32 protein-coding genes, 1 tRNA gene and 1 pseudogene are annotated in these 42,004 nt (G+C 41.1%); 22 read left to right on the top strand and 12 right to left on the bottom strand.

Translation table 11 applies throughout. From position 1 onward, the window contains the following. On the top strand, positions 1 to 553 hold a 553-nt coding region (locus tag GNF10_RS11965), incomplete at its 5' end, for an ACT domain-containing protein (RefSeq protein WP_185607157.1). Positions 554 to 581: 28 nt separating this feature from the next. Here the strand turns inward: GNF10_RS11965 and GNF10_RS11970 are convergent. Continuing rightward, on the bottom strand, positions 582 to 1,454 hold the full coding sequence (locus tag GNF10_RS11970) for a hypothetical protein (RefSeq protein WP_185587937.1): 873 nt from the start codon (positions 1,452 to 1,454) through the stop codon (positions 582 to 584). A gap of 384 nt (positions 1,455 to 1,838) precedes the next feature. Between GNF10_RS11970 and GNF10_RS11975 the strand changes: the two genes are divergently transcribed. The 5 genes from GNF10_RS11975 (at position 1,839) to GNF10_RS11995 (ending at position 7,982) form a co-directional block, all read left to right on the top strand. Beyond that, positions 1,839 to 3,896, top strand: coding sequence for a serine/threonine-protein kinase (locus GNF10_RS11975; protein ID WP_185607158.1), 2,058 nt, complete (start codon positions 1,839 to 1,841; stop codon positions 3,894 to 3,896). Positions 3,897 to 4,182: 286 nt separating this feature from the next. Continuing rightward, positions 4,183 to 5,163 (top strand): magnesium transporter CorA family protein, encoded by a 981-nt coding sequence (locus tag GNF10_RS11980; protein ID WP_185607159.1) that lies wholly within the window; start codon positions 4,183 to 4,185, stop codon positions 5,161 to 5,163. A gap of 135 nt (positions 5,164 to 5,298) precedes the next feature. After that, entirely contained in the window at positions 5,299 to 6,798 is a 1,500-nt protein-coding gene (locus tag GNF10_RS11985) for an acyl-CoA synthetase (RefSeq protein ID WP_185583709.1), read from the top strand. A gap of 30 nt (positions 6,799 to 6,828) precedes the next feature. Continuing rightward, positions 6,829 to 7,641, top strand: coding sequence for an alpha/beta hydrolase (locus GNF10_RS11990; protein ID WP_311774151.1), 813 nt, complete (start codon positions 6,829 to 6,831; stop codon positions 7,639 to 7,641). 128 nt (positions 7,642 to 7,769) lie between these two features. After that, positions 7,770 to 7,982, top strand: coding sequence for a hypothetical protein (locus tag GNF10_RS11995; protein ID WP_185583711.1), 213 nt, complete (start codon positions 7,770 to 7,772; stop codon positions 7,980 to 7,982). 9 nt (positions 7,983 to 7,991) lie between these two features. Here GNF10_RS11995 and GNF10_RS12000 read toward each other — a convergent pair whose 3' ends face one another. Next, positions 7,992 to 10,265 (bottom strand): DUF1796 family putative cysteine peptidase, encoded by a 2,274-nt coding sequence (locus GNF10_RS12000; RefSeq protein ID WP_185583713.1) that lies wholly within the window; start codon positions 10,263 to 10,265, stop codon positions 7,992 to 7,994. Positions 10,266 to 10,596: 331 nt separating this feature from the next. Continuing rightward, positions 10,597 to 12,096 (bottom strand): AAA-like domain-containing protein, encoded by a 1,500-nt coding sequence (locus GNF10_RS12005; RefSeq protein ID WP_185583714.1) that lies wholly within the window; start codon positions 12,094 to 12,096, stop codon positions 10,597 to 10,599. Positions 12,097 to 12,630: 534 nt separating this feature from the next. Here GNF10_RS12005 and GNF10_RS12010 point away from each other — a divergent pair. The 3 genes from GNF10_RS12010 (at position 12,631) to GNF10_RS12020 (ending at position 14,612) form a co-directional block, all read left to right on the top strand. After that, positions 12,631 to 12,873: a hypothetical protein gene (locus GNF10_RS12010; RefSeq protein WP_069072515.1), complete on the top strand. Its 243-nt coding sequence runs from the start codon at positions 12,631 to 12,633 to the stop codon at positions 12,871 to 12,873. Positions 12,874 to 13,160: 287 nt separating this feature from the next. Beyond that, positions 13,161 to 14,192: a hypothetical protein gene (locus GNF10_RS12015; protein WP_185592360.1), complete on the top strand. Its 1,032-nt coding sequence runs from the start codon at positions 13,161 to 13,163 to the stop codon at positions 14,190 to 14,192. 39 nt (positions 14,193 to 14,231) lie between these two features. Beyond that, the gene (locus GNF10_RS12020; protein WP_185592362.1) at positions 14,232 to 14,612 is read left to right on the top strand and encodes a hypothetical protein; all 381 of its coding nucleotides are present in this window, start codon (positions 14,232 to 14,234) and stop codon (positions 14,610 to 14,612) included. Positions 14,613 to 14,694: 82 nt separating this feature from the next. On the opposite strand, the pseudogene GNF10_RS12025 reads toward GNF10_RS12020, so the two are convergent. Continuing rightward, positions 14,695 to 14,978: pseudogene (locus GNF10_RS12025) on the bottom strand (ferritin family protein); the annotation flags it as partial. 421 nt (positions 14,979 to 15,399) lie between these two features. Here GNF10_RS12025 and GNF10_RS12030 point away from each other — a divergent pair. From GNF10_RS12030 to GNF10_RS12050, 5 genes are all read left to right on the top strand, one after another. Beyond that, entirely contained in the window at positions 15,400 to 16,116 is a 717-nt protein-coding gene (locus GNF10_RS12030; protein ID WP_185581789.1) for a heme oxygenase (biliverdin-producing), read from the top strand. A 99-nt stretch (positions 16,117 to 16,215) separates the two neighbouring features. Continuing rightward, entirely contained in the window at positions 16,216 to 17,598 is a 1,383-nt protein-coding gene (gene hemN, locus GNF10_RS12035) for an oxygen-independent coproporphyrinogen III oxidase (RefSeq protein ID WP_185581788.1), read from the top strand. 508 nt (positions 17,599 to 18,106) lie between these two features. Next, complete coding sequence (locus GNF10_RS12040; RefSeq protein ID WP_185584948.1) at positions 18,107 to 18,385, top strand: GlsB/YeaQ/YmgE family stress response membrane protein; 279 nt, start codon at positions 18,107 to 18,109, stop codon at positions 18,383 to 18,385. 147 nt (positions 18,386 to 18,532) lie between these two features. Next, positions 18,533 to 19,225, top strand: coding sequence for a manganese catalase family protein (locus tag GNF10_RS12045; protein ID WP_185584949.1), 693 nt, complete (start codon positions 18,533 to 18,535; stop codon positions 19,223 to 19,225). Between the two features lie 443 nt (positions 19,226 to 19,668). Next, complete coding sequence (locus GNF10_RS12050) at positions 19,669 to 20,409, top strand: DUF3891 family protein (RefSeq protein WP_185584950.1); 741 nt, start codon at positions 19,669 to 19,671, stop codon at positions 20,407 to 20,409. Positions 20,410 to 20,731: 322 nt separating this feature from the next. On the opposite strand, the gene psaK is transcribed toward GNF10_RS12050, so the two are convergent. Continuing rightward, the gene (gene psaK, locus GNF10_RS12055; protein WP_185584951.1) at positions 20,732 to 20,992 is read right to left on the bottom strand and encodes a photosystem I reaction center subunit PsaK; all 261 of its coding nucleotides are present in this window, start codon (positions 20,990 to 20,992) and stop codon (positions 20,732 to 20,734) included. A gap of 810 nt (positions 20,993 to 21,802) precedes the next feature. Here psaK and GNF10_RS12060 point away from each other — a divergent pair. Next, on the top strand, positions 21,803 to 23,071 hold the full coding sequence (locus tag GNF10_RS12060; RefSeq protein ID WP_185583320.1) for a glycosyltransferase family 1 protein: 1,269 nt from the start codon (positions 21,803 to 21,805) through the stop codon (positions 23,069 to 23,071). A 178-nt stretch (positions 23,072 to 23,249) separates the two neighbouring features. Continuing rightward, positions 23,250 to 24,977 carry an NFACT family protein gene (locus GNF10_RS12065; protein WP_185583322.1) on the top strand — a complete coding sequence of 576 codons (1,728 nt, stop codon included), beginning with the start codon at positions 23,250 to 23,252 and terminating at the stop codon, positions 24,975 to 24,977. 446 nt (positions 24,978 to 25,423) lie between these two features. Here GNF10_RS12065 and GNF10_RS12070 read toward each other — a convergent pair whose 3' ends face one another. From GNF10_RS12070 to GNF10_RS12090, 5 genes are all read right to left on the bottom strand, one after another. Continuing rightward, positions 25,424 to 26,578, bottom strand: a complete 1,155-nt coding sequence (locus GNF10_RS12070; protein ID WP_185583324.1) for a site-specific integrase — start codon at positions 26,576 to 26,578, stop codon at positions 25,424 to 25,426. A 192-nt stretch (positions 26,579 to 26,770) separates the two neighbouring features. Then, positions 26,771 to 26,843 (bottom strand) — tRNA-Phe (locus tag GNF10_RS12075). A gap of 75 nt (positions 26,844 to 26,918) precedes the next feature. Further along, entirely contained in the window at positions 26,919 to 27,788 is an 870-nt protein-coding gene (locus tag GNF10_RS12080) for a metal ABC transporter permease (RefSeq protein WP_185583326.1), read from the bottom strand. A gap of 10 nt (positions 27,789 to 27,798) precedes the next feature. Beyond that, entirely contained in the window at positions 27,799 to 28,575 is a 777-nt protein-coding gene (locus GNF10_RS12085) for a metal ABC transporter ATP-binding protein (protein ID WP_185583328.1), read from the bottom strand. Between the two features lie 212 nt (positions 28,576 to 28,787). Then, the gene (locus GNF10_RS12090; protein WP_185583329.1) at positions 28,788 to 29,795 is read right to left on the bottom strand and encodes a metal ABC transporter substrate-binding protein; all 1,008 of its coding nucleotides are present in this window, start codon (positions 29,793 to 29,795) and stop codon (positions 28,788 to 28,790) included. Positions 29,796 to 30,283: 488 nt separating this feature from the next. On the opposite strand from GNF10_RS12090, the gene GNF10_RS12095 reads away from it, so the two are divergent. Continuing rightward, positions 30,284 to 31,885 carry an iron uptake porin gene (locus GNF10_RS12095; RefSeq protein ID WP_185581663.1) on the top strand — a complete coding sequence of 534 codons (1,602 nt, stop codon included), beginning with the start codon at positions 30,284 to 30,286 and terminating at the stop codon, positions 31,883 to 31,885. A gap of 89 nt (positions 31,886 to 31,974) precedes the next feature. On the opposite strand, the gene GNF10_RS12100 is transcribed toward GNF10_RS12095, so the two are convergent. Both GNF10_RS12100 and GNF10_RS12105 read right to left on the bottom strand, forming a co-directional pair. Beyond that, positions 31,975 to 33,057, bottom strand: a complete 1,083-nt coding sequence (locus GNF10_RS12100) for a DUF6745 domain-containing protein (RefSeq protein ID WP_185581664.1) — start codon at positions 33,055 to 33,057, stop codon at positions 31,975 to 31,977. Beyond that, positions 33,044 to 33,337 (bottom strand): hypothetical protein, encoded by a 294-nt coding sequence (locus tag GNF10_RS12105; protein ID WP_260446032.1) that lies wholly within the window; start codon positions 33,335 to 33,337, stop codon positions 33,044 to 33,046. Before GNF10_RS12105 ends, GNF10_RS12100 begins: the two co-directional genes overlap by 14 nt. Before the next feature lie 433 nt (positions 33,338 to 33,770). Between GNF10_RS12105 and topA the strand changes: the two genes are divergently transcribed. The 5 genes from topA (at position 33,771) to GNF10_RS12130 (ending at position 41,616) form a co-directional block, all read left to right on the top strand. Further along, positions 33,771 to 36,431 carry a type I DNA topoisomerase gene (topA, locus tag GNF10_RS12110; protein ID WP_185581665.1) on the top strand — a complete coding sequence of 887 codons (2,661 nt, stop codon included), beginning with the start codon at positions 33,771 to 33,773 and terminating at the stop codon, positions 36,429 to 36,431. A 503-nt stretch (positions 36,432 to 36,934) separates the two neighbouring features. Next, the gene (locus GNF10_RS12115; RefSeq protein WP_012410890.1) at positions 36,935 to 37,075 is read left to right on the top strand and encodes a hypothetical protein; all 141 of its coding nucleotides are present in this window, start codon (positions 36,935 to 36,937) and stop codon (positions 37,073 to 37,075) included. Between the two features lie 7 nt (positions 37,076 to 37,082). After that, the gene (gene aroQ / locus GNF10_RS12120; RefSeq protein ID WP_185581666.1) at positions 37,083 to 37,550 is read left to right on the top strand and encodes a type II 3-dehydroquinate dehydratase; all 468 of its coding nucleotides are present in this window, start codon (positions 37,083 to 37,085) and stop codon (positions 37,548 to 37,550) included. 113 nt (positions 37,551 to 37,663) lie between these two features. Next, positions 37,664 to 38,605 (top strand): ADP-ribosylglycohydrolase family protein, encoded by a 942-nt coding sequence (locus tag GNF10_RS12125; protein ID WP_185581910.1) that lies wholly within the window; start codon positions 37,664 to 37,666, stop codon positions 38,603 to 38,605. 311 nt (positions 38,606 to 38,916) lie between these two features. Then, a complete protein-coding gene (locus tag GNF10_RS12130) occupies positions 38,917 to 41,616 on the top strand; it encodes an HD family phosphohydrolase (RefSeq protein ID WP_185581909.1) in 2,700 nt (899 codons plus the stop codon). Positions 41,617 to 42,004 lie beyond the last annotated feature (388 nt).

The following is a 42,004-nucleotide window of genomic DNA, read 5'->3' on the forward strand; positions in this document are numbered from 1 at the left end:
AGATTCCCCTCTGCCCCTCCGCCCCTCCACCCTCCTGCCCAATTGTCCTCCCGTTCGTGGTGTTGCTTTAGATTTGAATCAAGCGCGTCTTGCTATTCGCCAATTGCCAGATCGTCCAGGGATGGCGGCGAAGTTGTTTGGATTATTAGCGCAACATAATATCAGCGTTGACATGATTATTCAATCTCAGCGCTGTCGGGTGATTGATGGTGTTCCTAGGCGAGATATTGCCTTTACAGTCTCGCGGATAGATGGGGAAAATGCGAAAAAAATGCTTACCCAAGTAGCGGCAGAGTTGGGGTGGGGCGAAGTTGTGTTAGATAGTGCGATCGCTAAAGTGAGTATTGTTGGTGCAGGTATGGTAGGACAACCAGGTATTGCTGCCAAAATGTTTGAAGCACTAGCCCAACACCAAATTAATATTCAAATGATTGCTACCTCAGAAATCAAAATTAGTTGTGTCGTAGCACAAGAGCAAGGTGTTAAAGCTTTGCAGGCCATTCATGCCGCTTTTGGACTAGCTGGTAGTGAGAAAGTTGTCGTGCCAGTGTAGAACTAAAGTTTGAATTTTAAATTGCTGATTATCTATCTTTGAAATGCCATTTTTCCATCATAGCTACTATTTCTGAAAGCCGACGTTCACCACACCAAACTAAATCAAGTTTTTTGAGTTGTTCAAGACTCATACCACCCTCTTCTTCAGCAATGCGGTGATATTCTTTATCTCCCATTGCTGCTAATAAATGCCCAAAAATAATCATTTCATCGAACTGGGGATTTGTCTCTGGATCGTTCAAAATTGCCATTGCTCGTTCTTGCGACAGTCCTTGGAGAGCATTGACAATAAATCGTGTGGGAAAGTCCGCATCCTGAAGTTGAGGATGACGCGATACTAATCCAGCCATCAGCACTCCTAGATAAGCAGCCGCTTGAGAATTACTCAGTAACTCCATTTGTTGAATGGCAATCTCAGTCAAATTGGTAAAAAATGCACACCCTAACTGCTGTTCGATGGTGGTAACTGGATCTAAAACTAGCGAAGATTCTAACTGTGCCTCAAATGCTGCCTGATGCTCCTCGTGCAATTCGCTGAGTAAGACTTGCTTGGCGCGATCGCCTATAATAATACTGCGATCGGGCCCAGAGCTAAAGTCTTTGCCCGGTTCCAAACCTTTACTCACTAGAATTTTAAAGACGTTACTTTGAGCTTTTCCCTGCATCTGTTCATATTGGGCTTGTCCAAGAAAAATTTGACAAAACCAACTGTGGCTGTCAGCATCGCATTCAACCATTACCTCATTAACAATCAAATCAGTTAACTTTTCCGCTCTCAAAATGCTTTGTAACTCTACAACTAAGCTATTAATTGCAGCGATGTCGCGGTCAGTGAGCGCCTTGAGAAATTGACGCTTCGCAGTAGCTACCAAGGCTTTTTTTCGCCCAAATACGTTCATTTTCGATTTTTTATATGTTATGTGGGGTTATACATAATTAAAACTGCTATTTTTTTACCTTATTTGAGCATTATCTGTCATGAGTGGCATTGCTGAATAGTCCCAATCAAAATATCCCTCCCCAATGGATTAACTTTTTTTTCCAAGCCTCGTTGAACTCACAAATTTTACTTAAATCTGGTAATATATAACCGTACTAAATCAATAAGATTCTTTTAATAAAAAAAAATATTACTAGCAATATGCAGCATTAGCTAGTAATCAATACTTTTACCTGCCACAATGGCATTGATTTGTTTTGATTAAATATTTTTTAAAAAAAATAGTTACCAGTAATAACACGTAAGCTATAATCAAACAATTTATAAGATTATATTTATATTGATGCCTATTCATTTACTAGATGGACGTTACCGAATACTGAAAGTTCTAAATGATGGGGAAAAGGCAAAAACCTATCTAGTTGAAGATGCGAGCCTTCCTGAGAGCCAATTTGTAGTCAAGCAGTTACGTAGTTCTAGCGGCAATTCTCAAGCTTTAACTATCCTGCCTCGCTTGTTTGCCAGTAAAGCAGAAACTTTAGAAAAACTAGGGCAGGAACACGACCAAATTCAGAAGCTAATTGCTTACTTTGAAGAAAACGAAGAATTTTATATAGTCCAAGAATTCATCCCTGGTAATCCTTTTACTGAGGAAATTATTCAGGGACAAACTCTGAGGGAAGACCAAATAATTTATCTTTTATCAGAGATATTAGAAATTTTGGTGATTGTACATAGCTTAGGCGTTATTCACCGCAATATTAAACCAGCAAATATTATTCGCCGAGAGTTAGATAAAAAATTAGTGTTAGTTGATTTTAGTAATTTTAATGAAGCCATCACTAATAATCCTGAAAATCTCGAATATATGCCTATAGAACAAGTTAACGGCAATGTTAAATATAATAGTGATATATATGCTTTAGGTATGGTTGCGATCGCAGCACTTTTAGGTTTGTCTGCAAACGAAATATCTAATTTGCAAACTCAAAAAAATCGACTGACTGGTGAAATACTTTGGTATAACAAAAATATAAAAATTAGTAAAAAGCTAGTAAAAATTATTAATAAAATGGTGCGTTTGGATTATCGTAAGCGCTACCAGTATGCAACCGAAGTTTTAGATGACCTGAAAAAGTTAACAGATGTTGAAGTTCCGCAAAAACAGCCGGATAAAAAATTATTAATAGTTTTGACTGGGATAGCTGGCTTAATCGTACTTGGTGTAGGAGTGTGGTTTTTAAATTCACCAAAACCTATAAATAATGCTCAAAAAGAATTATATCAAGAAGGGCTAGATAAATATGATGCAGGAAATTATGAAGGAGCAGTTAAAGATTTCAATCACGTGATTGAATTAGATCCGAAAAATGCTTTAGCTTATAATAAGCGAGGCGATGCTTATTATCGATTAGGAGACTATGAGCAAGCAAAAGCAGATTCTAGTCAGGCCATTTTACTCAATCCTCAAGATGGTAATGCCTATTTTGACCGAGGATTTGCTTTTTCGGAATTAGGCAAATACAAAGAAGCGATCGCAGACTATACCCAAGCAATTAAATTAAACTCTGATGATGCATACCCTTACTATGGGCGAGGGTTAGCTCGTGTTCAATTAAAAGATAATAAAGGGGCAATTGGAGATTTTAGTAAAGCGATCGCCCTCAAGCCTCAATATACCGAAGCCTATTTACAGCGTGGGATTATCCGCCGCCGCCTCAGACTTAAGCAAGCAGCAATCGAAGATTTCGATACAGTAATTAAAATTAATCCTAGTGATGCTAAAGCTTATTATCAAAGGGCTTTAACTCAATCTATTAATAAGCAAAAATATGCAGCCCTTAAAGATTACACAGATGCAATCAACATTAATCCAAAATATATAGAAGCATATCTCAATCGAGGTGATATTTTCAGCGATCTGGGAAATAAAGTCGAAGCTACTGAAGATTACAATACTATTTTACAGATTGACCCTAAATTTATTGCCGCTTATATTCACCGAGGTATTCACCGTTTCTCTTTCGGAGATTATAAAGGTGCTATTGAAGATTACAGCGAAGCTCTGAAACTAGATCCTAATAATATAGCAGCTTACAACAATCGTGGTAACGCCTATCTTGAACTGGGAAATAAAAAAGCTGCCAATCAAGATTATTCACAAGCGATCGCAATTAATGCTAACAGCGCCTTAGCCTACTATAACCGGGGTGTGATTCGCACCAAGCAGAAAAATAAACAGGGAGCGATCGCAGATTTTAAAAAAGCTGCAAAACTATTCCAACAGCAAGGCGAAAAAGAGAGTTATCAAGATGCACAGAAAGAAATTGCAATTCTGCAAAATAATTCAGCACCAGCGAAAACTTCTCGTCCTAAATCTGGGAAAACGGAAAAAAACTAAGCTATGACTCAATACCGTCATCCCATGTTATGACGATCCATTTTATACTATTAGCCCAATATGCCCCAATCCGCTTGAGTTTCCTTTACTCTCCATAAAAAAGAGGGAATTAGAGCAAGCCTTTTAAGGTGAGTTGGGGGGAACTTCCGAGGTAAAATATCACTGTAATATGTCTATTTAACATCAGAAATCGCAGACTTTGACCTTTTATCTGTCGTTGTAGTCAACTAAATTATCGCTCAAGATGAGTCACCGTATTTTCTTACGACTCAATTAGGATGGCTATATGCTAATTCTCCTGACTTTTTATCCAGATAACCTGGAAATATTCACTCATAGGGATGTCGATACGGTACTGAAAAGAATTGATGCTTCTCAGAATATTTGGTTGCGCTGTGTTCAGTTCCGCGATCGCACTGGAACAGCTAAAATTATCAAACATTTTGAACTCAATCCATCTCGTGTTAACATGATTTTCAACCATTCTCCTTTAGGAATTGATGAAGATGTAGAAGATTGTTTATTTGACAGCTATGAAATTCTAACTGCTCAAATAAAAAATCATGAATTTGAAGTTGCACGTGGCAATATTGTAGTTGGAAATAATTTTATAATTACGTTTGAAATTACTGAATTAAAAGTTTTAAGTATTTTAGCTAACAATTTACAAAAGCGCCCTCTAGATATTAAAAAATGGGGGATTGACTATGTTTTTTATCTCATTTTTAAAGAAATTTTAAATAATTATCATATTGTCTTTGACTATATTTCTAGAAAGCTTGATGATTTAGAAGATGAAGTCTTAGATGATTCTGGTGATGAATCAACGTACCAAAGAATTGCCACCATGAGGCAATCTACTCGTTCAGGACGGCGTAATTTTCAAAGTATTAAGTCACTTATGGCTATTATGGATTACGATGATTTTCAATGGATCACCCAGCCAGTGAAAGAACTATTCAAAGAAGAATTGGTTCATCAAGTTGATAAATTATGGCAAGAATATCAAGCTTTGAGAGCCTGGATGTCAGAATTAATGGAAATCCAACGCGATAATATTGCTAGCAAAACAGGTGAACGAATTAATCGCCTGACTATCCTCTCGACCGTATTTTTACCAATTACGTTCATGTCTGGTTTCTATGGTATGAACTTCAAATATATGCCAGAATTAGAGCAACCTTGGGCTTATCCTGCTGTAATCGGCGTAATGATCTTAATTGTGATTAGTAGTATTGCTTATGCTAAAAAACAACGTTGGTTGTAGCATCAAGTTACGAATAAAAAGATCCCCAACTTCTTCAAGAAGTCGGGGATCTGAGGCTGTCGGTGGAAAGCAAATAGGATTACTATATATATTTTCAGTAAGTAGACTGCATTAACCCTAAATCGGTAAATAAACGTGAATCTCCCATTGATTATTCGTGCTGAAGAACACAGCGAGAAAATAGCTATCGCTACAACGGATGGATCATTTACCTATCGGGATTTGCTCCACACTTCCAGTCAAATAGCAACGAATCTTCTTCAGAATACAGAAGATTTACAAGAGAAGCGAGTTGCCTTCCTCATCCCACCTGGATTTGAGTATGTAGCTACTCAATGGGGAATTTGGCGTGCTGGTGGCATAGCTGTACCTCTGTGTGTTTCCCATCCGCGCCCAGAATTGGAGTATGTAATTACTAATTCTGGAGCATCGATTATTGTTGCTCATCCTGATTTTGAGGGTATACTGCGTAGTTTACCGCCGCAGGCATCGCTCGCCGAAGAACACAATTTGCGATTTATCCTCACCTCAGAAACGCTTCCATCTAATATTGCTCGTCTCCCAGAAGTAGATATAACTAGACGCGCCTTAATTCTCTACACTAGCGGTACAACAGGTAAACCCAAGGGTGTGGTTACAACTCATCAAAATATTCAAGCGCAAGTGACTAGCTTAAATACCGCTTGGGAATGGACATCTAATGATCGCATTTTACATATACTGCCACTACATCATATTCATGGAATTATTAACGTACTGACTTGTGCTTTATGGGCTGGCGCGGAGTGTCATCTGTTGAGCAAGTTTGATGCCGAAACTGTTTGGAGACGACTTGGTGACGGTAACTTAACCCTATTTATGGCAGTACCAACAATTTATGTAAAGCTCATTACCGCTTGGGAAAATGCCTCTAAAGAACGTCAAAAAATTATGTCAGAAGGCTGTGCTAAAATGCGCCTGATGGTTTCCGGTTCGGCAGCATTACCAGTTCAAGTTTTAGAAAAGTGGCAAACCATCAGCGGCCATTTTCTGCTTGAGCGATATGGGATGACGGAAATTGGTATGGCGCTATCCAACCCTTTACACGGTGAACGGTTGGCTGGATATGTAGGAAAGCCTCTGCCTGAAGTTGAAGTGAGATTAGTAGATGAGAACGGATTAGTCTCAGCTGGAACACCGGGAGAGATCCAAGTTAAAGGGCCTGGAGTGTTTCTCGAATATTGGCAAAACCCCGAAGCAACTGCCAAAGCCTTCCAGGATGGCTGGTTTTGTACTGGAGATACCGCCGTCATTGAGAACGGTAGCTACCGCATTCTGGGACGGATGAGTGTGGATATCATCAAAACCGGAGGCTATAAAGTTTCAGCTTTGGAAATTGAAGAAGTATTGCGATCGCATCCAGATATTCAAGAATGTGCAGTGGTGGGGGTTGCAGATATAGAGTGGGGCGAACGGGTTTGTGCTGCATTAGTATTGCAAGGATCACAACCTTTAACATTAGAATCTTTTAGAAGTTGGGCAAAAGAGCGATTGGCTGTTTATAAAGTGCCAACCCAAATTTTGATAGTTGAAGAATTACCGCGCAACGCAATGGGCAAAGTTATTAAGCCGACAGTCGTTGAGCTATTTAAATAATAGCAATGCCCCTGTTTTTCAAAGCTAGCCGTGAAGCTTATTGACAATACTGTAATACATAAGGTAGAAGATAAGCACAATTTAAAAAACTTAAATATAGCTATGAGTCTTTTTTGCCTAGTTCATGGCGCTTTTCAAGGCGCTTGGTGTTGGGATTTGTTAATTCCTTATTTAGAAGCGCAAGGTCACAAAACAGTAGCAATGGATTTACCAATTGAAGATGCGTCTGCAAGTTTATCGCAATTTGCAGATGTAGTATTGCAAGCGCTTCCAAAAACTGATGATGATATTGTCCTGGTTGGCCACTCAATGGCTGGTACTGTTATTCCTCTTGTTGCAGAAGTGCGTCAAGTACGTCAATTGGTATTCCTTACCGCGCTTATTCCATACCCAGGAACTAGTACACTTGAGCAATTTTCTCATCATCTTGATTCTGATAGCCTCAAATCATTAAATTACGAACCAAAAGAGTCACATCAACTCGAACAATTTGATAATGAACCTTATATGTTTAATCCTGTTTCTGCTGGGAAAAACTTTTCAGATGAAGCAGTATTGATGGAATTTTTTTATCAAGATTGTCAGCCGGATGTAATGCGCTGGGCACTCTCAAAAGGACGTTCGCAGCAATCAATGGCATATATTTTTGAGGTTAATCCTTTGAATGCTCTACCAAATGTAGAGTATAAATATATTTTTTGTACTGATGACCTGATAATCTCTCCTGCATGGTCACACTACTCTGCACGTAAGCGCTTGGGAGTTGATGCCATAGAACTGCCTGGAGGACATTGCCCACACTTGTCTCGTCCTGCTCATCTTGCATCAGTATTAACTAAATGATCGCAAAGCTTATTGTAGATAATCGTAGGTTGGGTGGAACGTAGTGAAACCCAACAAATCCTCGAAAATGTTGGGTTTCGTTCCTCCACCCAACCTACGCAGTTTATGGTTTTTGACTGAAATAGCAAATGCGAACGCCGAATCAACAAATGCGAACGCCAAATCAACAAATGCGATCGCCGAATCAACAAATGCGAACTCCAAATCAACAAATGCGAACACCGAATCAACAAATGCGAACACCGAATCAACAAATGCGATCGCCGAATCAACAAATGCGAACACCGAATCAACAAATGCGAACTTCAAATCAACAAATGCGTAGGCGTAGCCAGCCGTAGGCATCGCCCCTACTTAATTTCCCACCCCTTCGGTATTTTAGGCGGACACCAAAAGAGGTTTTTACTAGACACCCCAAGGGATTCCAGAATTCCTCGCATTATCTCTGTGCAATACATCCAGTGTCCCAAATCGTCATACATGCGATCAGGATTAAACTCGACATTGTAGTGCAGCACATTGGGAAGGTCTAAAAACTCATCATCGCTTTGGGGAGAAAGAAGCAAGAGATGAAATGGCTTCCCCTGGCATTGTTTTTCTAGCTTGTTGACTAAATCTATCACACCATCGCGTAGCTTGCCGCCGTAGGCATCGCTAATTCCTGTACGAACGAAAAGCACTTTGTCGCAATGCTGCAATGCGTACCAAAATCTTTCAGAACGTGCTGTGTATCGAACCCGCATCCGTTCATAGATGGGAGACATATCACTCGTTGGGTCATCTGTTTCCTCAACTTCATGGGCAAAGGATAGACCCGACCACTTACTATGATAGATTCTACCTGCATCCTGGCTGTAGTGCAGGAAGGCAGGGTTCCACATATCATAAAAACCGTTTTCGATCGCATCCGCAACATCTGCAATATTAGTTGTGCGCGTTAAATCAAACGGAAAAGCGGGGCCATCGTACTCCATTTTATATAGCATCATGCGAACGGCACAGCGATCGCCAAGGGGAAGAATTGCCACACGGCTGATATCCGATAACTGACATTTGTATTGGAAAAACACCGCAGACTTAGGTGGTGCTTTCACCCGGCTTTCTAGCCCATCTTTGCCAATCATCATGGTACGAAAGGGAATGTCGGGATGAAGCGGATCTTCATAAACACCCGATGGCATGGCTTTAAGTGCGTTGCAAACCTCTGTCCACATCGGCTGGATGTTGTATTCGCTATCTGATTCGTTGATTATCCACAGGTGGCGTTCGTCCGCTTGCAAAATCCCCAGATGCCCGTCATAAAATAAAACTTGTGAGTTGTTTGGCGAAAAAAGATTGAAGGCGGCGCTATATTCTAAGTCTGCGCCAGGGGGGATATTTATTGTAGTTGCGATCGCACCATCTTCTTGCACAGCCAAGAAGGGGAGCGTCCCTGGCTTGACAGACTTTGCAATGTAAATACCTGGTATTAATCCTGCCCTACTTTGTAATGCAGTTTGCAATTCTTGCCAATAGGGAGCGATCGTATAGCTGTATTGTGATGGATTAACAATCCGTAAACGCTTCTCTTCGATACAGACAGAGATATGAAAGCCCGCATTGTCAAAGTAGATGGGAAATTCATTCGGTTGCTGGAAACGTTGTTTTTCTTTTACCAATTCGTCTTTGTCGATGTCAAATAGGTGCTGATCGATCTGCTCATACATGAGGGTATGACCGATCGTGTTCGGGTGAGCCGGATCGAAAGATATTCCCCCTTTCCATCGTCCTTGTCCATCATCCAAGGCTGCCAACCAATCTAGTACAGTTACATCCCAACTTAGCATTCGGTTGTGTGTGTCTCGGAGCAGCCAGTAATGCTCCTGAGAATAGTCGCCATTAGGATAGACTCCTCCCAGAATCGGAATTGCTCCAATGTCCCGCGTCATTTTCACCAACTGCTGCAAGCCACTTTCAAACCGCCGTTGTACCGCCCGCCGTTCGTGAGGGGAACAGTAAGCTAACCCTTCGTTGCCCAGAGAAAGAGCAATAATCACGATATCTGGTTTTTCTGGGGTGACAAACCAGGGGAATCGAGCGATCGTTCTGCTAACATTCGCCCCCACCTCCGATACATTCACCAGTTGATGCCCATATTTTTGCTCTAAAGCCTGTGCTAACAACCAGACCCAACCTTTCAAAAACCAGGCTTTATGACCTAATGCGACGGAACTGCCAATGACCACAATTTTGAGTCTCTCAGCCCTTTCTTCCACGGGCATCTTGACAGTTGATTTCTCAAGGTATCCAAAGGGGTAAGGCTGTAAATAGCCGAATGCACCATCATCCACAATAATCGTGTCGGAATGATCCTCAGAATCAATTGGTATCCATCGGTTTGTATCTAGTAAGCTCTCCCATCGAGCATTACCGTTGGCATCAAGGCGGACGTACTTATATTCAACTCTCTGTTGACCGCCTGAGTTTTGAATTTCAATATCTGTCCACCATAGAGGATAGCGATCGCCACTTGTACGCAGTTGGATACATTTTTTTATGTCCCACAGTCCCAACTCTGGAGTAGAACCGACCAGACCAACGGATTCACCTGTTTGCGTGTATGCACTGATCTGGAATCGATACATAGAGTTTATCCTGTTTTCGTGAGTACGATACCAAACAGTCAGGCTGAAATATTTAAATCTACTTTGACAATATCACATAGAATTCTTAAGAATCTGGTATGGATCTTGTTAAGTATACTGAATCCATGATTAAAATTAACCAAAGCTATGAGCAGCAAAGGTTTTTTACGATGAAATGGAATTTTTATAGAAGATTTTATACTTAGTCAAATAGACTATATTGTATTAAAAGTCTTTATACAACTAAGAACAAATCAACGAAAGGATAAGATTAAGTTAAATTTTTCCTTCAACGTCCCACTTAAAATTTGTGTGCCTGTTCTTAGCACGTCTAACTGTTGATTTGCAGCAGGCGATCGCAGAAAAAGGGACGAAATAACTCACAGGCGAGACTTGCCTTCATGTCATGCAGATGCACTAACCCCATTTTTTGCAACTGGGAACCTTGCACAGCCTCACAATCTACAGGACTTGACTGTCTAACGATTTCTATAAACGATGGCAATAAATCGGGATAGCGTTGCAAGTTCCACCATTGCTGTTCTAGGTGGTCTCCATAGATAACGGCAGCGATCGCAGAATTTTCTAAGAGTTCTTCTAGGGTTATTATCTGCTGCTGTAGGTAATAAAATGCTAACTGCAACCGATAGGGATGTCCCCCCAACAGAGCGATCAGGCGCTGGGTTTGTGATGAGGTTATATCCTGTTCGCACCTATGTGCTAGATCCTGCACCTGAGCAAAGGTAAACTCAGGTAACTCAATAACCAACCCAGTATTCAAGAGAGAGGGATCGATAGAAGGAGGCATCAGAATTTCAGTCGAATGAACCGTCACCAATCGCAGCTTGTGCCAAGGATTAATGTCTGCATCGGCTTCTTTACCTTGCTCAGACCATGTTCTTAAAAGTAGAAGAAATTCACGAGCAACGTCGGGGTAGGCAAAAAGCTGGTTGAGTTCATTGATCGCAATGACTAGGGGGCGATTCTCCCTTGAAGAGACTCCGCGATCAAGATTGGGTAAGATTACATCCTGGAAATAATCAGTGGTATTTGATTTGCTGCCCAAGGAGTTATTCCAAAAACTAGCACTCTCATTTGGCAAGTCTAACTGCTTACTGACTCTGGCACAGAACCATTTTAGGAAGCGTTCTAGGTTCTGTAAAATCTCGTCGTTAGCAAGTTGCAAGTTCACGGAAACGGCGCGATGACCCTGGGAGTTAGCGTAAGCCAGGATGCGGGTCATTAGGGAGGTTTTGCCCATTTGCTTCGGGGCGCGGATGTTGATCAACACACCGGGTTGCTGGATGGCTTCATAACAAAGAGATTCGAGAATAGGACGGTCAATGTAGAAGACTGAATTCAGGGGCATCTGCCCTCCTGGCGTGGTTAGGAGACGAGGGTAAAGATTGTCTGACATTCGGCTCTCCCGTCCCTTCGGGAATCGTTCCATTTTGTGGGTTTGCCCTACACTACTACGAGAATCGCATCGAAGCAGTATGCGATCGCATACTTCAGCCGACGACATTAAGCCAATCTCGGCAAAATTGTCTTGATGAGGCTCCAGATAGAAATAATCATCCTTTAACAAAGTCATATTAAAGGCATTGAAGCAGCACTCCAAGGTTCGCTTATCAACTCCTACTGAGCCAGTAAAAACCTTACTGAGGGTATTGGGGGTTAAACCTGTTTTCTCACTTAGGTCTTCGAGAGTGTATCGCTTAAAGTTTTGCTCAATTTCTAACTGAGCTTTTGCCTGATTGAGTTTCCTTGAGCCTTGAGCCGTCAGAGTCGCACCCCGCTTTCGTAGATGATTTTTCGATTGTAATTGCATTTTTACTTGGAAATAAAGTATAAAAATGTGCTTAGTAATTTGCTTACTAAATATAGATAACTGATGCACTTTACAAATTTATGCAGTATGGTTACAAATCTTAAGTGATTAGGCTATTGAGTAAAATTGGCACGTTGAGCCTATTGCCATTGGGTTTCTAAATTGGCAAATACAGTATCAGAATTACATTTTGCTTACAGTGACATCAATAATTTTGCACAACTACTTATGGATGCAATTCAAAAAAGTCTATTCTCAAAGCGCCTGGGAGTCGGAGTTTGCTCTGGGAAAGTAAACAGAAGCAAGCAAGTTATTAACTTGGGGATTTTTCCAAAGTTAACAACGCCGTTAAATGAATGGTTGCGAGGCACTTAAATTTTCGGTAGCTGAAACCAATATGGGGAATGGCTTTGGGGATTTGCTGGTGCTAAATATTTAACTTTTTTCTTAAAGTTGTAAACCTTGGTAGTGTTAGGAATCGGGAATCTGTAGTGTTGATTCATATCAAGCTAATATTAGCCTTCTGGAGGTTGTATGACTTTTCTAATTCCTAATGAAAATAGCCAACCCAATCCTAGTCCTCACGATACTAACCCAATTGAAAGCCAAATTATGGCAATGACTACCAAAGAAGATTTGCAGCAAGAATTAGACTCAGTTCGCGCTAATTACCAAAAATGGCAAGCCAAAGACGATCAGACTGCAATAACAACACAAACTAGACTGGCGCAAATTATTCATCTCCGTGCTAATCAGATAGGAATTCAACTAACGTAACAGTAGCAAGGCTATAGCAATCCTAAATCATTCGTGAATAACAAGCTCTGCAACCTCTCAAAGAAATCACAGAACTGAACAAGGGCGGTTTTAACAACTCATTTAGGATTACTATATACCACTAAATACTATTAATATCTCTTAACCTTGTAATCGATTGAAAATATACATAGGGTTAGAATTACTTGAAGGAAGTTCTCATTTGACAATACTTCGCCAATTTACGAGGGTGAGTTGATGTATTAAAGTCATAATTCATTTTAATAAAAGTATCTAATTAACAATTTATGAGACCTAAAGTTAAAGTTTTACTTGCTTTAATTCCCTTTTCGTTTATCCTTGGCAGTTGCCAAAAAGAAGACTTATCAGCAGCTAAATCATTTGGTGATTTATCCCAATCTTTAGCAATTGCCAACGAAACAATATCGGCTGATATTTATGCTTCCTGCGCCCGATCCGCAACTTGGGAAGCTTTGGGAACACAGCAAAGTAGAATAAATAGCAAAGATCGTTTGGATAAATGCGACGAAATTTACCTTCCGAATTCACAAAATACTGAAATAGCTGGCAGCGTTTTAGTCAACTATGTTGCGGCAGTTGGAAATTTAGCCACTGAAAATGATAACGGCTTTACTCCTCAGTTAAATAAAATTTCAGACGGTTTAGGAAAGCTTGATATTGATGAAAATGCTCGCACAGCAGGGGTTAAGATTGCTGACTTTATTACTAATCTTCTAGTTAAGGATTTTCGGCGAGATAACTTGAAAGTTACTATTGTTTGCACAGATCAAGATATTCAGAAATATTCTGCTTCTCTGTCCGATTTCATTGAGTCATCTTATGTAAAGTCTTTGCTCAATGAAGAAATTACGCAGATTCATGAAAATTATGGTTTCTACATAAGTGAGGTAAATAAAAGATTACTAAAATTATCAAACCCAGAAGATGATCTACAAGATTTTAATGCACTTCAGACACAACAGACTTTATTAGAAGCAGAAGAACGAGCAGAAATTACCAAGGTAATTGAACGTAAAAAACAGGGTTCATCCTACGTAGCTGCTATTCGTTCCACCGCAGAATTTCACCGCAAATTGAAGCGTGTTTTCAATAAAAATCGGGAAGAACTCTCATCAGACCAAATTCAAAAATGCAATAAATATCGCTCTAAAAAGGAAAGCCTAAGTTTTCAAAATACCGATAAAGAATATGATGTTTGGAATCAAGAAATTACCACATCAGAGTTAAAGCAAGCCAAGAAAGTAACCAAGGAATACATTGACAAAGTTACTCCTCTATTTAATGAGATTCAAAATTAATTATCAAGGCAACGTTTGTAAATAAAATAAAGGTGACTTATGACTACTGAACTAAATATAGATCATTTAAAAGAAATTCATGATCAACTAACTAATACAATTAAATTTCTCAGTGAAGAGGCTGGCAAAGCTAAGGACGATGAGAGAATTACTAGCAGACAATTTATACAGGCAAAAGATGAATGGGGCAAGTTGGAAATCAAAGCAATTGAACTACAGGGTTTGATCGATGGGGTAAAACTAGGTTCTATACTCAATAACGATGTTAATAGTTCTTACTCACAAATTCTGAAGGCCACAAATAGCCTACAAGAAGCTGCTAAAAAGATTGAGAAGTTTGGAGATTTTTTATCAGAAATAGCTAAAGTTATTGATACTGTTACTAGCACCATCAAAGCTATTAAACCGGTGGGCTTCTGACTTTTCGTAATTAAAACATTTACCAGGTAAGTAATTTACTGGATATTAGACTAAAAGTCTTTTCATCAGGCAGTTGAGGTTACGATTGCAGTAGCGCTTTGAAAAAATCTCCATATCGATTTTCATCCTGACACCAACTCTCAAACTTGCGGAACAGGGGATAAATTTGGTGTTCTGGATGTTTTTCCATGTGGCGATACACCAAAATATAGCGCGTAACTCTGCTTCCTGCGCCGAAATATCCAACTGCGCCGCAGCTTCAAAGTCAGTGGTGTAAAACCGGGGTGTTAGTAATGTTTCCTGAACAGGTGCTTTCACACCTGACTTCAGCAACTCAGGTTTGGAGGTTTCCAGAGACTTAACCATAAGAATCCTTTTATTATTTTATGTTTCAAAAGTTATATAACCATAAATAGCCTATTGAGGACATCAGTTAAATTATTGAAAGTAAATTGTGAGACATAAACTTATCGTTCATTGTTTCAGGAGAGTTTAAATGCCTATGTCACAACCATTTTTGTTACTACTCAACTGGGATGTGCCTGAGCATAAGTATCAGAAAAACATAAATAAATACTAATATCTTTCATAGTTATATATGAATTAATAGTTAAATAATCTTAGGAGAAATAAAAATACCTGGATTTACATCGGCAGTGGTACTTGCTGGATAGACTGATGCAGATCCTCTCTAAACCTAGAATAACAATCTTGTAGCTGGAATTGGTAGGCATCCTAAGTCGGTGGCTGTCCAGAAACCTTGCGCTTGAAAATGAAGGAAGCAACAATGAGTAGCAATCTCGCCATCAAACTGCGTTCTGGAACTCAACAAGCCCACACATCAGCAGAAAATGTGGGATTCATGAAATGTTTTCTACAAGGAGTGGTGGATAGAGACTGCTTTGCCAAGTTCTTAAGTAACTTGTATTACGTCTACAGCGAACTAGAAGCGGCGTTAGATAGCCACGTAAAGCATTCTGTTATTAGTGCGGTTTACTTTCCTGAACTTAATCGCCAATCCTCGCTCGAAAAAGACATGGTGTTCTATTATGGGGATAATTGGCGAGAGCAAATTACACCCTCACCTGCTGCTCAAAAGTATATTGACCGCATTCGGGAAATTTCTGCTAGTGAACCGACTTTATTGCTAGGTCATGCCTACACTCGCTACATGGGCGATCTTTCTGGGGGTCAAATGCTACAAAAAGTTGCTCAGTCAGCCCTGAAGCTTTCTGGCTATGAAGGCACATCCTTTTACAATTTTGAGCAAATTCCTGATAAAAAGGCATTTAAGGATAAGTATCGTCAAGTATTAAATGCATTACCCGTTGATGATATAACAGCAGAACGGATTGTTGCAGAAGCTAATAATGCCTTTGGGTTGAATTTGCAGATGGCTCAAGAGTTAGAGGGAAGTTTAATTAAAGCACTCGGCCAAGTCCTGTTTAATAGTCTAACTCGTTCCCAGAATTCAGGTAGCACTGAAATAGGTGCGGCTAATTAAGTTTGTCATTGGTCATTGGTCATTTGGTCATTAGTCAATAGTTCTTGCTCCCTACTCCCTATTCCCCTTCGCTTCACACATTCATTGGAAAGCAACTCAATGGTTTTTCTATTACCTGGTGTTAAGTTTGATCTGGATCTGATTCAAAAGTACGATACTCGCGCACCTAGATACACTAGTTACCCGCCCGCTACAGAGTTAAGCGAAACATTCACTGAAACTGATTTTAAGGCCGCGATCGCAGCATCTAATCAACGCCAAACTCCTATGAGTTTATATTTCCACATCCCCTTTTGCCAAAGCGCTTGCTACTTCTGCGGCTGCAACACAGTAATTTCCAACAACAAGAATATTGCTAAACCTTACGTCGAGTCTCTGGTTCAAGACATTAAAAACACCGCAGCTTTAATCGATCCAGACAGAAAAGTGCTGCAAATCCATTGGGGAGGTGGTACTCCTAATTACTTGGATCATCACCAAGTAGAATTTTTATGGAAAAACATCAATCGCTATTTCAACATCGATCCACAAGCAGAAATCTCAATTGAGATTAATCCCCGCTATATCGATAAAAACTACATTTTCTTTCTCAGAGAGATTGGGTTTAACCGCATTAGTTTCGGCATTCAGGATTTTAATAGCCAAGTTCAAGTAGCTGTAAATCGTGTTCAGCCAGAAAAAATGCTCTTTGATGTCATGAGTTGGGTGAAGGAAGCTAAGTTTGAGAGTGTGAATGTAGACCTAATTTATGGTTTACCCTATCAAACCCGCGAGACATTTCAAGAAACACTGAAAAAGACAATTGAGTTAGATCCTGACCGAATTGTTGTCTTTAACTTTGCGTATGTTCCCTGGCTCAAACCGACGCAAAAAAATATTCCTCAAGAAGCGCTACCAGCAGCCGAAGAAAAGTTAGATATTCTAAAAATGACTATTGAAGAATTGACGAGTAACCAATATTTATTTATTGGCATGGATCACTTTGCGAAAACTAATGACGAACTAGCGATCGCTCAACGCAATGGCACTCTCAAGCGTAATTTCCAGGGCTACACTACCCACGCAGAAACAGAATTGTTTGGCTTTGGTTCTACATCCATCAGTATGCTAGAAGATGCTTATGCTCAAAACCACAAGGAACTAAAAGATTATTATCAGACAATTGCATCAGGTAATTTACCTGTTAGCAAAGGTGTCAAGCTTAGTCAAAATGATATTATCAGAAGGGATGTAATCATGGGTATTATGTCTCACTTTCAGTTACACAAGCAAGATATTGAAAATAAATATCAAATCAACTTTGATGAATATTTCTCTGAGGAGCTAGAGGCATTAAAACCACTAGAAGCTGATGGTCTGGTCAGTTTATCAAAAAATCAGATCCAGATTACAGATATTGGTCGATTACTAGTCAGAAATATTGCTGTTATATTTGATACCCACACAAAAATGCGAGAGACAAAATTCTCTCGTGCTATTTAAAACAGCCGCAAATCATTGGCGAATTTTTGCAGCCTTTATATCCCTGATTTATTAAAGAAATTGGGGATCTAATTTTTCACTATACATTTAATTTTTAAATAAAAATGTCCAAAACCAAATTTATTAAATATCAAGTTTCCAATTTGATAGAAAAATATTTTTATACATCCCTAAAAAGTTAGATTATTTAATTATATCTCCAGATAGATATATCAAAATTTAGATTACCGATTTTTCTAATAAACCAAAAAATATGTTATTTTCAGCATCTTGTTATTTAACTAGTAAAGCTTAATAGAAGAATATTAGAGATTTAATAATTAATTATTTATCTGCCTGCCAAAAATCGTTGAGTATTTTCATGCTATAAACGCCAAATTGCAATTCCCATCTAATTTGTATGTAAACTTTTTGTCTAACTTTTGGATTTAGCATTTATCCCATCTGGTAGAAAGAATTGTGAACTAGAGTTGATAACTTAGATACAAGTGAGATTGTTGAGGCAGTTATGAGTATTATTGCTTGGGTAGTTTTAGGACTTTTGGCAGGTGCGATTGCTAAAGCCATTTATCCTGGCTATCAAGGTAGTGGAATTCTCTCCACAATGATTTTAGGTATCATTGGTGCTTTTGTCGGTGGAAGTCTGTTTACCCTATTGCGAACAGGAACTCTGCAAATTACTGCGGCTGGCGCTGGTTTAACTCTTCCTGGTATTTTAGTGGCTGTGCTTGGTGCAATTGTTGCTATTTATCTATGGGGATTAATCAGAAGAAGCAGCAATGCCTAATCGCTGATTGGCAGTTATCAACACTGACAGGTCTTATAGTTTCCCAGGTTGAGAAGCTATCAAACATCAAATTAGCTCTCTCTGGAACAATCCTAAAAGACCATTCAATCCCTTCTGTAACATGATAATTTTTGGAAGTGTAAATCTATGTTTTTTCACAAAAAAGAGCCTATTCATGCAGTTAACGTTACTGAACCAAACCCTCGTTTTGCTCAATTACTTTTAGAGCAATTTGGCGGAGCGACTGGAGAACTTAGTGCAGCTTTACAATATTGGGTGCAATCATTCCATGTTGAAAATGCTGGTATTAAAGATATGCTCCAAGACATCGCAATCGAGGAATTCAGCCATTTAGAAATGGTTGGTAAACTGATTGAGGCTCATACCAAAAATGTGGATCAAACAGAGGCTTATAAGAGTACTCTCTTTGCAGTTCGAGGGATTGGGCCTCATTTTCTAGATAGTCAAGGTAATGCTTGGACTGCAAGTTACTTGAATGAAGGTGGAGATGTAGTCCGTGATTTAAGGGCTAATGTTGCAGCAGAAGCCGGCGCTCGTCAGACTTACGAAGAGTTAATTAAGTTGGCAACTGACAAAGGAACCCAAGAAACTTTAGTCCATCTGTTAACACGGGAAATTTCTCATACCCAGATGTTTATGAAAGCTCTAGATTCGCTGGGTAAGTTGACAGATCCGTTCTTTGGTAATATTAAGCCAGATGAAACTGTTGCTCTTTACTACAACCTATCTACAAACGGTAATGGTCAAGATGAACGTGGCCCTTGGAATTCTGAGCCAACATTCAAATACATTGCAAATCCCCTAGAAAGCCACTCTTAGAAGTTTGTTGAAAAGTATTTACCTGTGATTTTGGGTACTTATTTATCTCCGCTAACCCTTCCCTTTTTTAGGCTACAGGGTACACAGATGTCTCTACAAAACCAAAATGTAGTAGATCCTCCAAAATTCTCCTTAGAAAGGAGGATTTTGAGAGGTTTTTGCCCCTAAAAAAGGGGGCATCTAAGCAAAAATCTTCACTGTTCCCTGTTTCCTCGACCGAAGGTTAGTAAACAATCATACTCCCGACTTTTTAAAGAAGTGGGGAATATTAGCTACATATCTCTGCGTTACGAAGGATGGACTATATTGCACTCAAATTAAAATGGGTGTAAATCATAAGTCACACTGAAAAAGTCAGAGCGATCGCCTCTTCAATATCTAGCCCGACGTTTCTGAATTCAGATTCAACTCAAAATTAAAACTAAAAATCAGGAGATTAATTTGTGATTGTCAACGCTACCCCAAATGGTTGGGAAGTCATTTACCATCGTGCCCATGCTTTATTAGCAGCTCAACTGGCGGGGCAATGGCGACGTAAAGATGCGCCAGTAAGATTATATGAAACCATCGCGGCAATTTCTCATCACGATGATTTAGAGAAAGAGTGGGAAGAAGATATTCTGACTGAAGCCGGTGCGCCAAAGGACTTTATGCTGTCCTCAAATGCCGATGTAGATGCTGGGGTACAGAAATTGGCAGATTTGGCAAAGAATGCCCTTTACCGTGGACGATGGGTAGCTTTATTAATTTCCATGCACATCAGCCGTCTAAATGAGGGAAGCCGGGGTAAGGGTTCCAAACTAGACAAACTTCTGGATGAGCAACTTCAAAACCAGCAACGTTGGCGCAAGGAACTGGGGATAAAAAAGGAGGAAGTTGATGCAGCTTATGCATTTATGCAGTGGTGCGATCGCCTTTCTCTGATCTTATGTCAGCAAGAATTACCTGACGATGAGCGGTTTTTAGAAATTAGCAAGGGCCCTGAAGGTGATCGCTATGACATCATGCAGCGCAGTGATAACTTGGTTGTTGTCAAACCCTGGCCCTTCGAAAACGATAAATTTACGGTCAACGTCGAAGCCTGCGACCTTTCCCAGGTAAAATTTGAGAGCAGTGCCCAACTAACTCAAGCGCTACAAGAAGCCCCCATCAAGGTACTTGAGTGGACATTCGTTAAGAGTTAGTACAGATTAGAATTTAAGAGCAATTTACAAAATATTAGATAATTTATCTACAAAAAAGAGCCAGAGAATTAACACTCTCTGGCTCAATGCTGGAGACAAAAGAATCATCAAATAAAGGCTAACTTGGGCAAGAATGTGAAGAAGGCAGGAGGCAGAGGGCAGAAGGTTGCAATACAGTGTAGGTCGGAAGCCTACACTGTATTGCAGGACACCAAATCAGAGATTTTGGAGTGGGGCTTTAACCCTTACTCCCTCCGGTCGTGGCAGAGCGCAGGAAACAGTATTCCTTCTGCCTCCTGCCTTCTGCCCTCTGCCTTTCTTGCTAAATTCTTCCTAGGTTATGCAGCCCTAAAACAGCGCCCACTCCCAAGATATGACCAAAGGCAGTGGTTGCTAAAAGGGCTGGTAAACCAAAACCACCAAAAAGATTAGCTGAGGGTAGTCCTGGCTCTGCATTGGGATATTTGATGGTCGATTTACCAAAGGCAATGGCAATGATATTAGCAATAATGATAATCAGTCCAACAGTTGGACTCCATTGCAGGGGTGTAGTTGCAGCAGCGAGTAAGGTTGAAGTAAACACCTGATTTGCTCCTGAAATTTATTAATGATTGAAAATATAATCTGAAACTTTTCGAAGCAAATTCAATAAAGTACCCGATTTTGCATCAATATTTAACAGTTATTATAACTACTTAATATAACTTGAGTTCAACGCAGTCAGTTAATTGTGCTAGCTGCTTTTAAGTTCAATATCTGTCAGAAGTAAAGATTTTATTAGTTGTAAATTATACCCAGGCATCAAGCGTCAAGGAGAATTAATAGAGGTTTATCTATAGTCAGCAAATGTTAATCCCACTTCTCAGGTTGTTAAAAAAACATATAGTATTGTCTGTGAGCTACTTAGCTACACTCATAAATATTGGTAAATTTTACATACACCCCAAAATTAAGACTGTACTTGACTTCAGGTCCAATTTTTTAGTTGGATAGTTGTTTACAATTTCTCAGAAAAATTAAAAATCTTATTCCCTTGTGGGTGGGAGTTTTGGCGTGGTGAATATAACTTCTAACTCCTAATTTCTGCTGTCAATTTGTCAAATAAAGGTTAAGTATTTATTTAATTAATTTAGACAAGCATAAAAAAAGGTGAAAAACTATAACTTTTATCTATCAAAAGTATGAAATATGAGGTATAAATTTTCCTCTATCTAAAGAAATTAAATATAAATACTTAACTTAAAATTATACTTCTGGCAGAAGATGTAAAAAAATATTAGGTATATTAAATTAAAATAAATATTAATCAAAGTTTCTCAACAATTCAAGCACGTGTGTTACACACGAACTTGAAAGAGCCTAGAGCTTTGTTAAAATCAGCAACACACAAACTATGAACTCTACCACCGAAAAACGTATCGCCTTGATTTCCGTCCACGGAGATCCGGCGATTGAAATAGGGAAAGAAGAAGCTGGGGGACAAAATGTTTATGTGCGCCAAGTGGGTGAAGCACTAGCGCAGCTGGGATGGCAAGTTGATATGTTTACCCGCAAAGCAAGTCTAGAGCAAGACTTGATTGTTGAACATGGGGACAATTGTCGAACTATTCGTTTAAAAGCTGGGCCCCTTGAGTTTGTGCCGCGAGATGAAATTTTTGAATATTTGCCAGAATTTGTGGATAATTTCCTCAAATTTCAGGTAAAAAATGAGATTAAATACGAGTTAGTTCACACTAACTATTGGCTCTCTAGTTGGGTGGGGATGGAGTTAAAGAAAATCCAACAGAGTAAACAAGTTCACACCTACCACTCATTAGGAGCCGTCAAATACAATACGATAGAAAATATCCCTCTGATTGCCAGTCAGCGATTAGCAGTAGAAAAACAGGTATTGGAAACAGCAGAGCGAATTGTGGCGACAAGTCCGCAAGAACAGGAACACATGCGATCGCTAGTTTCCACTGAAGGCAATATCGATATCATTCCCTGCGGTACAGATATTCAGCGCTTTGGTTCCATTGGGCGAGAAGCAGCCAGGGCTGAACTGGAAATTGCCAAAGATGCCAAAGTTGTATTATATGTAGGGCGTTTTGACCAACGCAAAGGTATAGAAACCTTGGTGCGTGCAGTTAACGAGTCTGAACTACGCGATTCTAATAATCTCAAGCTAATTATTGGCGGTGGTAGTACTCCAGGTAACAGCGACGGCATTGAGCGCGATCGCATTGAGCAAATCGTCCACGAATTAGGAATCAGTGATTTGACCATCTTTGCTGGTCGTCTCAGTCAAGATATTTTACCAACTTATTACGCAGCTGCCGATGTCTGCGTTGTTCCTAGTCACTACGAACCCTTTGGACTCGTAGCGATCGAAGCGATGGCAAGTGGTACGCCGGTTGTGGCTAGTGATGTTGGTGGACTTCAGTTTACTGTAGTTAATGAACAAACTGGTTTATTAGCACCACCACAAGATGTAGGTGCTTTTGCGTCTGCTATTGACCGAATTCTCTTTAATCCAGAGTGGCGAGACGAATTGGGTAAAGCTGGCAGAAAGCGTACTGAAAGCAAATTTAGTTGGCATGGTGTCGCAACTCAGTTGAGTGAACTTTACATCCAATTGTTGGAACCATCAGCAAAAAAACCTGCATTGGTTGCTAAATAGGGTTCAAGCAACTTAATACACTCGAATAAAATCATTTTACACAACCGATAAATTCTGTAGAGAGACGCAAAATTTTGCGTCTCTACATTTTTTCCGAGATCATATTTATGCCTACATTAATATCAATATTAGAGATGATGGAAGTATACTGAGCATCGACCTTTGAACGCGAACGGCTATGCAACCAGTTGATTTCACTACCCTTACAGCTACTTGTAGCGAGATACGCGCTAACTGGCTGCCCTCGCGGACAGAACAGGTTTATCAGCGCGATCGCTATACTATTGCCATAGCATTACGCACTCTGAAACAGCGTGATTGGCTACAGATTTCTTGGCATCCCCAAGCTGCACATATTTGTATTGGCGATCCGCCACCGCGATCGCCAGATACCTTTACCTTTAGCCAACAACTGATACACCAATTGGGTGGTTTGGCATTGGTGGGTATTGAAGCGATCGCACCTTGGGAGCGTGTTATCGATTTACAATTTGCCCGTCGTCCCGGAGAAAGCGCCCTGTATCATGTCTATGCAGAAATTATGGGCAAATATAGCAACGTTATTCTCACCGACGCTAGCAATATAATTATCACCGCAGCCCATCAAGTCAGCCAGCAACAATCTAGTGTCCGTCCCATCCAAACCGGACAACCTTATGAAACACCACCAAAACTGACTGGAACTGTCCCCAGTTTGAGCGAATCCCAAGAACGTTGGCAAGAACGGGTAAGTTTAGTACCAGGAGCAATCAAGCGGCAATTACTGAAAAGTTATAGTGGTTTGAGTGCAGCGTTGTTGGAGTTAATGCTGTTAGAAGCAAATATCGCACCAGAAACATCTACCGATACTCTCAACCCCGACGACTGGCGAAGGTTGTTTGAGCGTTGGCAAGAATGGCTGCAAGCTTTGGATTCCAAGAAATTTCAACCCGCTTGGACAAAAGATGGTTACACCGTAATGGGTTGGGGTGTAGTGGAAAAAGTCAAAGATATCCAGGAGTTGCTCAACCGTTACTATAGTAACCAAATTGACCAACAGTTATTTTCTCAATTGCGCCATCAGTTGAGTCAGAAATTAAATAATATTCTGGTGAAATTACGCAACAAGGCTCAAACCTTTAAGACGCGCTTGCAGCAATCAGATCAAGCTGATGAGTATCGACAAAAAGCTGATTTATTGATGGCTCATCTGCAAAACTGGCAACCAGGGATGAAAGAAATTATCCTTGCTGATTTTGATACAAATTTGCCAGTAGCGATCGCTCTCCAGCCAGATAAAAATGCTGTCCAAAATGCTCAAAGTCTTTACAAACAGCACCAAAAGCTGAAACGCGCTCGTGCTGCCGTGGAACCCCTACTATTAGAAGTGCAGACAGAAATTGAGTATTTAGAACAAGTAGAAGCTGCGATCGCTCAGATAGACATTTACAAAACATCAGAAGATTTACGAGCTTTAGAAGAAATCCGTGAAGAGTTGATTGGGCAAAAGTATCTAGAAGATCCAGAATATCGCAGTCGCAGTGCAAATGAACCTCCTAGCACTAACTTTCATCGTTACCTTACCCCCAGTGGCTTTGAAGTATTAATCGGCCGCAATAATCGCCAAAATGACCAATTAACCTTTCGTGTAGCTGGGGATTATGACTTATGGTTCCACGCTCAAGAAATCCCAGGGAGTCATCTGCTACTACGTCTAGAACCCGGCGCTGTGGCAGAAGAAGCTGATTTGCAATTTGTCGCTAATCTTGCTGCTTACTACAGTCGCGCCCGTCAGAGTGAGCAAGTGGCAGTAGTTTACACCCAGCCAAAACACGTTTACAAACCCAAAGGAGCAAAACCGGGAATTGCAATTTACAAGCAGGAGAGCATCCTTTGGGGAAAACCACAAATAGTCATTAGTCACTAGTTACTTGTACTGAGTTTCGGCTGCGCTCAACTACCGCGTAGTCGTAAAGCCTGCGGCATAGCTACGCTTAGGGCGCAGACTTTGGTAGACAAGTATTGGTCATTTCTTTTCTGCTTCCTCTACCTCTGGTTTTGTCAGTCTATACCCTGCGTTCTGCTGAATTCTTCTAATAGATAGAGGCTTTTAAGCTTTGCTAATATCTTTTTTTGATGAATATTCCTGAAAAATCTGTGTTGACTGTTACAATATTGTTAAGAAAAGTTGCCCGTTGCATTTTGGGAACGCGCAATTGGGTTTTAACTCTCTTGAGAAGACAACGCAAAAAAAATATTTTATAGACCAGCTGTGGGAGGCTGGTCTTTTTGTATTAAATACATACAATACTTTGAGTATTTTTTGAGCATTTATAGCTCAATACGCTTGGGTTAGCCTCTTACATTACTATTTTAGGAAAGCTCAGGTGGTCTGAGATTTGTAAAGTTGGTTGCACCATAGTGGTTGTCGATCATTTTGGCTGATGTTCCAGTCAATCTGCCAATCGCGGTGCTATTAATATGTGCTTCCACACACAAGCTGATAAAGGTATGCCGTGTCTGGTAGCTCTTACGATAAGGGATATTGCATTTACCTATAATTGACTTCCATGCACGATTAGCGAAGTTGTGATGGTCAATGAATTTTCCTTTCGGGCTTGTAAAGACAAGAGATTCAAAACTATCTTCTTCAGATTTCATCTCATCTAAGATTGCCTGCACTTCTAAATTAATCGGAAAATCACGTTTTATTTGGGTTTTTAGTCCCTCTTTGAGAACTAAACCATTTTCTGAGACGACAACAGTTTCCCGAAATTGAATCACACTATTAGTAACATACTTCCATTTCAAGCCAACGGCTTCTGATGGTCTACACCCTGTAAAGAAAAGGAAGCGCACATAGTTTGTGTAATGCCTATAGTGGCGATCGCTAGCAAAAGTACGAATAATTAAATTTCTTTCTTCTTTACTGAATGGATTAATATCCTGTTCTTCTGAAGTACCCTTGGGAACTTTGATTTTCATAGCCGCAAAAGGGTTAGTGTCGATTAATCCCTCTTTCATTGCCCAATTACAGCAAGCTTTGAGTTGGGTTAAGCAGCGCTTTGCAGCATCTGGAGTGAGATTCGATAAAAGATGATCTCTAATAGCAGATGCCTCATCTAGCGATCGCGTCGGTAACTTAGCAATGTGATTTCGATGTTTAGAGAAGTCTTTGGCATAGGTACTGGGGCTAACTTGCGGTTTTTTAAACTCGCTGTATTTGTCCCATAACTCATCTAACTGTGGTTTTGGTTTTTGAATTGGTGTAACTGGTGTAACCGTACTTAAAGATGATGCAGGTTTGTACTTCGCTAAAGTCTCGTCCAACTGCTCATATAAGATATCCTTCTCAATCTCCGCTGCTTTCAGTTTTGCCTGTTTCCGACTAGCAGGAGTATCTAGCCATCCTGTGGACAAGTAATGGCGCTTACCAGCATAGTGAAATCTCAACTGTATTCGACCATTAGAGCTAATGATTGATATAGATCCTTTATATCCTCGTTCCCTAGAAGAATCTTGGTACATAAGTATTAATGGTGTACTTGTCCTCTACTCTAGAATATTTACACCACTTTTACACCACTTTTGTCTCTAAAGGTATCCAAAAACGTCCAAAAATGGCATAAAGACTAGAACATTTATCCTCTATACTCTCTTTTTGAGGGATTAGAAACCAAAAACCCCTTAAATTCGTTGAATTTCAAGGGGTTTTGATGATGCCAGGAACCGGACTTGAACCGGTGACACGAGGATTTTCAGTCCTCTGCTCTACCAACTGAGCTATCCCGGCTGGGGCTTTTGTGAGCCACGATTAATAAATGTAGCAAACATCCCAAAATATAGCAAGCCTTTGGATAAAAAAGATTTATGCAGCTTTCAAGTTCAACTTAAACCAGATGAAAACGGCTATAAATAGCAGAAATTGGACAAGAACAATACTTGGGCCAGAAGCAAGGTTGAAAATACCAGAGACAATGATGCCAGCAATGCTGCTGATGGAACCAACTATCACCGATATGACTAGAAAGCGGCTAAAGTGGTGACTCATCAATTTGGCAGTGGAGGCGGGAATAACCAAAAAGGCGTTCACCAGTAAAACGCCGACAGCTTTAATCGCTACGGCAACGGCGAGTGAAAGCAAAACCACAAATACATAGCGGTACAATTGGACGGGAATACCTTGGACTTGTGCGACATCAGGGTTAAGGGTCAATAAAATTTGCTGTCGCAGGGTTGATAGTAAAAATATGCTACCTCCCACAAGTACTAACAGCGTTAAAATCAAATCTGTGGTGTCGATCGCTAGAATATCGCCGAACAGCACAGCCATCAAGTTGCCACGATATCCTTTAATCAGGCTAGTGAGAATTACACCGATCGCTAATGCCCCAGATAGCACTATGCTAAGAACGCTATCGCTACCTAAGTCGGTTTTGTCGATGAAGTAGAGGACAATAACGCCAAAAACCAAGGTAAAAGGTAACAGCATCCAAGTCGGATTTATTTGGAGTAGTACACCTAATGCCACACCTACTAACGCTGCATGACCAACGGCGTGGCTGAAAAAGGACAACTGGCGCAAGGTGACAAAACTACCCAACATCCCACCAAGTATTCCCATTAACACAGCACCAACGATCGCACGCTGCATAAAGGGGAATGTTAATAAGCTTACCAAGTCATTACTACTGGCGATCGCTAACCAAGCTATCTGACAATCATTGAAGAAATTCATACTATGGGTATTAATGTTGGTGCTGGTAACGGCTGAAACCTGGGCCGTAGGTTGCTAACAGGTTTTGCGGTGAAAGGGCAATTTCCGGTTTACCAGTACAAACAATGCTTTGGTTCAGGCAAAGCACGCGATCGCAATGGCGATTTACCATATCAATATCATGAGAAACTTGTAATACCGTCCAACCCTCTTCGCGCTTTAATTCATTTAGCAAAGCGTAAAAATCTGCTGAACCTTGCACATCAACACCAGCAAAGGCTTCATCGAGTACCAAAAGTTTCCGAGGCATTACCAAACAATAAGCCAATAAAACCCGCTTAAGTTGTCCACCGCTAAGAGTACCAATAGCTTGATGCTGTAAATGATAAGCATCAGTTCGCCGTAAAGCTTCTACTACTGCTGCCGATTTTTCTCTGTCTTGTTTCCACAGCTTGGAGAAAAATAAATCTCCCTTTTTTCCTTCCTTTGCCCATCCCAGTCCCACCAATTCGCTAACAGAAATAGGAAAACTGCGGTCAAAGATGAAATTTTGCGGCATATAGCCCAAAAAGTGGCGTAAATGCCCCAACCGTGCAATTGGGCGACCGAAGATTTCAATCGTACCAGCACTTCGAGGTATCAAATCTAAAACCGCTTTTACTAAGGTACTTTTACCAGCACCATTGGGGCCAACTATGGCTGTATCTGTTCCAGGCAACAATTCAAAAGAAACATCTCGAACAGCTAGATAACTACCTTGATAGACAGTTAATCCTTCTACTTTTAAAATAGCAATGTCATTAGTCATTAGTCATTGGTTATTAGTCATTGGTCATTGGTCATTGGTCATTGGTCATTGGTCATTGGGACTTACGCAAAATCATGATAAAACGAACCGCAAAACACACAAAGGAATAAGAGTTTCAAAGAGTTATTGCGTAAGTCCTGATTAGTCATTAGTCATTAGTTTTTGCAAAGGACAAAGGACAAAGGACAAAGGACAACTGACAAATGACAAACCTATTTACATGAAGTTTCCAAAATTTGCAAGTTAGCTTTCATTGCCTTGAAGTAATGTTGCGGCTCTGTTTCACCAGTTTCAAGAGAATCTAGAGGATGCAAAGTTAATTTCAAGTCTTTCGAGAGGCTACTGAGGAGTTTGTTATCTACTCCTGGTTCGCTAAATAAAGCTTTAACTTTGTACTTTCTCACAGCATTGACTGCATTTTGCACATCAGTTGGTGAAAGTTGATCTTCAGGGATTTGCACTACAGCAACTTGCTTGAGGTTATAGCGTTTTGCTAAATATGGAAACGCATCATGAAAGGTAATAAAGGTGCAACTAGGAGTTTTTTGTAAAGTCTGCTGAAATTCATTATTTAAACTTTCTAATTCTTTAATATAAGCCGCAGCATTTGCTTCATAAGTAGCTTTATTTGCAGGATCGGCAGCAATTAATCCATCCCGAATATTTATTACCTGTTGTTTTGCCAAAACTGGATCTAACCAAACATGAGGATTACCTTGGGCGTGTGCGTGGTCTTCTTCCTCTTTCCTTGTTTTTACAATAGGTGAAATTTCATTTAAGGGTTTAATATCTTTACTGGCATCAATTTCAGCTAGTTTGGTATTTTCGGCATTTTTAACAGTATTTTCCAGAAACTCCTCTAAACCTAAACCATTTTTTACTAACACATTCGCAGTTGCGATCGCTTTGACATTTTCGGGTGTCGCTTGGTATTCATGTACCTCCGTACCAGGCGGGACTAGAATTTCTACATCTGCCACATTCCCAGCTACTGCCTTAGTAAACAAATATATCGGCAAAAATGTCGTCACAACTTTAGTTTTTCCTAACTGCGCTACTGGCGTGGATACAGTCGCCTGTGTTTGCGGCGACTGTTCAGGTATTGTTCCCTGATTCGGATTCGATTGGCTACAGCCAGCAATCATCGACAACATTAGTAGAGCCATCATGGACAAGATGCCGCTTCTTTGTCTGCATGTTATCAGCCCTCTACCATTCATCATCACGGTGTTTTCCTCCTCAAAATCGATGCAAGTCTATGACAGGACTTACGCAAAATACCTCTCAAACTCTTATTCCTCCGTGTTCTCTGTGCCTCTGTGGTAGCCTGCGGCAAGCCGCTGACGCTCCTTCTCTGCGAGACGCTACGCGAACGTCGCTACCGCTTCGCTAATGCGTCTACGATTTTATGTTACCTGTGCGTAAGTCCTATATGAGACTTATTCTAAATTTTAGACTATAATAATTCTCATTCTCACTCAAAATACATAATATCATTCTCAGTTTCCTGTGTAATGAGTAACAACAAAAATTTGTCAGATGGTACAGCCCTCTGCAATTTAGTTTTCCTTTAATAATTAGGATTTATTGACTTTTTTTGTTAAAAAGGTTGTCTATTTCTGATAATATTACTGACAAATATTTGCATAAAATACACGTTAAAAAAACGTGCTTTGGGTGTGAATTGGAGATCAGTGTGAGGAGAAAAATGCAAAAATTCTGTAAATATCTGCTAGTTAGTCCAGCAGTTTGCTGTGCAGTGCTATTTGTAAATACTGCTGCATTTGCAGGTGAAATATCCAATACTTCAGAAATTAATCAACCGCAGGTTTTAGCTAGTCCAGACACAGAAACTCAGATAATGGGGCAAGTTACTTCCGTATCTCAATTTTCTGATGTACAACCTACTGACTGGGCATTCCAAGCATTGCAGTCCTTGGTTGAGCGCTATGGCTGTATTGCAGGATACCCAAATAGTACTTATCGCGGGAATCGGGCATTAACGCGATATGAATTTGCTGCCGGTTTGAATGCTTGTCTCGATCGCGTTAACGAACTTATTGCTACAGCCACAGGCGATTTAGTTAACAAACAAGATTTAGCAACATTACAAAAGCTGCAAGCAGATTTTTCAGCAGAACTGGCGACACTCCGAGGTCGTGTAGATGCAGTAGAAGCTAAAACTGCTGAATTGGAGGCGAATCAGTTCTCAACCACAACCAAACTGCAAGGACAAGTTGTTGCTGTCGTTAGCGATGTTTTGTCAGGAAATACAGTTAACGGTGCAGAAATTACAGATAAAAATACAACTTTAGGGGCACGAGCGCGAATAGAACTTGTGACGAGTTTTACTGGAAAAGATACGTTGTTTACCAGAATCCAGGCTAATAATATTCTTACCCCTGACATTGGTACACCAGAGGGCAATTTATTTTTTGCTGGTGAGGATGGTACTACTGATGCTGCTATAGACGCACTGTTCTACAGATTTCCGTTGGGCGAAAAAACAGAGGTTGTTGCGATCGCTAACGCAGGTGCAGCAGATGATATTACCACTACTGTTAATCTCTTTGACGGTGATGGCTCCTTTGGTGCTTTATCCACCTTTGGTACACGTAACCCAATTTATGGCCAAATGAATGGCGCGGGTTTGGGAGTAACGCACGAGTTCAGTGATAAATTGGCACTGAGTTTAGGGTATTTGAGTGGTACAGCTAATGACCCTACACCTAATAATGGTTTGTTTAATGGATCTTATGGTGCGTTGGCACAGTTGACAGTTAAACCAAGCGATCGCATTACTATTGGTTTAACTTACATCAATTCCTACAACCAACCACTACTCACAGGTAGCAATGCAGCAACTCTCGCGCCCTTAGATATAGATGCCGATGGCACGTTAGATTCCCGATTTTCCAGTAATTCTTATGGTGTCCAAGCATCCATCGGCATCACCGATAAGATAGTCTTAGGTGGTTGGGCTGGATACACCAACAGCCGCACATTAAATGGCGATCGTGGAGAAGTTGATATTTGGAACTATGCCGTTACCCTCGGCTTCCCTGACCTCGGTAAAGAAGGAAGTTTGGCTGGTATTATTGCCGGTGTGGAACCTAGATTAACAAGTTCTAATATCGCAGGATTAGATACAGATCCCGATACATCCTATCATCTTGAGGCGTTCTACCAGTATAAGCTGAGTGACAATATTACCATTACCCCAGGAGTCATCTGGCTAACATCCCCAGATCATAACAATAACAACGATGATGTTGTGATTGGCGCACTGAGAACCACATTTAGTTTCTAATTTTAAAGATTCCCAAAAAAGACGCAAAAGATAAATTTGCGTCTTTTTTATGCGATCTCAAAAATAAAACCTAATACAGTTAAGCATGATTATGTTTGCACACCAAATGCCTCTGGGTCTACACCCCAATTCACCCAGCCAATTGCCTCACGCGCTGAGTTCATATTCGGTGGAACTCGCAAGGCGTGAATAAAGCCTGTACTGGGACAAGTCATTTTTAGTAAATGAATTGATTCTTCATCAGCATCAATTTTTAATAGTGTATATTCAGCCCAAGTATCTAATTCAATAGCTTGTAGTTCTTGGCAGATTCGGGCGTAACCAATACCCTGAATTAACACTCGGCGTAGTTCGGCGTTTTCCTCTCTCAAAAGCCATCCAGCTTGCCATTGCTGCGGGTGAATCTTACCGTATTTTTCAGGTAAAGTTACGCCGTGGTAGGAGTAGAGGCTATATCCATCAGTAAATTCAATAGCTGCTTCGCCTTCAGCGTGGAGGCGATTTTCATTGTCAAAAGATAATTTTGTGGGGCGATCGCATACTATACAAATTTCCTTAAAAGGATAAACCCAACCACAATTCTCAACCAGTCCTCGCAATAACTGCCATCCTGTGGAATTGTAAGGTGCATTGAATACAACAAAACCAATTTCAATCAAACAGCATCTTTGTATCCATTCTTCAGGCTCTACTCGCATATCGCTCTCTAAGAAGCTCAAAACTTCATTGGGAATATCTCCTTGAGTGATTAAATGCTGTATGACTTGTTGCCAGAAGAAAAAACATATATCTAAGTTGAAGTAGAGTTCATTGGATAGAGAGGAAAATAAATCTTCAGACAATAACTCTCCTAACCAATTAAGGATTTTATTAAACAAGTCATGGTATGTTTTTAGCAGATGCTCTGGTAAATTCCATCGATACCAATATTTTTCAAGATTGCTGTAGCTATTTTTTAAATTAGCATTAACACTTTTAAAAGCTGCAAGAGGGCTATCAAAAAATAAAATTCTCGGCTTAGATAAGCCGAGAACTTCGTAAGCTATTTTTACCGCTATTGCTGCCTTTTCTCTATCAATCCGCTCAGTTGAAAGCGCGATCGCTCGCCACTTTTCCCGATAGACTGGAATCAAAGCCTCTTGCTCAGGTGTTAAATTTTCAATCAGCGACATATCGCCAACCTTCAGGCTCGTATTCCCGTTGAATTTTCAACCATCCAGTCACCTTGGGGAATAGAAATAGCTTTATGCTCCTCATGGCAAGCAATGCCGACTCAGAAAACACACGTAAACAAAGTGTGCTATCTTTTTGGTATAATTCGGCATTTCTCTCAGTAATGCGATGCTTATGCCCCGTAACTTCGCCTTCTGCCAAAGTTAAGTGAGGTATTTTTTTTCCTTCAATTTGCCGCAGAGGCAGTAAAATTACATCACCTTGACGAATTGGTTTCATAGTTTTGCTTTCCTGACATGGATACAAACCCTACTTCGCTTTTGCTCTCAAGTTTGGTTTAATTTTGGCACAAGCTATATGAAAGTGGGAATTGGGGATTGGGGATTGGGCATTGGTCAATAAATAGTTATTCTTCCCTTCCATTCCCCATTCCCCATTTCCCATGGCCAATTCCCCAAATTTTAAAACTGTAGTCGCCAATTATGCGTTAGATAAGTTAAAGATTGAAATAGCTGGAAATTCAAATCCAGCGTGGCCTTCTCTATCCTTTGGGACAGACTGGGCCACAAGTTCAGGGGATTTTCTCCCAAGCAGACAGTTTATGTGAGGATTAAATCACCGCCCTAAGCGCGACCTTTTATCTTGACAATTTGCAAAAATTACCTCAATTTGACTGTTTAGCTTAGTAGCTATTCTTTTTATTGAAATTTCCATGTCAACTCTCGTCATCGTCGAATCTCCAACCAAAGCTCGTACCATTCGCAACTACCTGCCAGCAGGCTATCGGGTGGAAGCGTCTATGGGTCATGTGCGTGACTTACCCCAGTCGGCTAGTGAAATTCCTGCTGCCGTCAAGGGGGAAACATGGGCGCAGCTAGGGGTAAATGTGGACGCCGACTTTGAACCGGTATATGTTGTCCCGAAAGACAAAAAGAAAATTGTCACCCAGCTTAAAGAAGCCCTTAAAGATGTAGATGAACTGATTCTGGCAACAGACGAAGACCGGGAAGGTGAAAGCATTAGTTGGCATTTATACCAATTGCTGAAGCCGAAAGTTCCGACTAAGCGGATGGTGTTTCACGAAATCACCCAAGAGGCAATCAAAAAAGCTCTGAAAAACTGCCGCCAAATCGATGAGCAGTTGGTTCGCGCTCAAGAAACGCGGCGGATTTTAGATCGACTCGTGGGTTATACGCTGTCTCCCCTGCTATGGAAGAAAATCGCCTGGGGATTATCTGCTGGGCGGGTGCAATCTGTAGCTGTGCGGCTTTTAGTCACTAGAGAACGCCAACGCCGCGCTTTCCATGAGGGTACATACTGGGATTTGAAAGCCAGTTTGTCAAAGGAAAAAACGCCCTTTGGTGCCCAGTTGGTAACATTGGCAGGAACCAAAATTGCTAACGGCAGCGATTTTGATGCAGCGACTGGAGAAATTATCGCAGGTCGCAATGTCTTGTTGCTCAACGAAGATCAAGCGGTAGCCCTCAAGGAACGCCTAACAGGGAAAACCTGGAGTGTTACCGACATCGAGGAACGCCCAGTGACGCGCAAGCCGTCGCCACCGTTTACCACCTCGACACTGCAACAAGAATCTAACCGGAAATTGCGCCTCTCAGCCCGCGACACGATGCGGGTTGCCCAGAATTTGTACGAACAAGGGTATATTACCTATATGCGGACAGATTCGGTGCATTTGTCAGATCAAGCGATCGCAGCTGCTCGGAGTTCTGTAGAAAAGCTTTATGGTCAACAATACCTCAGTCCCCAACCCCGGCAATACACCACCAAATCCAAAGGCGCACAAGAGGCGCACGAAGCAATTCGTCCAGCCGGTAGCACTTTTCGCACTCCCCAAGAAACTGGTTTGGGCGGTCGGGAACTTGCCGTTTACGATTTGATTTGGAAGCGGACTGTCGCCTGTCAAATGGCTGATTCCCGCCAAACTCAAATTAGCGTGCAATTGCAAGTTGAGGATGCTGGATTCCGTTCTTCTGGCAAACGGATTGAATTTCCTGGATATTTACGTGCCTACGTCGAAGGCTCAGATGACCCAGAAGCAGCACTGGAAGACCAGGAAGTAATTTTGCCCAATCTGAAAGTCGGAGATCATCCGAATTGTACAGATTTAGAAGCAGTTGGACACGAAACTCAACCCCCAGCTAGATACACCGAAGCTTCTTTGGTGAAAACCTTAGAAAGTGAAGGTATCGGTCGTCCCAGTACCTACGCCAGCATCATTGGCACAATCATTGACAAAGGTTATGCCCATTTGGTGAGTAACGCCCTCATTCCTACCTTCACCGCTTTCGCCGTCACCGACTTACTGGAAAAACATTTCCCAGACATTGTTGATCCCAGTTTTACCTCGAAGATGGAGCAAACCCTTGATGACATTTCTACAGGTGAGGTAAAATGGCTACCCTACTTGCAGAAATTTTATCTGGGAGAAAAAGGGCTGGAAACCCTGGTAAAAGAACGGGAAAGTCAAATTGATGCCACCACAGCTAGGACTGTAGAACTGGAGAATCTAGATGCCAAAGTCCGTATTGGTAAATATGGTCCCTACATTGAAGTTACAAATGGTGAGGGGGTAATCACCGCCTCAATTCCCAAAGACTTGACCCCAGCCGACCTCGACCCCAAACAGGTAGAAGTTTTGCTGCGACAAAAAATCACAGGCCCCGACCAGGTAGGTCGGCATCCCGAAACTGGCGAACCGATTTATGTGAAAATCGGTGCTTATGGGCCTTATGTCCAATTGGGCGATAAAACCGACGAAAACCCCAAACCGAAACAAGCCTCCCTACTCAAAGGTGTCACCCCAGAAACCGTTACCCTGGAAATGGCTGTTGGTCTATTGGCACTACCCCGGACATTGGGAGTTCACCCAGTCACAGGCAGCAAAATCCAAGCAAGTTTGGGACGCTTTGGCCCTTATGTGGTTCATGACCAGGGTAAGGAAGGGAAAGATTACCGTTCCCTTAAAGCTGCTGACAATGTGTTGACAATTAGCCTAGAGCGTGCATTGGAATTATTGTCCGAACCAAAAAAGGGACGCAGTTCCACCAACAGCAAGTCCAAGGCAGCCTTACGCGAATTGGGCCCACATCCAGAGGACGGGGAAACAATTAACATCTACGATGGCCCTTATGGCCCTTACATCAAGCACGGCAAAACTAATGTGAGTATCCCAGAAGGTCAAACTGTAGAAGATATAACCCTGACTGAGGCGCTTAACTTATTGGCAGCTAAGGCATCGACAACGAAATCGACTCGCAAAACGACTAAATCAACGACTTCCAAATCTAAGTCAACTGCTAAGTCAACTGCTAAGTCAACGACGGCTGCGAAAAAGAAAGTCACAGAAGGCTAACTGTAAGTCAACTGATTTTGGATTTTGGGTTATAGCTTTGGTGCGCTTCCAGTGCAACTCGGATTTTGGATTAAAAGAATTTTGCGGTTCATACCCCGATGCCACTTGCTTTATGCCGGAGAATCCGTCCACCGCAGTGGCTCCCCCTTGTAGGCAAAATCTAAAATCTAAAAGACGCTCCTACCTACGGACGCTCGATGACTCGCTACCGCTTCGCTAACGCTACCCTAGCGTAAATCTAAAATTCGTAGTCAAGAGTCCAAAGTCCGATCTTTAAACTCTTGACCCTTGATATTCATCCTTGATAGGATGCAGTTCTGTAGGTTGCAAGTGTGATACTCTAAAAAGTAAGGGAGAACACAACGCCAAATTTTAGAAGTGGCTTATGTCCCAAATACGGGATTGTGTCTGTGCCCGGTTGGAAGCCAGAGGTACGACAATGTGCCATTTCCTGCGTACCTGTTAATCAAAATTTGAGGTAGTATCTCAGGAGCATTCAGTTCATGGACTATATAGAAAAGGTGCTGGAAAAGCTTAAGGAATTAGCACGCAGGCTGATTGAAAGCCTGTTAGGGCCAGAGGCTGAACCGGAACCGGAACTGATTCCGATTCCTGTGAACGATCGCTCGCGTCGTCGCCACTAGAGCCAAAGTGTTGAACTCGACATTACAACCCTTAAGCATTCTGGCACTGCATGGGCCAAACTTGAATTTGCTAGGACAGCGAGAACCAGGAATTTATGGCGCGTTGACACTAGCTGAAATTAACCACCTGTTAGAAGAAGAAGGATTCAAGTTACAGGTGAAAGTTTTTCCCTTGCAGTCAAATCATGAAGGAATCTTAGTAGATAGTATTCATGAGGCATTAGGACAACATCAAGGAATTTTAATTAATGCCGGGGCATATACTCACACCAGTGTGGCATTGCGAGATGCGATCGCGGCTGTTAACTTGCCCACAGTCGAAGTGCATCTGAGTAATATATACCGCCGGGAAGATTTTCGCCATCATTCGTACATCGCCCCAGTTGCGATCGGGCAAATAAGTGGTTTTGGCGTTCAAAGTTACTTGTTGGGTTTACAAGCTTTAGTAAATCATTTAAGAAAAAATCAAACGTAAGGAATGAAAAATTAATTGATTTTTAGAGTTTAGATTTGGGGTTGAATAATTTTATCCCAAATCTAGGTTACGCTGGGAACGCTCCAAAAGTGCGACCCAAAATCTAAAATTCTATGCGTTATTCTCCTATAAGTAGATTTAGAGGTACTTTCCTCGGAGCCTTTCTGGGGGAAACTTTAACATCTGATGGTAAAATACAGTCTCAGATTTACCTAGATTTAGGCAGAATGGCGATTCTGGGTACTGAGAGTTTAATTAACTTGGGTAAATTAGATTTAGATGATTGGATAGCGCGTCAGCAGCAAGAATCTCTTCATTTAGCAGCAGCTGGTGATATATCGATAAAAATAATTATTGCCACACTACCAATAGCACTTTTTTTTCACGAAAATCCGATTAAGCTGCGACAAAACTTGCTGCGTGTACTCAAAATCTGGGAAGATGACCCAGTAGTACGGGATGGAACACTCGCGGTAGCTTATGCGATATCTCTTGCCCTAACTGAAAAACTCGACCCTCTAACCCTCATCCCACAAACAATTTCTTTTCTTGGTGAAACACCAACATCCATACCAAACAAATTATTAAAAGTCCAGAATTTATTAGAGCAAGGAGCGGGATTGTCAAGGGCGCAAGCTGAGTTTGCTAGAGAAGAAAAACTCAGTAACACAATTGCTATGGCATTTTACTGCTTTTTGAGTACCTTAGAAGACTTTCGCCTTGCAGTTTTGCAGGCTACTCACAATGACAATTCTAAAGTGCAAGATGCTACATCCCTAAGCTCACAGGCTACAGGTGCAATTACTGGCGCTTTATCAGGAGCATATAACGGTATAGGCGGAATTCCTGTAAATTGGCAAGTCTTGCTCTTGCAAAGGAATTCTCCAGCATGGGGATTAAGTAGCTTTTCCCAAATGTTAAAATTGACCGATGCATTTGTGGCGGTGTGGTCAGGAGTGTATGATATTGACCTAAATCCCAAAGAGTTAACACAGGGATATGAGGAGGCTTTGCTTTCAGTTTACGCAGCTCCCCGCGTTATTCGATCGCGTTAATTTTATTTCCACCGAACAATAGTGCGGGTACTAAACTCTCAAAATTAGCTTCATAAAACATATAGGACAGCTTGGATTAAATCCAGCTACCATCTCAATTAACTAGACAAGGGGCTTTTGACCCTTGCTATAGTGTACTAGTCTTATATACTAGAACTTTTCAGCAAACCTCAGACAGATTCTGTCTGTAGCTATTGTGGCAAATCAGCTTTAATTAGCCTCGTCACCGTAGTTGCAACAGTAGCAGATGAAATTTCCCTGATGATTGTCTTTTTTTGAGCTATTAAAGTAGGCAATTGCAGGCAGAGATAATGAAAATGCAGCAATTTTTGCAGTTCTTAACCCAGCAATTGACTCACTGGCGGCGACAGTACAAAGGACTACGCCGTAAAGGAAAGTTAATGAGAAGTCCTAAAAGTAAAAGCGATAGAAAGCAACTTTTAAGGACTTTCCTGAAGAATGTAATCTTATTTTTATCCAAAACCAATGAGAAAAGCGCTCGTCGAAAACAAGAAAGAGCGCTCCAGTCAAAGGCAAAATCGGTCAAAACTAAGAGTAGTATTTATTCAGTCTGTTTAGATTGGGTGCATGAACACCGCTCCCTGGGAATTTTAGCGATCGCTGTATTATCCCTTACAGGCGTTATTGGGCAAAAATTATACAACCAAACTCAACTACAAGTAGGATATCCCGCGCCCCAAACCATTACAGCGCCTTATACAGCTAAAATCGAAGATCAGAAAAAAACAGAAGCCGAGCGCAAAGCCGTCAGTAGAAGCTCCTTACAAGTGTTGATGCTGGATGCGCGAATGAACGAACAAATCAACGAAAATTTGCAAGAACTTCTAGATGATGGTAACGAAATTCGTGCCGTTGCTGGAGTTTTTCCTTTTTTTGATCCTGTAGTTTTGCCCATCTCTACCCAGCGTTACCTCCGCTCTTGTAATGACTCAGAATGGCAAGCGGTACTAGTTGCCGTAGAAAATAGTAAAAATCAGCAAAAGAAAGGAACAGGACAAACCGCCTCATCCCGTTCATCATCTATAGCTGCACCCAATCAGGAACGCCAACCGCGCCCAACACCACAGAAAACAGAGCCAGTTGATTTTTCTCAAAGTACTGATTTTACTCAAGCCGTTGCAGAACTAGAATCTTACCGCGTCACAACTTCTGAGAAAAACTTGTCTTTACTGATTTCCCAAATTTCCCAAACACGCAAAAGATACACCGAAGCGACTACCAAACTTTTACAGTTAGAGACTGTTACCCCAGAAGCAGTATACGAAGAATCATTCCTTTTGGATTTGTCAGATGTGGAGTGGGAAAAAACACAAATGGGAATCCATCAGAGTGCAGAGCGGATTCTCACCCAAGGCATCCCACAAGGACTGCCAAAAAATATATTACAGGATGCGGTGAGTTTGCAATTGCAGTCCTTTGTACCAGAATCCGCCGAACCTTTGGCAAAGAACCTGTTGTTAGCTGTACTCAAGCCGAATCTGCAAAAAGATGAAGAAGAAACGAGAGTAAACGCTCAAAAGGCTGCTGCTGGAGTGCCGCCTGTGATGGAAGAGGTACGGCGTGGTGAGGTAATTGTCAAAAAAGGAGAGCAGATTACTGCATGGAACTTAGAGGTGCTGGAGCATTATCGCCTGGTTCGCCGAGAACTAAAATGGCGGGGGTTGTTGAAGTTAGCAGGGGTAATTGCGATCGCCATTGGCATTTTTGTCTGGGTAGAACGACATATTGATTACGAATTGCGACAACGCGATCGCCTTTTGGTGTTATTGCTAACTTTGAGTGTGCCAGGATTGGTGACAGTGGGATTGCCTTACACCACTTGGAGCGCCCTTGGTTTATTGTTGGGAAGCTTTTACGGCCCGACTTTGGGGTTAACAGTTGTTGGACTGCTGTTGCCGATATTAGCTGTTAGCTTGGATATGAGCAAGGCTGCGCTTTTAGCTGGTGCTGGTGGGGCAATAGTAGGTAGTTACATAGCGCAACGATTGCGATCGCGTGAAGAATTGGCATTATTAGGGGTTGCGATCGCTTTAACTCAAGGCGGCATTTATCTGGTTGTTAAAATCTTAATTGGTCAAGCATTTGGTTCAACCTGGTATCTCGTCCTCCGAGAAGCCGGGTTTTTTGCTTTATCCGGTTTAGGCTGGAGTGTTGTAGCTTTGGGATTGAGTCCTTATCTCGAAAAAGTTTTCGATTTGGTCACTCCCATCCGTTTAGCAGAGTTGGCGAACCCTAATCGGCCCTTATTAAAACGACTCGCTACAGAGACTCCTGGAACTTTTCAACACACGTTATTTGTAGCTACCCTTGCCGAAGCTGCTGCCAAAGAACTAGGATGCAATGTTGAGCTAGTCAGGGCTGGTACATTATATCATGATATTGGCAAAATGCACGACCCCCTTGGCTTTATTGAAAATCAAATGGGGGGGCCGAATAAACATGATACAGAGATTAAAGACCCTTGGAAGAGTGCAGCAATTATCAAAAAGCACGTAACTGAAGGGTTGGTAATGGCGCGGAAACACCTTTTACCGACAGCAATTCAAGCTTTTATTCCAGAGCATCAGGGAACGATGCTGATTGCCTATTTCCATCATCAAGCCCAGCAAATGGCTCAGGAAGATCCGAGTTTAATAGTAGACGATGCAGATTTCCGCTACGATGGCCCGATTCCCCAATCACGTGAAACCGGAATTGTGATGTTAGCGGACTCTTGTGAAGCAGCGTTGCGATCGCTCCAAGCATCAAGTTCAGGTAAGCGTGTGGGAGAGAAGCGATCACTTAAAGATGTCTCCACCGAACAAGCTTTAACAATGCTGAATAATATTCTGCGTGCGAAATGGCAAGACAATCAACTCGCTGATTCAGGATTAAAACGGGAAGAGATGTCACAAATTGCCCAGATATTTGTGGATGTTTGGCAGCAATTTCATCACAAACGGATTGCTTATCCTAAATTCAAGGCTAATGGTGCTGTACGAAATTCGTAATGCGAGCGCATATCTGCTATTAATCTTATTAGCAGGTTTTTCTTGGAATGCGATGCTTACAGCGGGCTGTGCCTACGCAGTTTTCCCTAGATAAATAAAGTTTGGAAACATTTCAAATAAGTCCGAATAGGAATTAAAAATTAATATCCAAGCTGAGAATTTTTAAGGCATGATGGAGCAAAACTTTTAGGCAGCATTACCTACTAAAAACGCTTATGCTGAATCACTTACTATTTTTATCCTATAAGCATTTCTTAACTTTTTCTTTTTATTTATTATCCTTTAACTCATACGTGTCTAGTTGGTCAATACATAAGCTGTATACTTGACTTGTATCAACAGTATGTGATTTACTTGGCTTGGTTATTCATGATAATAACCCATATAT

The sequence above is a fragment of the Nostoc sp. UCD121 genome (assembly GCF_014222285.1).
In the GTDB taxonomy this organism is placed as follows: domain Bacteria; phylum Cyanobacteriota; class Cyanobacteriia; order Cyanobacteriales; family Nostocaceae; genus Nostoc.

Bases quoted from the DNA above. Each gene is read 5' to 3' on its own strand.
- GNF10_RS12070 (WP_185583324.1), bottom strand. From the start codon at position 26,578: ATGTACCAAGATTCTTCTAGGGAACGAGGATATAAAGGATCTATATCA.
- GNF10_RS12005 (WP_185583714.1), bottom strand. From the start codon at position 12,096: ATGCAATTACAATCGAAAAATCATCTACGAAAGCGGGGTGCGACTCTG.
- GNF10_RS11980 (WP_185607159.1), top strand. From the start codon at position 4,183: ATGCTAATTCTCCTGACTTTTTATCCAGATAACCTGGAAATATTCACT.
- GNF10_RS12130 (WP_185581909.1), top strand. From the start codon at position 38,917: ATGAAAATGCAGCAATTTTTGCAGTTCTTAACCCAGCAATTGACTCAC.
- GNF10_RS12125 (WP_185581910.1), top strand. From the start codon at position 37,664: ATGCGTTATTCTCCTATAAGTAGATTTAGAGGTACTTTCCTCGGAGCC.
- GNF10_RS12060 (WP_185583320.1), top strand. From the start codon at position 21,803: ATGAACTCTACCACCGAAAAACGTATCGCCTTGATTTCCGTCCACGGA.
- GNF10_RS12065 (WP_185583322.1), top strand. From the start codon at position 23,250: ATGCAACCAGTTGATTTCACTACCCTTACAGCTACTTGTAGCGAGATA.
- GNF10_RS11975 (WP_185607158.1), top strand. From the start codon at position 1,839: ATGCCTATTCATTTACTAGATGGACGTTACCGAATACTGAAAGTTCTA.
- GNF10_RS12040 (WP_185584948.1), top strand. From the start codon at position 18,107: ATGAGTATTATTGCTTGGGTAGTTTTAGGACTTTTGGCAGGTGCGATT.
- topA (WP_185581665.1), top strand. From the start codon at position 33,771: ATGTCAACTCTCGTCATCGTCGAATCTCCAACCAAAGCTCGTACCATT.
- GNF10_RS12030 (WP_185581789.1), top strand. From the start codon at position 15,400: ATGAGTAGCAATCTCGCCATCAAACTGCGTTCTGGAACTCAACAAGCC.
- GNF10_RS12090 (WP_185583329.1), bottom strand. From the start codon at position 29,795: ATGAATGGTAGAGGGCTGATAACATGCAGACAAAGAAGCGGCATCTTG.
- GNF10_RS12080 (WP_185583326.1), bottom strand. From the start codon at position 27,788: ATGAATTTCTTCAATGATTGTCAGATAGCTTGGTTAGCGATCGCCAGT.
- GNF10_RS12095 (WP_185581663.1), top strand. From the start codon at position 30,284: ATGCAAAAATTCTGTAAATATCTGCTAGTTAGTCCAGCAGTTTGCTGT.
- GNF10_RS12105 (WP_260446032.1), bottom strand. From the start codon at position 33,337: ATGAAACCAATTCGTCAAGGTGATGTAATTTTACTGCCTCTGCGGCAA.
- GNF10_RS12020 (WP_185592362.1), top strand. From the start codon at position 14,232: ATGACTACTGAACTAAATATAGATCATTTAAAAGAAATTCATGATCAA.
- GNF10_RS12115 (WP_012410890.1), top strand. From the start codon at position 36,935: ATGGACTATATAGAAAAGGTGCTGGAAAAGCTTAAGGAATTAGCACGC.
- GNF10_RS11995 (WP_185583711.1), top strand. From the start codon at position 7,770: ATGCGAACGCCGAATCAACAAATGCGAACGCCAAATCAACAAATGCGA.
- GNF10_RS12000 (WP_185583713.1), bottom strand. From the start codon at position 10,265: ATGTATCGATTCCAGATCAGTGCATACACGCAAACAGGTGAATCCGTT.
- GNF10_RS12010 (WP_069072515.1), top strand. From the start codon at position 12,631: ATGACTTTTCTAATTCCTAATGAAAATAGCCAACCCAATCCTAGTCCT.
- GNF10_RS12045 (WP_185584949.1), top strand. From the start codon at position 18,533: ATGTTTTTTCACAAAAAAGAGCCTATTCATGCAGTTAACGTTACTGAA.
- GNF10_RS12015 (WP_185592360.1), top strand. From the start codon at position 13,161: ATGAGACCTAAAGTTAAAGTTTTACTTGCTTTAATTCCCTTTTCGTTT.
- GNF10_RS12085 (WP_185583328.1), bottom strand. From the start codon at position 28,575: ATGACTAATGACATTGCTATTTTAAAAGTAGAAGGATTAACTGTCTAT.
- GNF10_RS11970 (WP_185587937.1), bottom strand. From the start codon at position 1,454: ATGAACGTATTTGGGCGAAAAAAAGCCTTGGTAGCTACTGCGAAGCGT.
- hemN (WP_185581788.1), top strand. From the start codon at position 16,216: ATGGTTTTTCTATTACCTGGTGTTAAGTTTGATCTGGATCTGATTCAA.
- GNF10_RS12100 (WP_185581664.1), bottom strand. From the start codon at position 33,057: ATGTCGCTGATTGAAAATTTAACACCTGAGCAAGAGGCTTTGATTCCA.